The sequence below is a fragment of the Cellulosimicrobium sp. CUA-896 genome (assembly GCF_001942335.1).
GTDB lineage: Bacteria > Actinomycetota > Actinomycetes > Actinomycetales > Cellulomonadaceae > Cellulosimicrobium.
The window spans coordinates 1-50,124 of sequence record NZ_MKKH01000021.1 but is presented as its reverse complement, the minus strand read 5'-3'; the positions used below and the strand labels follow the sequence as shown (position 1 = coordinate 50,124).

At 75.0% G+C, this 50,124-nt stretch carries 43 protein-coding genes and 7 pseudogenes; 24 read left to right on the top strand and 26 right to left on the bottom strand.

What is annotated here, in order from left to right:
- Positions 1–1,113: sigma-70 family RNA polymerase sigma factor (locus tag BJF88_RS08280; protein WP_158068909.1), on the bottom strand; the 1,113-nt coding region annotated here is incomplete at its 3' end.
- Between the two features lie 246 nt (positions 1,114–1,359).
- Between BJF88_RS08280 and BJF88_RS08275 the strand changes: the two genes are divergently transcribed.
- The gene (locus BJF88_RS08275) at positions 1,360–2,112 is read left to right on the top strand and encodes a hypothetical protein (RefSeq protein ID WP_255371887.1); all 753 of its coding nucleotides are present in this window, start codon (positions 1,360–1,362) and stop codon (positions 2,110–2,112) included.
- Between the two features lie 69 nt (positions 2,113–2,181).
- Here BJF88_RS08275 and BJF88_RS08270 read toward each other — a convergent pair whose 3' ends face one another.
- From BJF88_RS08270 to BJF88_RS22720, 6 genes and pseudogenes are all read right to left on the bottom strand, one after another.
- Complete coding sequence (locus tag BJF88_RS08270; protein WP_075828466.1) at positions 2,182–2,490, bottom strand: DUF1540 domain-containing protein; 309 nt, start codon at positions 2,488–2,490, stop codon at positions 2,182–2,184.
- A gap of 199 nt (positions 2,491–2,689) precedes the next feature.
- Positions 2,690–3,093, bottom strand: a pseudogene (locus BJF88_RS08265) (heat shock protein transcriptional repressor HspR).
- 105 nt (positions 3,094–3,198) lie between these two features.
- Entirely contained in the window at positions 3,199–4,206 is a 1,008-nt protein-coding gene (locus tag BJF88_RS08260) for a DnaJ C-terminal domain-containing protein (RefSeq protein ID WP_075828464.1), read from the bottom strand.
- 185 nt (positions 4,207–4,391) lie between these two features.
- Positions 4,392–5,063: a nucleotide exchange factor GrpE gene (gene grpE / locus BJF88_RS08250; protein WP_075828462.1), complete on the bottom strand. Its 672-nt coding sequence runs from the start codon at positions 5,061–5,063 to the stop codon at positions 4,392–4,394.
- Positions 5,060–6,943, bottom strand: a complete 1,884-nt coding sequence (gene dnaK / locus BJF88_RS08245; protein WP_075828461.1) for a molecular chaperone DnaK — start codon at positions 6,941–6,943, stop codon at positions 5,060–5,062. The genes grpE and dnaK overlap by 4 nt, the downstream gene beginning before the upstream one ends.
- Before the next feature lie 197 nt (positions 6,944–7,140).
- Positions 7,141–8,067: a cold-shock protein gene (locus BJF88_RS22720; protein WP_075828460.1), complete on the bottom strand. Its 927-nt coding sequence runs from the start codon at positions 8,065–8,067 to the stop codon at positions 7,141–7,143.
- Between BJF88_RS22720 and BJF88_RS23320 the strand changes: the two are divergent.
- Positions 7,978–8,625 (top strand): annotated as a pseudogene (locus tag BJF88_RS23320) (formate/nitrite transporter family protein); the annotation flags it as partial. The gene BJF88_RS22720 and the pseudogene BJF88_RS23320 overlap by 90 nt on opposite strands.
- 170 nt (positions 8,626–8,795) lie before the next feature.
- The gene (locus BJF88_RS21790; protein ID WP_255371889.1) at positions 8,796–9,074 is read left to right on the top strand and encodes a formate/nitrite transporter family protein; all 279 of its coding nucleotides are present in this window, start codon (positions 8,796–8,798) and stop codon (positions 9,072–9,074) included.
- Between the two features lie 60 nt (positions 9,075–9,134).
- Here the strand turns inward: BJF88_RS21790 and BJF88_RS08230 are convergent, their stop codons facing one another.
- On the bottom strand, positions 9,135–10,736 hold the full coding sequence (locus BJF88_RS08230) for a hypothetical protein (RefSeq protein WP_075828459.1): 1,602 nt from the start codon (positions 10,734–10,736) through the stop codon (positions 9,135–9,137).
- A 179-nt stretch (positions 10,737–10,915) separates the two neighbouring features.
- Here BJF88_RS08230 and BJF88_RS08225 point away from each other — a divergent pair, with 179 nt between their 5' ends.
- Positions 10,916–11,092 (top strand): hypothetical protein, encoded by a 177-nt coding sequence (locus BJF88_RS08225; protein ID WP_158068908.1) that lies wholly within the window; start codon positions 10,916–10,918, stop codon positions 11,090–11,092.
- 516 nt (positions 11,093–11,608) lie between these two features.
- Here BJF88_RS08225 and BJF88_RS08220 read toward each other — a convergent pair.
- Complete coding sequence (locus BJF88_RS08220; RefSeq protein ID WP_075828457.1) at positions 11,609–12,739, bottom strand: YihY/virulence factor BrkB family protein; 1,131 nt, start codon at positions 12,737–12,739, stop codon at positions 11,609–11,611.
- 75 nt (positions 12,740–12,814) lie between these two features.
- Between BJF88_RS08220 and BJF88_RS08215 the strand changes: the two are divergent.
- A pseudogene (locus BJF88_RS08215) lies at positions 12,815–14,083 on the top strand (APC family permease).
- A 30-nt stretch (positions 14,084–14,113) separates the two neighbouring features.
- On the opposite strand, the pseudogene BJF88_RS08210 reads toward BJF88_RS08215, so the two are convergent.
- Positions 14,114–15,725, bottom strand: a pseudogene (locus BJF88_RS08210) (SulP family inorganic anion transporter).
- Here BJF88_RS08210 and BJF88_RS08205 point away from each other — a divergent pair.
- On the top strand, positions 15,724–16,161 hold the full coding sequence (locus BJF88_RS08205) for a MerR family transcriptional regulator (RefSeq protein ID WP_075828456.1): 438 nt from the start codon (positions 15,724–15,726) through the stop codon (positions 16,159–16,161). The pseudogene BJF88_RS08210 and the gene BJF88_RS08205 overlap by 2 nt on opposite strands.
- Before the next feature lie 28 nt (positions 16,162–16,189).
- Here the strand turns inward: BJF88_RS08205 and aspA are convergent, their stop codons facing one another.
- The 6 genes and pseudogenes from aspA to BJF88_RS08175 form a co-directional block, all read right to left on the bottom strand.
- On the bottom strand, positions 16,190–17,722 hold the full coding sequence (gene aspA, locus BJF88_RS08200) for an aspartate ammonia-lyase (protein ID WP_083648989.1): 1,533 nt from the start codon (positions 17,720–17,722) through the stop codon (positions 16,190–16,192).
- A gap of 41 nt (positions 17,723–17,763) precedes the next feature.
- Positions 17,764–19,356 (bottom strand): glycoside hydrolase family 43 protein, encoded by a 1,593-nt coding sequence (locus tag BJF88_RS08195; protein ID WP_075828455.1) that lies wholly within the window; start codon positions 19,354–19,356, stop codon positions 17,764–17,766.
- Positions 19,353–21,726, bottom strand: a pseudogene (locus tag BJF88_RS08190) (glycoside hydrolase family 3 N-terminal domain-containing protein). Before BJF88_RS08190 ends, BJF88_RS08195 begins: the two are co-directional and overlap by 4 nt.
- Positions 21,727–21,885: 159 nt before the next feature.
- Positions 21,886–22,667 (bottom strand): annotated as a pseudogene (locus tag BJF88_RS08185) (carbohydrate ABC transporter permease).
- Positions 22,668–22,781: 114 nt separating this feature from the next.
- A complete protein-coding gene (locus BJF88_RS08180) occupies positions 22,782–23,807 on the bottom strand; it encodes a carbohydrate ABC transporter permease (protein ID WP_075828469.1) in 1,026 nt (341 codons plus the stop codon).
- Entirely contained in the window at positions 23,807–25,102 is a 1,296-nt protein-coding gene (locus tag BJF88_RS08175; protein ID WP_075828454.1) for an ABC transporter substrate-binding protein, read from the bottom strand. The genes BJF88_RS08180 and BJF88_RS08175 overlap by 1 nt, the downstream gene beginning before the upstream one ends.
- Before the next feature lie 155 nt (positions 25,103–25,257).
- Here BJF88_RS08175 and BJF88_RS08170 point away from each other — a divergent pair, with 155 nt between their 5' ends.
- Positions 25,258–26,259, top strand: a complete 1,002-nt coding sequence (locus BJF88_RS08170) for a LacI family DNA-binding transcriptional regulator (protein WP_075828453.1) — start codon at positions 25,258–25,260, stop codon at positions 26,257–26,259.
- Positions 26,260–26,426: 167 nt separating this feature from the next.
- Positions 26,427–26,870, top strand: coding sequence for a DapH/DapD/GlmU-related protein (locus tag BJF88_RS08165; RefSeq protein WP_075828452.1), 444 nt, complete (start codon positions 26,427–26,429; stop codon positions 26,868–26,870).
- A gap of 1,044 nt (positions 26,871–27,914) precedes the next feature.
- Here BJF88_RS08165 and BJF88_RS23315 read toward each other — a convergent pair.
- The 3 genes and pseudogenes from BJF88_RS23315 to BJF88_RS08155 form a co-directional block, all read right to left on the bottom strand.
- Positions 27,915–28,336 (bottom strand): annotated as a pseudogene (locus BJF88_RS23315) (FAD-binding oxidoreductase); the annotation flags it as partial.
- A gap of 194 nt (positions 28,337–28,530) precedes the next feature.
- On the bottom strand, positions 28,531–29,394 hold the full coding sequence (locus BJF88_RS23310) for an LLM class flavin-dependent oxidoreductase (protein WP_369824520.1): 864 nt from the start codon (positions 29,392–29,394) through the stop codon (positions 28,531–28,533).
- Positions 29,391–30,347, bottom strand: coding sequence for an LLM class flavin-dependent oxidoreductase (locus BJF88_RS08155; protein WP_075828451.1), 957 nt, complete (start codon positions 30,345–30,347; stop codon positions 29,391–29,393). Before BJF88_RS08155 ends, BJF88_RS23310 begins: the two co-directional genes overlap by 4 nt.
- Before the next feature lie 92 nt (positions 30,348–30,439).
- Between BJF88_RS08155 and BJF88_RS20370 the strand changes: the two genes are divergently transcribed.
- Positions 30,440–30,694, top strand: coding sequence for a hypothetical protein (locus BJF88_RS20370; RefSeq protein WP_222843962.1), 255 nt, complete (start codon positions 30,440–30,442; stop codon positions 30,692–30,694).
- Positions 30,691–30,978, top strand: coding sequence for a MarR family winged helix-turn-helix transcriptional regulator (locus BJF88_RS20365; RefSeq protein WP_222843961.1), 288 nt, complete (start codon positions 30,691–30,693; stop codon positions 30,976–30,978). The genes BJF88_RS20370 and BJF88_RS20365 overlap by 4 nt, the downstream gene beginning before the upstream one ends.
- Positions 30,979–31,008: 30 nt before the next feature.
- Here the strand turns inward: BJF88_RS20365 and BJF88_RS08145 are convergent, their stop codons facing one another.
- From BJF88_RS08145 to BJF88_RS08135, 3 genes are read right to left on the bottom strand one after another with little or no spacing between them, the layout of a single operon-like run.
- On the bottom strand, positions 31,009–32,463 hold the full coding sequence (locus BJF88_RS08145) for an MFS transporter (protein WP_075828450.1): 1,455 nt from the start codon (positions 32,461–32,463) through the stop codon (positions 31,009–31,011).
- Positions 32,460–33,401: a polysaccharide deacetylase family protein gene (locus BJF88_RS08140; RefSeq protein ID WP_075828449.1), complete on the bottom strand. Its 942-nt coding sequence runs from the start codon at positions 33,399–33,401 to the stop codon at positions 32,460–32,462. The genes BJF88_RS08145 and BJF88_RS08140 overlap by 4 nt, the downstream gene beginning before the upstream one ends.
- Positions 33,398–34,606, bottom strand: coding sequence for an ROK family transcriptional regulator (locus BJF88_RS08135; protein WP_075828448.1), 1,209 nt, complete (start codon positions 34,604–34,606; stop codon positions 33,398–33,400). The genes BJF88_RS08140 and BJF88_RS08135 overlap by 4 nt, the downstream gene beginning before the upstream one ends.
- Positions 34,607–34,851: 245 nt before the next feature.
- Here BJF88_RS08135 and BJF88_RS08130 point away from each other — a divergent pair, with 245 nt between their 5' ends.
- A complete protein-coding gene (locus BJF88_RS08130) occupies positions 34,852–35,433 on the top strand; it encodes a 1-acyl-sn-glycerol-3-phosphate acyltransferase (RefSeq protein WP_075828447.1) in 582 nt (193 codons plus the stop codon).
- Between the two features lie 222 nt (positions 35,434–35,655).
- Positions 35,656–36,606 (top strand): hypothetical protein, encoded by a 951-nt coding sequence (locus tag BJF88_RS08125; protein WP_075828446.1) that lies wholly within the window; start codon positions 35,656–35,658, stop codon positions 36,604–36,606.
- A 111-nt stretch (positions 36,607–36,717) separates the two neighbouring features.
- On the opposite strand, the gene BJF88_RS08120 is transcribed toward BJF88_RS08125, so the two are convergent.
- Positions 36,718–37,095, bottom strand: a complete 378-nt coding sequence (locus BJF88_RS08120; RefSeq protein WP_075828468.1) for an RNA-binding S4 domain-containing protein — start codon at positions 37,093–37,095, stop codon at positions 36,718–36,720.
- Between the two features lie 159 nt (positions 37,096–37,254).
- Here BJF88_RS08120 and BJF88_RS08115 point away from each other — a divergent pair, with 159 nt between their 5' ends.
- The 4 genes from BJF88_RS08115 (at position 37,255) to BJF88_RS08100 (ending at position 40,211) form a co-directional block, all read left to right on the top strand.
- Positions 37,255–37,521: a GlsB/YeaQ/YmgE family stress response membrane protein gene (locus BJF88_RS08115; protein WP_075828445.1), complete on the top strand. Its 267-nt coding sequence runs from the start codon at positions 37,255–37,257 to the stop codon at positions 37,519–37,521.
- A 185-nt stretch (positions 37,522–37,706) separates the two neighbouring features.
- Entirely contained in the window at positions 37,707–37,898 is a 192-nt protein-coding gene (locus BJF88_RS08110) for a hypothetical protein (RefSeq protein WP_075828444.1), read from the top strand.
- Between the two features lie 91 nt (positions 37,899–37,989).
- Positions 37,990–38,988, top strand: coding sequence for a GNAT family N-acetyltransferase (locus BJF88_RS08105; RefSeq protein ID WP_369824521.1), 999 nt, complete (start codon positions 37,990–37,992; stop codon positions 38,986–38,988).
- A complete protein-coding gene (locus tag BJF88_RS08100; RefSeq protein WP_139315975.1) occupies positions 38,985–40,211 on the top strand; it encodes a GNAT family N-acetyltransferase in 1,227 nt (408 codons plus the stop codon). The genes BJF88_RS08105 and BJF88_RS08100 overlap by 4 nt, the downstream gene beginning before the upstream one ends.
- Before the next feature lie 9 nt (positions 40,212–40,220).
- Here the strand turns inward: BJF88_RS08100 and BJF88_RS08095 are convergent, their stop codons facing one another.
- Positions 40,221–40,799, bottom strand: coding sequence for a dienelactone hydrolase family protein (locus BJF88_RS08095; RefSeq protein WP_075828441.1), 579 nt, complete (start codon positions 40,797–40,799; stop codon positions 40,221–40,223).
- Positions 40,800–40,922: 123 nt separating this feature from the next.
- Between BJF88_RS08095 and pgi the strand changes: the two genes are divergently transcribed.
- The 8 genes from pgi to BJF88_RS19570 all read left to right on the top strand — a co-directional run bounded on the left by pgi (position 40,923) and on the right by BJF88_RS19570 (position 48,869).
- Entirely contained in the window at positions 40,923–42,650 is a 1,728-nt protein-coding gene (gene pgi / locus BJF88_RS08090) for a glucose-6-phosphate isomerase (RefSeq protein WP_075828440.1), read from the top strand.
- Between the two features lie 108 nt (positions 42,651–42,758).
- Positions 42,759–43,595 (top strand): STAS domain-containing protein, encoded by an 837-nt coding sequence (locus tag BJF88_RS08085; protein WP_075828439.1) that lies wholly within the window; start codon positions 42,759–42,761, stop codon positions 43,593–43,595.
- Positions 43,592–43,996: an STAS domain-containing protein gene (locus tag BJF88_RS08080; protein ID WP_075828438.1), complete on the top strand. Its 405-nt coding sequence runs from the start codon at positions 43,592–43,594 to the stop codon at positions 43,994–43,996. Before BJF88_RS08085 ends, BJF88_RS08080 begins: the two co-directional genes overlap by 4 nt.
- Complete coding sequence (locus tag BJF88_RS08075) at positions 43,993–44,409, top strand: ATP-binding protein (RefSeq protein ID WP_075828437.1); 417 nt, start codon at positions 43,993–43,995, stop codon at positions 44,407–44,409. Before BJF88_RS08080 ends, BJF88_RS08075 begins: the two co-directional genes overlap by 4 nt.
- Positions 44,406–45,464, top strand: coding sequence for a SpoIIE family protein phosphatase (locus BJF88_RS08070; RefSeq protein WP_222843960.1), 1,059 nt, complete (start codon positions 44,406–44,408; stop codon positions 45,462–45,464). Before BJF88_RS08075 ends, BJF88_RS08070 begins: the two co-directional genes overlap by 4 nt.
- Entirely contained in the window at positions 45,461–47,275 is a 1,815-nt protein-coding gene (locus tag BJF88_RS08065; protein ID WP_139315974.1) for an ATP-binding protein, read from the top strand. The genes BJF88_RS08070 and BJF88_RS08065 overlap by 4 nt, the downstream gene beginning before the upstream one ends.
- Positions 47,272–48,330 carry a response regulator gene (locus tag BJF88_RS19915; protein ID WP_083648984.1) on the top strand — a complete coding sequence of 353 codons (1,059 nt, stop codon included), beginning with the start codon at positions 47,272–47,274 and terminating at the stop codon, positions 48,328–48,330. The genes BJF88_RS08065 and BJF88_RS19915 overlap by 4 nt, the downstream gene beginning before the upstream one ends.
- On the top strand, positions 48,273–48,869 hold the full coding sequence (locus tag BJF88_RS19570) for a PP2C family protein-serine/threonine phosphatase (protein ID WP_158068907.1): 597 nt from the start codon (positions 48,273–48,275) through the stop codon (positions 48,867–48,869). The genes BJF88_RS19915 and BJF88_RS19570 overlap by 58 nt, the downstream gene beginning before the upstream one ends.
- A gap of 12 nt (positions 48,870–48,881) precedes the next feature.
- Here the strand turns inward: BJF88_RS19570 and BJF88_RS08055 are convergent, their stop codons facing one another.
- Both BJF88_RS08055 and BJF88_RS08050 read right to left on the bottom strand, forming a co-directional pair.
- Entirely contained in the window at positions 48,882–49,499 is a 618-nt protein-coding gene (locus BJF88_RS08055) for a dihydrofolate reductase family protein (RefSeq protein WP_075828435.1), read from the bottom strand.
- A 167-nt stretch (positions 49,500–49,666) separates the two neighbouring features.
- Positions 49,667–50,124 (bottom strand): DUF6069 family protein (locus BJF88_RS08050; RefSeq protein ID WP_255371885.1); only part of this gene is annotated, 458 nt, incomplete at its 5' end.

The following is a 50,124-nucleotide window of genomic DNA, read 5'->3' as shown; positions in this document are numbered from 1 at the left end:
CGGCAGCACCGGTCGCGGCGGCTCCCGTCGCGGCGCCGCCCGCAGCAGCACCGGTCGCGGCAGTCCCCGTGGCCCCGGTCGCCGCGGTGCCGGTCGCGTCGTGCCCGTCGCCGTCGTGCCCGTCGTGGCTGCACCACCGGCCGACCCGGCCCCACCGCTCGACCCGGCCCCGCCGGCCGACCCCGTGCCGCCGGCGGAGCCGGTCCCGCCGGCCGATCCCGTGCCGCCGGCGGAGCCGGTCCCGCCACCCGCGCCGGCGGCCACCGCGGCAGCGCCGGCACCGACGCCCGCGCCGCCGCCGACGGGCAGCGCGGTGCCGACGAGGCCGAGCGCCCCGACGCCGAGGACGAGCGGGGCGATGACCGCGCGCATGCCGTGCGAGACGTCTCCGAGCTCGAGCACGAGCGCACGGCAGTCGCCGCAGCCCTCCAGGTGGCCCTCGACGCGCGCGGTCTCACGCTTCGCCAGCCCGCCGCGGACGTACGAGCCGAGCAGGGAGTTGACGCCCTCGCACTCCTTGGCGGGCGCCGTCGTCAGGTGCTCCTGAAGGTAGGCCTGGCGCAGTCCCTCGCGCGCGCGGTAGGCGAGCGCGGACACCCCGTTGGCGGTGAGCCCGAGCATCGGCGCGATCGCGGCAGGCGTCAGACTCTCGACCTCGGTGTACCAGAGCACGGCACGCCACCGCTCGGGCAGCGTCTGGTAGGCCCGCGTGACCACGGATCGCTCGAAGCCCTCGAGGGCCGGGTCCTCCGTCGACGCCATCGGGCCGAAGGCGGTCTCGAAGGTCCGCTCGTCGTCGGTCGGCTGCGTGCGGCGCGCGCCGTTGACGAGGTCGTAGGACAGGCGCCGGACGACCGTGAACACGTACGCGCGGAACGTGACGTCGGGGCCGCCGCCGTTCTGCAGGACGGAGAGGGTGCGCGCGAAGGCGTCGGAGACGACGTCGTCCGCATCCGCCGTGGAGTGCACGTACTGGCGTGCGACGGCCCGGGCGGCGGCCGCGTGCCGCTCGTAGAGGACGCCGAAGGCACTCGCGTCGCCTGCGCGCACGGCCGTGATGAGCTCGGCGTCGCTGAACGCCTCGCTCCCCACGTGGGATCGTGCCTCGGTCATGCCACCGCCCGACATCGCCCTGCTCCCGCAGGGCTCACAACGCGCCCATACTAGACGCATGACCATCGCGTCCGGCAGGGGGCCGTGCGTGGCGAGACGAGCGACGTCGCCCGGCAGCGCCACCACCTCGACCTCCACCTCGACCCCGCACCACGAGCCGTCGACGTTTCACCCGCCCCGACTCGCGTCATGACGGAGCGCCTCGGCCGTCCCGTTCACATGGATCACCTCCATGCTGGGTACGCCGTGCCCACAGACGCCGCGGAGACGCTGCGCGACGCGTGGCGCGAGACCAGCGTCGCGAGCGTGTGGCGGCGTCCCGGCGACTGGTACCACCCGGCGGTCGACGCCCTCACCGAGGCGATGTGCGACGAGCGCGACGTCACGCCCGCCGCCGAGCGCCTGGGCCGGGCGCGCGGCGAGTCCGGGGTGGGCATCGGCGAGACCATCGACGACGTGGTCTGCCTCTGCCGCGCCCAGGACGACGCGCCGGGCGTCGACCTGCTGCGCGCCGTCGCCGTCGGCTGGGCCGAGGGGTACGAGACGACGCCCCTCGCGCCCGACGTGCTCGACCCCGAGTCCGGGCTCCCGACCACGCAGTACCTGACGCACCGGCTGCGCGAGACGTACGGCCGCGCGGAGCGCACCGGCGTCCCGGTGCCGCGCTCGCACGGGCTGCTCGTCGTCGACGTCGCCCTGGACGACCTCACCGGCTGGCAGCGCTTCGCGCGCTCGGCGGCGATGGGCCGCGCGCTCACGCAGACGTTCGGCGAGGGGCACCCGATGGCGTCGCTCGGCAACGGGCACTTCGTCGTGCTCGGCGAGCGCGACGCCGACGACGAGTGGCTGCGCACCGAGCTGCGTCACCGCATCGAGCGCACGGGCCTGTCGCTCGGCGTGTCCGCGATCCTGCGGCGCCCGCCGCGGCTGTGGACGGAGCCGCTGCCCGGGACCCACGCCGCCGCCGTCGAGCTGTTGAGCACGCTGCAGCGCTGCTGACCCGTACCGCCCCGCGCGCGCGAGACCCCGGTCCGCGCGGGCGAGCGCGCGAACCGGGGTCCGGGGGTGTCAGCGCGGGGTGAAGGTGAGGCAGTCCGCGGTGGCCTCGCCGGACCCGCCGGAACCCACGCGGATCGAGGGCGCCGAGCACTCGAGCGCCTCGTTGTGGACGCACTCGGTGCGCTGGCACGCGCCGACGTGGGCGAGCACCTTCTCCAGGCCGCCCTTGGTGCCCAGCGGGATGAAGGTGGCGCACTCGGCGTCGCCGGTGTGCCCGGCGATCGTCACGGCGCCGGCGTGGCACCCGTGGTCGTGGTTGTAGCCGCACCCCTCGATCGAGCACTCGACGACCTGGGGCATCTCCATGAGGCTGCTCATCGATCTCTCCGTTCTCCGGGGCCTGGGGGGCCGTGGTCTCATCGTCCACGGTATTCCCGGAATACGCATCTGAATAGCAAGGAAGGCCTGGCTCAGAATGCGCGGGAGAATGCGATTAACGGCATGTCATTCTTGCGAAATGGGGCGCGGCGCCGGCGACGCGGGTACCGACCGGCGGCGGGGAGCAGGCCGGGTGCGCTCAGCGCGCGCCGGCGTCGTCGGCGCCGGGGCTCCAGATGACGAGCGCGCGCGTCTCGGTCCGCTCGACCAGCGACTGGCGCAGCGCCTCCTCGACGCCGCGCCGCACGCTGCGCCCGCGCGGCACCACGACGACGTCGCCGCTCGCCGCGGCGGCGAACACGCGGCCGCCGGGCTCGCGCGCGCGGACAGCGCCTCGACGCGGCGTTCGAGCCGCTCGACCTGCGACTCGAGCGCCAGGATCCGCTGGATCCCCGCGAGGTTGATGCCCTCGTCGTGGCTGAGGCGCTGCACCTCGAGCAGCTTCGCGACGTCGCGCAGCGAGTAGCGCCGACCTCTGCCCGAGGCGCGTCGCGGCACGACGAGCCCGAGCCGGTCGTACTGCCGCAGCGTCTGCGGGTGCATCCCGGCGAGCGCGGCGGCCTGCGAGATCACCAGGACGGGCGCGTCCTCGGGCACGTCGGGTCGCTCCGGGGCCCGCCCGCCTGCGCGGTCACGACGCCCGCCCTCTCACTCCGCCGCCTGGCGGGCGAGGTCGGCGCGGACGTCCTGGCCGTCGGTCTCGGCCGCGAACGCCTCCACGGCCTCGCGCGCCGCCTTCGACAGCTTCTGCGGCACGACGACCTGGACGCCGACGAGCAGGTCCCCCGTCGCCTTCGCCGTCCGGACGCCGCGACCCTTGACGCGCAGCGTCCGGCCGGACGGGGTGCCCGCCGGCACCTTGACCCGCACGGTGGCGCCGTCGAGCGTCGGCACCTCGATCGTCGCGCCGAGCGCCGCCTCGGCGAAGGTCACCGGGACGGTGACCCGCAGGTTGGCGCCGTCGACCGAGAAGACGGGGTGCGGCGTGACGTGCACGGTGACCACCAGGTCACCCGCCGGGCCGCCGTTCGGGCTCGGACGGCCCTTGCCGCGCAGCCGGATCTTCTGGCCGTCGCGCACGCCGGGCGGGATGCGGGTGGTGACCGGACGCCCGTCCACGGTGAACGTCACGGTCGATCCCTCGACGGCCTGGCGGAACGGCAGGGTCGTGGTGGCCGCGACGTCGGCGCCAGGCTGGGGGCCGCCGAACCCGGCGCCGCCGAAGCGCTGGCCGCCGGCCGCGCCCCCGCCGAACATCGAGCCGAGGATGTCCTCGAAGCCCGCGCCGCCCTGGGCGCCCGTCGAGTAGCGCACGCGCCCGCCGCCGGGTGCCGTGCCGCCGCCGAACATGCCGCCGAAGAGGTCCTCGAAACCGGCCGCTCCCCCGCCGCCGGTCCCGGCGGAGAACCGCGCCCCGCCGCCGGCCATCGCGCGGATCGCGTCGTACTGCTCGCGCTGCTTCGCGTCGGACAGCACCGCGTACGCCTCGCCGATCTCCTTGAACCTCGTCTCCGCGGCCGTGTCGCCCGGGTTCTGGTCCGGGTGGTACTGGCGCGCGAGCTTGCGGTAGGCCTTCTTGATCGCGGCGTCGTCGGCGTCCTTGGGGACGCCGAGCGCGGCGTAGAAGTCCTTCTCGATCCAGTCCTGTCCGGTCACGACGCCTCCCTCCTGTGCGTGCTCGTGGTCTCGTCCTCCGTGCTCGTCCTGGCCGCTGCGCGCCGTGCCGTCGCGTGCCCGGTCGTCGCGTGCCCGATCGTCGCGTGCCCGATCGTCGCGTGCCCGACGCCGGGACGCACCTTCACGCGAAGGCACGGCCCCGGCGCCGGGCACGTGAGGGCGGGCTACTCCGGCCCGACGACCGAGACGCGCGCGGCGCGCACCACGCGGTCCCCGATCCGGTAGCCCGACTCGATGACGAGGTTGACCGTGGTCGACGTCGCCCCGGCGTCGGTCTGGTGCATGAGCGCCTCGTGCACGGTCGGGTCGAACTCCTCGCCGACCGTGCCGTAGCGCTCGACGCCGAAGCGCTCGAGGCTCGCGCCCAGCTTGTCCGCGATCGCGGCGAACGGCCCGGTGAGCTCGCCGTGCTGGCGGGCCCGGTCGACGTCGTCGAGCACGGGCAGGAGCGCGGTGAGCACGTCCTCCACGCCCTTGGCGCGCGCGGCCTCCTGGTCGCGCAGCGCCCGGTTGCGGTAGTTCGTGAAGCTCGCCCGCTCACGCTGCAGGGCGTCGAGGTGCTCGGCCGCCGCGGCCTGCGCCGCGAGGACCGCCGCGTCGACCTCGGCCTCCCCCGACGGCTCGAAGTCGAGCCCCTCGAGGGGGTCCGACGACTGCGGCGCCTCGCCGCCGTCGCCCTCCGGACCGCCGGCCTCCCCGGCCGCGCTCTCACGCGGCCGGGAGGTCTGCGGGTCGACCTTGCGCTTGTCGGTGAACTGGAAGGGCTTGTCCTCGGGGCCCTGACCGGGCTCGCGCCCGGCCTGCTCCTCGGGGCCCCGCGGGTCCTCGGCCGTCACTTCTTGTCGTCCTCGTCGTCGACGATCTCGGCGTCGACGACGTCCTCGTCCGGGGCGCTGCCCGCGCCCGCGGCCGCGGTGGCGTCCTCGGTGGCCGCGCCGGTGTCGCCCGCCGCCTGCTCCTGCTCGGCCGACGCGTAGAGCGCCTGCCCGATCTTCTGCGACGACGCGACGAGCTTCTCGTGCGCGGTCTTCACGGCGTCGGCGTCCTCGCCCTCGAGCGCGGTCTTGACCGACGCGATGTCGGCCTCGACCTCGGTCACGACGTCGGCCGGGAGCTTGTCCTTGTTGTCGGTGACCAGCTTCTCGGTCGAGTAGACGAACGCCTCGGCCTGGTTGCGGGTCTCCGCCTCCTCGCGACGCTTCTTGTCCTCGGCCGCGTGCTCCTCGGCCTCCTTGACCATGCGGTCGATGTCCTCCTTGGGCAGCGCGGAGCCGCCCGTGATGGTCATCTTCTGCTCCTTGCCGGTGCCGCGGTCCTTGGCGCCGACGTGGACGATGCCGTTCGCGTCGATGTCGAAGGTGACCTCGATCTGCGGCACGCCGCGCGGGGCGGGCGCGATGCCGGTGAGCTCGAACGTGCCGAGCGGCTTGTTGTCGCGCGCGAACTCGCGCTCGCCCTGGAACACCTGGATGAGCACCGACGGCTGGTTGTCCTCGGCCGTCGAGAAGATCTCGCTGCGCTTGGTCGGGATGGCCGTGTTGCGCTCGATGAGCTTGGTCATCACGCCGCCCTTGGTCTCGATGCCGAGCGACAGGGGGGTGACGTCGATGAGCAGGACGTCCTTGCGGTCGCCCGAGATGACACCGGCCTGGAGCGCGGCGCCGACGGCCACGACCTCGTCCGGGTTGACGCCCTTGTTGGGCTCCTTGCCGCCGGTGAGCTCGCGCACGACGTCGGCCACGGCCGGCATGCGGGTCGAGCCGCCGACGAGGACGACGTGGTCGATGTCGGAGACGGAGACGCCCGCGTCCGAGATGACCTTGTGGAACGGCGCCTTGGTGCGGTCCAGGAGGTCCTGGGTCATCTGCTGGAACTGGGCCCGGGTGAGCTTCTCGTCCAGGTGGATGGGGCCGTTCTCGCTCATCGACAGGTACTGCATCGACACGTTGGTGCTCGTCGCGGACGAGAGCTCCTTCTTGGCCTGCTCGGCCGCCTCGCGCAGGCGCTGGAGCGCGATCTTGTCCTTCGACAGGTCGACGCCCGAGCTGTTCTTCACCTGCTTGATGAGGTGCTCGACGATGCGGTTGTCCCAGTCGTCGCCGCCGAGGCGGTTGTCGCCCGACGTCGCGCGGACCTGGATGGTCGAGAAGTCGTCCTCGTCCTTGCCGACCTCGAGGAGGGACACGTCGAACGTGCCGCCACCCAGGTCGAAGACGAGGATGAGCTCGTCCTCCTTGCCCTTCTCCAGGCCGTACGCGAGCGCGGCCGCGGTGGGCTCGTTGACGATGCGCGTGACGTTGAGGCCGGCGATCTGCCCGGCGTCCTTCGTGGCCTGGCGCTCGGCGTCGTTGAAGTACGCCGGGACGGTGACGACCGCGTCCGTGACGGGCTCGCCCAGGTACTCCTCGGCGTCGCGCTTGAGCTTGCCGAGGATGCGCGCGGAGATCTCCTGCGCGGTGTACTTCTTGTCGTCGATCTCCACGTCCCAGTCGGTGCCCATGTGGCGCTTCACCGAGCTGATGGTGCGGTCGACGTTCGTGACCGCCTGGCGCTTGGCGACCTCGCCGACGAGGACCTCGCCGGTCTTGGAGAAGGCGACGACCGACGGCGTCGTGCGCGACCCCTCGGCGTTCGCGATGACGGTGGGCTCGCCACCCTCGAGGACGGCCACCACCGAGTTCGTGGTGCCGAGGTCGATCCCGACTGCTCGTGCCATGTGTGCTGCCTCCGTGAGTACGTGGTCGCGAGCGGCGCGGCGCGGGGGCCGACCGCCCGGCGGACCGGGTTGAGTCTGCTGCGCTCAAGGTAGGCACGCCGACCTGCTCCGTGCAAGCCGGCGGTGCCGTACTTGAGCCTGCTTGACTCAACCTTCGCCGTCGGGCGTTCATTCCCCCCCGGGCACCCGGACCTCCGTCACAGCAGCTCGACGCCGTCGGCCTGCGGTCCTCGGTCGCTCTGGCGCACCCGGAACCGGACCCGGTCGCCCTCCTCCAGGACCTCGGAGCCGCGCACCACCGACACGTGCACGAACAGGTCGTCGCCCCCGGCGTCGGGCGTGATGAAGCCGAAACCACGGTCCGCGTCGTAGCGCGCGACGACGCCCTCCGCCCCCGCGCACGGGCCCGCCGCCGCGCCCGCGGACGGCCCGTCCGACCGCCGGCGGCCGCGCCCGCTCCCGGAGCCGCGCACGAGCCGCAGGTTGCGGGCGCTCGGCCCCCGGTCGCCCTCGACGACCTCGTACGTCACGCGCGCGCCCTCGACGAGCCCGGCCGCCCCCGGCCCGAGCGCACTGGCGTGGACGAACACGTGCTCGCCGCCCCGGTCGGGGACGACGAACCCGAAGCCCTTGGCGTCGTCGTACCAGGACACCGTGCCGTCCGCGCCGTCCGAGGCGGGCTGCACGGCCTCCGCGCCGAGCGGGAGCAGGTGGTCCGCCTGCGGTCCTCTCTCCCCCTCGACGACGAGGAAGGCCACCCGCTGCCCTTCGGAGACCACACCGCCCCCGACGATCGCCGAGCTGTGCACGAAGACCTCGGTGCTCCCGCCGTCGGGCGTGACGAAGCCGTAGCCCTTGGTCGGCTCGTACCAGGAGACGGTGCCGAGCACGCCCACGGGGGCGTCGGCGGCCCGGTCGCCCGTGACGCGGACGCGACGCGCCTGCGGACCGCGGTCGCCCTCGCCGACCTCGAACTCGACGGCCTGACCCTCGCGGAGCGCTCTCGGCCCGTTGTCGCCGACGATCTCGGACGCGTGCACGAACAGGTCCTCGGCCTCGCCCCCGCGGTCGATGAAGCCGAACCCTCGGTCGGCGTCGAACCATCGGACAGTTCCTTGCGGCACCTCAAACTCCTCGTCTCGGCGGACAGACATTGCTCCTCCCAGTGTCCCCCGTCGGGACCGGGGCCGGGTGCGCCCTGCGTGCCGCGTGGACGGGCGGCGGCCGGTGCCCTGCGGCAGCATGGGGACGTCGCGGCGACCGGTCGCGCAGGACCGGAGGACGACGTGGCGAGACCCGACGACGCCCAGCAGCCCGACCACGACGAGCAGGTGCCTCCGCACGAGCGGGAGGACGAGCCGGCCACCACCGAGGAGAAGGACGAGACGCTCGACCGCGTCGTCCTCGAGGGCAGGCCGCGGCTCTACCGCAGCACCGCGGACCTGCTCGCCACGGGGACGGTCGCGGGCATCGAGGTCGGCGTGGGCGTGCTCGCCCTGCTCGTCGTGGTGCACGAGACGGGCAGCATGCTCCTGGGCGCGCTCGCGTTCTCGGTCGGGTTCATCGCCCTGCGCCTCGGCCACAGCGAGCTGTTCACCGAGAGCTTCCACGTCCCCGTGATGGTGGTCGTGGCCGGGGAGGCGCGCTGGGTCCACATGCTGCGCCTGTGGGGCGGCACGCTCCTCGGCAACCTCGTCGGCGGCTGGGTGCTCGCCTGGCTCGTCGCCGTGGCGCTGCCCGACCTGCACGGCACGGCGGGAGAGCTCAGCCGCGAGTTCCTCGGCCACCCGTTCGGCCTCGAGGCTTCGCCCTCGCGGTGCTCGCCGGCGCGGCCATCACGCTGCTCACCCGCATGCAGAACGGCACCGACGACGACGTCGCCAGGATCGTCGCGGCGGTCGCGATCGCCTTCGTCATCGTCGGCACCGGGCTGCTGCACTCCGTGCTCGACACGCTCGTCGTGTTCGTGGCGGTGCACGCCGGCGAGCCGGGCGCGTCCCTCGGCGCGTGGCTCCCCTGGTTCGGCTGGGTCGTGCTCGGCAACATGGTCGGCGGGCTGCTGCTCACCACGCTGCTGCGCGTCGTCCGCAGCCGCGAGCGCCTCATGCAGTGGCGGCACGCGGACACGTGACCTCGAGGGGCGCCGCTCGGGCGCCCCTCGGTCGTCCCTCAGTCGCGGCTGAGTCGCGGCTCAGTCGTCGCTGCTGCGCGCGGGATCGACCGGGGAACCGTCGTCCGGGTCGGTCTCGTCGCCGACGGCCGACCGGCGGGGGTCGCCGGGGTCGACGTCGGTCGGCACGTCCGGGTCCCGGGGCAGCGCGTCGTTGGCGAGCGCGGGGAACGCGCCGGCGCTGCCGATGTCGGGCTCGGTCGTGGCCTGGCCCGGCGTCTCGCGCGCGCTGTCGTCCGACCGGTCGGCCCAGTCCTGCTCCTCGCCCGTGCCTCGGTCCTCGTGCGGTGTGGTGCTCACGCGGGTCTCCTCTCGTCGGGCGTCGGCGCTGCCGCCGACGCTCTCGACCGTAGGCGGCGGTGAGCCGCCCACAACTCGGGAGGGCGTCACGCGGTGCGAGGTGACCCGCGCGCGCCGTCGTCCGAGCGCACGCGCGGCCAGGACCGCGCCGCCCACGAGGACGACGGCGAGGAGCAGGACGCCGGCGCCTGCCCACGTCGCGACGCCGGCGCGCGACGTCGCCCGCTCCGCCGCGTCCTCGGCCGCGTCGAGGCCTCCTCCGGCGAGCAGGGCCCGGGCGTCCGAGGCGGAGGCGTCGACCGCCAGCACGAGCTCGCCGAGCTCGGACACCGGGTCGCGCTCGGCCGCGGCCGTCCGTGACGCGGTGTCCACGGCCCCGACGACGTCGACCGCCCGCGGGAGGAGGTCGACGAGCGCGGCGTACTCGTCGGCGTCCGCCGCCTCCTGGTAGGCCTCGCGCACGCTCGCCGGCTCGGTCAGGCCGGCCTCGGCGACGGCGCGCTGGAGCGCCGCCGCGTCCGCCGGTGCCGTCCCGAGCGCGGCCACGGCGTCGGCGGCGGCGGGGTACCGCCAGTGCGTCATCGCGGAGCGCAGGCCGAACGGCGTGCTCCACGCGGCGTCGGCCTCGTCTAGCGCGCGGTAGGCCGCGAGGGCCTCCGCCCGCTGCTCGAGCGCGCCGGAGCCGGCCTCGTCGAGCACCCACGTGCGGAAGACCTCCGGGGCGTCCGCGACGCCGGCCCGGACCTCGACGAGGTCGAGGAACCGGCGCCAGTCCGTCCGCCCGCCGTTCCGCTCGGCGGACCCCGCGGCCTCGTACGCGCTCTCGCCGGCGTAGACGGCGGCCACGATCTCCGTGAACGTCTCGTCGTCGAGGTCGCCGACGAGGTCGGCCACCGCGGTGTACGACGCCGCGTACCCGTAGTCGTCGACCTCGCCCGCGCGCTCGCCCGCGGGCTCCGACCACGCCGCGAGCGGGACCGCGACGTCGGACCGGCGGTCCGGGACGGGCACCGCGTCCCACGTGCCGTCGGTGCGCGAGACCACGCGCTCGGCGACCACCTCCGTCAGCCCCTCGTACAGCCAGCGCTCGCGGACGTGGAGCGGGTCGAGCCACGCGTGCGTCAGCTCGTGGAACAGCAGCCCCTCGTCGAGGTCCTCGGGGACGACGATCTCGTCCGCGTCGGGGTCGAACCACGCGTAGCCGATGACCTGCGGGGACACGTCCTCGCGGATCACCTCGAGCCCGCCCGGCCACGGGTGCCCGACGACCTCCTCGAGCACCGGCAGGCCGGCTGTGACCTGCTGCTCGACGAAGTCGCCCACTCCTGGTCGCCGGGGAAGCTGTGGAGGGAGAGGGTCGTGCCGCCCACCTCGATCTCGCGCTCGTCGACCGCCTCGGGGTCGCGCGCGGACACGACGGCCCAGATCCCGTACGGTCGGGGCTCTCGTCCGCCGACCACGTGACCGTGCCGCCCTGCTCGGCCGGCGTGAAGAGGTCCGAGGTGCTGTCGAACACCATCGACGCGGGCACCACGACGTCGACCGACACCTGGCCGGGGTCGCCGGCACCGAGCACGGTGAAGGTCGCGTACCCGTCGCCGACGCGCGTGGAGCCGGCGGAGCGCACGGGCTCGCCCGGCACCGCGTACGTCCACTCGATCGTGCGCGACCGCCCGTAGTTCAGCGGCGAGAACGCGACGGTGGCGACGGACACGGCCGGGTCCTCGGTCGGCTCGAGCGTCACGGGCAGCGACGCGCCGGCGCTCGTGGCTCGCACGTCCTGGACGCCCGCGGGGACGGGGAGCGAGTAGCCGTCCCAGTAGTAGGCGTACCCGCCGCTGTCGGGCTGCTCGTTGCGCAGCGTGGTGCTCACCGCCACGGAGACGGGAGCGCCTCCGGCCTCGAGCACGAAGGTGCTGTACGAGGTCTCGTCCAGGCCGTCGTCCGCGGCCGCGGACGGGGCGAGGACGACGAGCGCCCCGACGGCGACCGCGACGACCAGCCCAGGCCGCCCGGACGCCCGCGCGCGCCGTCCTGCTGAGACCCGACCATCGCCCCCGCGCTCGTGCTCCACCGGCGTCCCCGTCGTCCCCCTGGGCCGAGGCCGCGCCGACGGAAGCGGTCACGGCCGGCACCCCGCGGGTGCCGGCCGTGACTGTAGCGCGTCGCAGCAGGTGACGGCGCCACACGTGCCCTTACTCGTCCGAGTGGCGCGCCCTTCTCGCCCCGCGTCGGCCGTGCGAGTCGTCCGTGGCCTGCTCCGTCGGCTCGCCGTGCGCCTGGGCCTCCAGCCGGAGCTCGCGGCCCTTGGCGACGTCCTCGCGCATCTTCGCCTCGCGCTTGTCGCTCGCCCGCGTGTCCTTCGGCGGCAGCTGGATGGACTCCTCGGCGGCGATCCCGCCCTGGAGCTGCCGGCTGCGCTCGAGCTCGGCGTCCAGCTCCGCGCCGAAGAGCAGCGCGAGGTTGGTGATCCACAGCCACAGGAGCATGACGATGATCCCGGCGAGGGCACCGTACGTGGCGCCGTAGTTGCCGAAGTTCGCGACGTAGAAGCCGAACGCCGCGGACGCGATGACCCACACGACGATCGCGACGACCGCCCCGACGCTGAGCCACCGGAACTTCGGCTGCCGCACGTTCGGGGTCACGTGGTAGAGGATCGCGACGAGCACGACGACGAGCAGCAGCACCACGGGCCACTTCGCGATGCTCCACACCGTCACCGCGGTCGACCCCAGGCCCACGGCCTCGCCGACCGCCTGGGCGAGCGACCCCGAGAGCACGAGCGCCGCGACGATGAGTGCGGCGAGGAGGAGCGTGACGACGGTGACGAGCAGCATCACGGGGCGCAGCTTCCAGATCGGCCGCCCCTCGTCGATCTCGTAGACCCGGTTCATCGCCCGCCCGAACGCGCCGACGTACCCGGACGCCGACCACAGGGCGAGCAGGACACCGGCGACGAGAGCGAGGCCGGCCCGGCCGCCGCCGCTCGCCGCGTTCTCGACGAGCGGCGTGACGATGTTCAGCACCTGCTCGGGCACGACGCCCTCGAGCGTGGACAGGACGCGGTTCACCGCCTGCTCGCCGTCGCTCACCAGCCCCAGCACGGACACGAGCGCCAGCAGCGCGGGCGCCGCGGCCAGGACGGCGAAGTACGTCAGCGCGGCGGCCAGGTCGAGGCACTGGTCGCGCATGAACTGGCGCAGCGTCGTGCGCAGCGAGTACGTCCACGACGGCTTGTGCAGGTCCGTCGGCGCGTCCGGCTTGCGCCGGTCGTCCGGTGCCGGTGCTCCCGCTCGCTCGGACGAGCTGTCGATGTCGGTCATGCCACCTCCCGTGCTGAGCCTGCTCCCACGGTAGGTCGGCGCCATCCACCCACAACTGGGAGCGCAGGTGCCAGGATGATCCCCGTGAGCGGAGCCGACGCCCCGGGCCTGGAACGCCGGCTCGGCACGTCCGACGCGTCGCGATCGGCCTCGGCGCGATGATCGGGGCCGGAGTCTTCTCCGCGTTCGCCCCGGCCTCCGCGGCCGCGGGCACCGGCCTGCTCGTCGGCCTCGCGATCGCCGCCCTCGTCGCGCTGGCGAACGCGACGTCCTCGGCCCAGCTCGCCGCCCAGCACCCGACGTCCGGCGGCACCTACGTGTACGGGCGCGAGCAGCTCGGCCCGTGGTGGGGGTACGTCGCCGGATGGGGGTTCGTCGTCGGCAAGACGGCGAGCTGCGCGGCCATGGCGCTCGTCGTCGCCGCGTACGTCGCCCCCGCGGGGTGGGAACGTCCGGTCGCGGTCGTCACCGTCGTCGCGCTGACGGCGATCGGGTACCGCGGCGTCACGCGCACCGCGTGGGCGGCGCGCGTGATCGTCGTCGTGGTCCTCGCCGCGCTGGCCGCCGGCGTCACGGCCGCCCTCGCGGGCGACGCGCCGCGGTGGTCCGGCGTGCTGGACGCCGACGGCGCCCACGGCGGCTGGTACGGCGTCCTCCAGTCCGCCGGGCTGCTGTTCTTCGCCTTCGCCGGCTACGCGCGCGTCGCCACGCTCGGCGAGGAGGTCCGTGACCCGCGGCGGACCATCCCGCGCGCATCGTCCTCGCGCTGGGTGTCGTCGTGGTCGTGTACGCCGTCGTCGGCGTCACGTTGCTCGCGGTGCTCGGCCCCGACCGCCTGGCGGCCTCGACGTCTCCACTGGCCGACGCCGTCGCCGCCGGTTCGTGGACGTGGGCCCGGCCGGTGGTCGCGGTGGGCGCCACGGCCGCGAGCGTCGGCGCGCTGCTCGCGCTCCTCGCCGGGGTGAGCCGGACGACGCTCGCCATGGCGAGGACCGGCGACCTGCCGCGGTGGCTCGCCGCCGTGCACCCGCGCTTCTCCGTGCCGCACCGTGCCGAGCTCGCCGTCGGAGCGGTCGTCGTCGTGCTCGTGCTCACCCTCGACCTGCGCGGCGCGATCGGGTTCTCGTCGTTCGGCGTGCTCGTGTACTACCTCTCGCGAACCTCGCGGCGCTGCGACAGAGCGGCGCGGACCGCCGGTACCCGCGCTGGGGCCAGGTGCTCGGCGCGGCGGGCTGCGTCGTGCTCGTCGCGACCCTTCCGGTGCCCGCCGTGGTCGCCGGGGCGGCGGTGCTCGCCGTCGGCGTCGTGCTGCGGTGGTGGCGCGTGCACCGCGCCGCGGGCTGAGCTCGCGGTGCGGGCGCGGACGCCCCCGGGTCAGTGCCCCGCGCCGAGCTTCCCTGCGAGGCGGTCCAGGCGCTCGGTGGTGTCGGGGTTGGCGCCCACGATCGTCACGGTCTTCCCCTTGGCCGCGTACTTCGTGCGGATCGCGTCGAGCGTCGCGACGGTGGACGCGTCCCACACGTGCGCCTTCGTCATGTCGATGACGACGTCGTCCGGGTCACCGGCGTAGTCGAACTGGTAGACGAGGTCGTTGGACGAGGCGAAGAACAGCTCGCCCTCGACGACGTAGGTGCGCGTCCCGCCGTCGGGCCCCGACTTCGTGTCCTCACGGGTGACGGTCGTGAGGTGCGCGACGCGGCGGGCGAACAGCACCGTCGCGACGAGCACCCCGACCACCACGCCGTAGGCGAGGTTGTGGGTCCACACCGTCACGACGACGGTGGCGAGCATGACGGCCGTCTCGGACTTCGGCATGCGCCGCAGCGTGCTCGGCCGGACCGAGTGCCAGTCGAACGTGCCGACGGACACCATGATCATCACCGCGACGAGCGCGGCCATGGGGATGATGGCGACGACGTCGCCGAGCCCCACCACCAGGATCAGCAGGAACACGCCGGCGAGGAACGTCGAGATGCGCGTGCGGGCGCCGACGCCTTCACGTTGATCATCGTCTGGCCGATCATGGCGCAGCCGCCCATGCCGCCGAAGAAGCCCGTGATGACGTTGGCGGCGCCCTGGCCCCACGCCTCGCGCGTCTTGTTCGAGTGCGTGTCCGTGACGTCGTCGACGAGCTTGGCGGTGAGCAGCGACTCGAGGATGCCGACGAGGGCCATCGCGAGCGCGTACGGCGCGATGATCTGCAGCGTCTCGAGGTTCAGCGGCACGTCGGGGAACAGCAGCGACGGCAGCGACTCGGGCAGCTCGCCCTCGTCACCGACCGTCGGCACGGCGATCGCCGCGAGCACCGTGGCCGCGGTGAGGAGCACGATCGCGACGAGCGGGGCCGGGACGACCTTCGTCCACCGCGGCATGAGCACCATGATCGCGATGCCGACGGCGACCAGCGGGTAGACCATCCACGGCACGTCCCGCAGGTGCGGGAGCTGGGAGGTGAAGATGAGGATCGCGAGCGCGTTGACGAAGCCGACCATGACCGAGCGCGGGATGAACCGCATGAGCCTGGCGACGCCGAGCACGCCCAGGACGACCTGGATCACCCCGGCGAGGACGACGGTGGCGATGAGGTACTCGACGCCGTGCTCGCGCACGACCGGCGCGACGACGAGCGCGACCGCACCCGTCGCGGCGGAGATCATCGCGGGCCGCCCGCCGAGGAAGGCGATCGAGACCGCATGGTGAAGGACGCGAACAGCCCGAGCCGCGGGTCCACGCCCGCGATGATCGAGAACGCGATCGCCTCGGGGATGAGGGCGAGCGCGACGACGAGACCGGCGAGGACCTCGGTCCGCAGCCGCCGCGGCGACCGCAGCGCCGCGAGGACGGAGTACGACTCGTCGGCCTCGGGCGCGCCGGTGGCGGGCCGAGGCGACGCGGACGGGGAGGTGACGGCGTCAGGCACGAGGGGAAACTCTACCCTGACGTGAGGGTAGGGTTCGACCGCCTCGATCCGGGAGACTGTCCTCATGACCGACCAGCGAGCCGCCGACCCGCAGCCCACCATGCACATCGGCGCCGTCGCGGAGCGCACCGGCCTGTCGTTGCGCACGCTGCGCCACTACGACGAGGTCGGCCTCGTCCGTCCGTCGGGGCGCTCGGACGGCGGCTTCCGCCTCTACACGGACGACGACGTCGAGCGCCTGCTGCTCGTCCGCCGCATGAAGCCGCTCGGTTTCGCGCTCGAGGAGATGACGGACCTGCTCGACGTCGCCGACCGTCTCGCGGCCCGCGCGGACACGCCGCCGAGCGCCCCCGCGGAGCCGACCGCTCCCGGGGAGCCGGCGACCGCCGACCTGCGCGCGCGGCTCGCGGCCTACGTGCAGGCTGCCGAGGAGCGGCGCGAGGAGCTCGCGCGCAAGCTCGCGTGGGCCGACGAGCTCATCGAGCTGCTGCGCTCGCGCTGACGCGGCCGGGCCGGGCACGGACCACCGGTCACCCGTGAGGCGCTCCCTCGGCGTCCGGCTCGCTCGGGGCGCCGGCGGCGTCGTCGGACTCCACGACGCGCGACGACGCGCCCTCCTCCCCCGCCACCGGGATGCCGCGCTCGTGCGGCTCGTAGTACCGCCCGGTGTACCGGGGGCGCAGGAAGTTCTCGGTCGTCAGCACGGCGTCGACCTGCTCCGCGGTGAGCAGCCCGCGCGCCACGACGACGTCGCGCACCGACGCGCCCGTGCGCGCCGCCTCCGCGCCGACGAGGTCGCCGTTGCGGTGCCCGATGATCTCGTTGAGGTAGGTGACGATGCCGATGGAGTCGAGCACGTGGCGCCGGCACACCTCGACGTTGGCGGTGATCCCCGTGACGCACCGCGTGCGCAGCGTCTCGCACGCGTTCGTCATGAGCCGCAGGGACTCGAACATCGACTGGGCCAGCACGGGCTCCATGACGTTGAGCTGGAGCTGGCCCGCCTCGGCGGCGTGCGTGATCGTCACGTCGTTGCCCATGACCTTGAAGCACACCTGGTTGACGACCTCGGGAATCACCGGGTTGACCTTCGCCGGCATGATCGACGACCCGGCCTGCAGCTGCGGCAGGTTGATCTCCCCGAGCCCGGCGCGCGGCCCGGACGACAGCAGCCGCAGGTCGTTGCAGATCTTCGACAGCTTCGCGGCGAGGCGCTTCACCGCCGAGTGCACCGCCAGGTACGCGCCGTTGTCGTAGGTCGCCTCGACGAGGTTCGCCGCGGGCACGGTCGCGAGGCCGCTCACCTCGGCGAGCCGGCGGGTCGCGGCCTCGGGATAGCCGGGCGGCGTGTTGAGCCCGGTGCCGATGGCCGTCGCCCCGAGGTTCACCTCGAGCAGGAGCTCCGCGGCGACCGTCAGTCGCGTGATCTCCTCGTGCACGTTGACCGAGAACCCGGCGAACTCCTGCCCCAGGCTCATCGGTACCGCGTCCTGGAGCTGCGTGCGGCCCATCTTCAGGACGTCGGCGAACTCGGCCGCCTTCTCGTCGAACGCGACCGCGAGCAGGGCGACGGACTCGACGAGCGTGCCGACGAGCGCGTGCACGGCGAGCCGGAACCCCGTCGGGTAGGCGTCGTTCGTCGACTGCGACTTGTTGACGTGGTCGTTGGGGTTGACGACGTCGTAGCGCCCCTTCGGCAGGCCGACGGCCTCGAGCGCGAGGTTCGCGACGACCTCGTTGGTGTTCATGTTCACCGACGTGCCGGCCCCGCCCTGGAACACGTCGACGGGGAACTGGTCGAGGCAGCGGCCGCGCACGAGGATCTCGTCGCACCCGGCGACGATGGCGTCGGCGACGTCCCCGGGGATCGCGCGCAGCTCCTTGTTCGCGAGAGCGGCGGCCTTCTTCACGAGGACCATGCCGCGGATCATCTCGGGCACGTCGCTGATGGTCGTGCCCGAGATCCGGAAGTTCTCCGTCGCCCGGACCGTGTGGATGCCGTAGTAGGCGCCCGCAGGGATCTCCCGGGCTCCGAGCAGGTCCTCCTCGATCCGCGTCTCCATGCCCGAACGGTAGTCCGACGGCGACGCCTCGCACCCGCCGGTCAGTCGCCGGCCTGCCCCGCCCACGGGTCGTAGCGGAACCGCTCGACGCGCGCGACGCTCGACGTGGCGCGCCCGTGGCTCGTCGCGTGCACGCCGACCCACAGCCCGAGGAACCCGCCCGTCGCCACGCTGTCGAGGGTGCGGGCGTCGGCGACCGCCACCGGCCGGGGCTCCCCCTCGCCGACCGCGGCGGTCAGCTCGAGGTCCGCCCCGCGCGCCCGGAGGCCGAGCGTCACGACGGCGCCGCGCGCCCCGGCCAGGTCGGCGGTGCCGAGCGTGGTCTCCTCGCCGCCGCGGCGGTGGACCGCCACGACGCGCGGCGCGTCGCCGCCGGTGAGGTCCAGGCGCACGTGGTCGTCCTCGGACTGGCGCACCACGAGACCGACGCCCTCGCCGTCGGGCAGGTCGGCGCGCACGTCGGCGCGCACGTCGGCGTCCCGGTGCTGGAGCCGGATCCCGAGGAACGCCGTCGTCGTGGGCTCCGCAAGGGTCGCCGGCCGCACCGGCAGGTCCCAGCCCTCGCCGCGCGCCGCCGCCACCTCGGACGGCAGCGCCCGCACCGACGTCCACCGCGGGTCGTCCGGGAGCACGACGCCGGACGCGACGCCCTGCGCGGGGCCGGGGCCCGCGTCGTCGGCCGCGAACGGCACGTCCACCTCCGACGGGACCCGGCCGACCCCGGGCGCGAACACCGGCCACCCGTCCTCCCGAGCGACCGGCACGAGGAACGTCTCGCGCCCGAGCGGGTAGTGGTAGCCGCCGTAGGGCCGCATGCCGAGCAGCACGGCCCACCACGAGCCGTCGGGCGCCTCGACGAGGTCCGCGTGGCCCACGCCGACGACGTCCGCGCCCCGCCCGAGGTGCCGGTGCGTGAGGACCGGGTTGCCCTTCGACCCCTCGTACGGGCCCGTCACGGACGACGCCCGGGCGACCGACACCGCGTGGTGGATCTCCGTCCCGCCCTCGGCGGCGAGCAGCAGGTAGGTGTCGCCGACGCGGTACAGGTGCGGGCCCTCGGCCCAGACCGCGCCGCGCACCGCTCCCGTCCACAGGACGTGCTCCGGCCCGACGAGCTCCGTCGTCGCGAGGTCGAGCTCGCGCACCCAGACCTCGGTCTGGTGGTACCACTCGGGGTCGCTCCGCAGGCGCGTCCCGTGGATCCAGGCACGCCCGTCCGTGTCGAAGAACAGCGACGGGTCGATGCCGGCCGCCCCGTCCGGGCCCCGCGTGTCGAGCCACACCGGGTCGGACCACGGCCCGGCGGGGTCCGTCGCCGTCATGACGAAGTCGCCGCCCGGCGCGCCCTCGCGCTGCCCGACGAGCGTGCACACGAGCCAGAAGACGCCGTCGTGGTGGCGCAGCGTCGGCGCGTAGAGGCCGCCCGACGACCGGACGCCCTCGTAGTCGAGCTGCCCGGGCCGGTCCACGACGTGCCCGACCTGCTCCCACCGGACGAGGTCGCGGCTGCGGAAGACCGGCAGGCCCGGGAGGTACTCGAACGTCGACGTCACGAGGTAGAAGTCGTCGCCGACCCGGCAGATGCTGGGGTCCGGGTAGCAGCCCGGCAGGACCGGGTTGTGCGCAGCGGTCACGCGGCGCCCCCCGGTCGCGGCGCGGCCGGCTCGACGGCGACCTCGACGAGGCGCGCGTCCTCGGCCCGCACCTCGTGCACGCCTCCGGTCAGCGCGACGACGGCGCGGCGCGTCGTGGCCCCCGGGACCTCGCGGCGGGCGCCCGCGCCTGCGCGACGATCGCTCCCCCGGTGAGATCGTCGATCGGCGCCGCGGCGCTCACGCCCGCGTGCGCGGCGACCCACACCTCGACGTCGCCCGGCTCCACGACGCGCACGAGACGCCGGTCGCTGAACGCGAGCCGCGTCGTCGGGACGCGGAACCGCACGCGCCGGGACTCGCCGGGCGCGAGCTCGACCCGCGCGTACCCGAGGAGCTGGACGACCGGGCGCGGGACCGACCCGAGGAGGTCGCGCCCGTAGAGCTGGACCACCTCGGTGCCCGCGACGTCGCCCGTGTTGGTGACCGTCACGGCCGCGGCGAAGGACCCGTCGGTCGGTGCGGACGCGTCGACGTCGAGGTCGGCGTAGGCGAACGTCGTGTACGACAGGCCGAACCCGAAGGGTCGCACGGGCGTCGGGTCGGTCGACGTGACGTCCGACGGCCCGCCGAGGACCGGGTGCAGGTACGTGTACGGCTGCGCCCCGGCCGCGCGCGGCAGCGAGACCGGCAACCGCCCGGACGGCGTCGCCGCGCCGGTGAGGACGTCGGCGACCGCTCCCGCGCCCTCCTCGCCCGGGAAGAAGGCCTGGAGGACCGCCGCCGGCCGGGCGCCGTCCGCGCGGTCGCCGTCGAGCGCCCAGCCGATCGCGTACGGGCGACCGGTGAGGAGCACGAGCACGACGGGCGTGCCCGTGGCGACGAGCTGCTCCACGAGCGCGCGCTGCACGCCGGGGAGCTCGAGCGACTCGACGTCGTTGCCCTCGCCCACGGTCCCGCGGCCGAACAGCCCGGCGTCGTCACCGACGCACACGATCGCGACGTCCGCGCCCCGGACGACCTCGGCCGCCGCGGCGAAGCCCACCGTGTCGTCCCCGTCGACGGTGCAGCCCGGCGCGTGGACGACCTCGGTGCCCGGGAGCGCCGCGCGCACGGCCTCGACGACCGTCGGCAGCGCGATGCCGGTCGGCGTGCCCGGGTGGTGGGCCAGCACGTGGTTGACGAACGAGTAGCAGCCGAGCAGGGCCTCGGCGCGGTCGGCGTTGGGCCCGACGACCGCGACACGCGAGGGCGCCGCGGCGCCCGCGCCGAGCGGCAGCACGCCGTCGTTCGCGAGGAGCACGAGCGACTCCTGCGCGAGGCGGCGCGCGGTCGCGCGGTGGTCGGGCGGGTCGAGGTCGACGTGCGACGGCGCCTCGCCGGCGAACGCGTCCGGGTCGAGGAGCCCGAGCTCCTCCTTCTGCGCGAGCACGCGCAGCACGGCGGTGTCGACGACGGCCTCGTCCAGCCGTCCCGCGCGCACCCGCTCCGCGAGCGGCTCGAGGTAGGCGTCCCCCGTCGGCAGCTCGACGTCGATGCCCGCCTCGAGCGCGAGCGCCGCCGCCTCCCCGCGGTCCGCCGCGACGCGGTGCATGACCTCGAGGAACGCGACGGCGAAGTAGTCGGCGACCACGACGCCGTCGAACCCCCACCGCCCGCGCAGCAGGTCGGTGAGCAGCTCGCGGCTCGAGCCACCGGGACGCCGTCGATCTCGGCGTAGGAGTTCATGACCGAGCGCGCGCCGCCGTCGCGCACGGCCATCTCGAACGGCGGGAGGAACACGTCGGCGATCTCGCGCGGCCCGGCGCTCACCGGGGCGTGGTTGCGCCCGGCCCGCGAGGCGGAGTAGCCGACGAAGTGCTTGAGCGTCGCGTGCACGCCCGCGCCCTGGAGGCCGCGGACGTACGCGGTGCCGACCGTGCCGACGAGGTACGGGTCCTCGCCCACGCACTCGTCGACCCGGCCCCAGCGCGGGTCGCGCACGACGTCGAGCACGGGCGCGAGGGCCTGGTGCACGCCGAGCGCGCGCATCGACGCACCGACCTGGGCTGCCATCTCCTCGACGAGCGCCGGGTCGAACGACGCGCCCCAGGCGAGCGGGGTCGGGTAGGTGGCGGCCTGCCAGGCCGCCAGGCCAGTGAGCGACTCCTCGTGCACGATCGCCGGGATGCCGAGACGCGTCTCGTGGACGAGGCGCCGCTGCTCGGCCCACAGCCACGCGGCGCGCTCGACCGGGTCGACGGGGCGCGTGCCGTACACGCGCGTGTAGTGGCCGATGCCGTGCCGGGTGATCTCGGGCAGTCGTCCCGGGTCCTGCTGGCCCGCGGTCATCTCCGACTGCATCGGCGCGACCGTGCCGTTCTGGTCGATCCAGTAGCCCACGAGCTGGGCGAGCTTCTCCTCGAGCGTCATGCGTGCGTGCAGCGCGCGCACGCGCTCGGAGACGGCGGGGGCGTGCGCGGCCGGCGCGGCGGGAGCCGGGGTGGCCTCGGGGGGTGCGGGTGCCGCCGTGGCGGCGGGTACGACGTCGGTCACGGGACCGGTTCTCCTTCGGTGGTGCGGTGAGCTGCGTCAGCCCTTCACGGCGCCCTGCAGGCCGCTGACGATGCGCTTCTCGAGCGCGAGGAAGAACACGAGCGCCGGGATCATCGCGAGCGACGTGAACGCGAGGACGCCCGCGGTGTCGGAGGCGTGCTCGGTCGAGAAGTCGGCGACGCCGAGCGGCAGCGTCTTGGCGGACGGGTCGTTGAGGATGAGCAGCGGCAGGAGGTAGCGTTCCAGGACGCGACGAACGCGAGCACGCCGACGGTCACCATGCCGGGCCCGGACAGGGGCAGCAGGATCCGCCAGAAGAAGCCGATCCGCGACGTGCGTCGAGCAGCGCCGCCTCCTCGAGCTCCTTGGGCAGCGCCATGAGGAACGGCCGCAGGATGACGATCGTCATCGGCAGCAGCGAGCGCCTGCGGCAGCGCCACGCCCCAGAACGTGTTGTTGAGCTGGAGGTCCCGCACCATGAGGAACAGCGGGATGATCGCGACCGTGAGCGGGAAGAGCAGCCCCAGCGTGAACACGAGGAACAGCGCGTCGCGCCCGCGGAACCGGTAGCGGGCCAGCGGGTACGCGGCCATGACGCCGAGGACCGAGACGACGACCGTCGTCACGAGCGCCACGACGGTCGAGTTCAGCGCGTACCGCCAGAAGCTCTCGGACGTGAGCACGTTCGTGTAGTTGCTCAGCACCCACGGGTCCGGGAGGCTCACGGGCTCGGAGGCGAGCTGCGCGTTGGTGCGGAACCCGCCGAGGACCGCGTAGACCACCGGGCCGAGCGTCGCCGCGACGACGAGCAGCGCGATCGCGTAGACGAGGGGGCTGCCACCTGCGAACGCGTTCGAGCGCCGGGGGGCGCCGCGCCGGCTCGTCGCCGGACGCGTGCGGTGCGCCCGCCGGGGGCGCGAGGACGGGGGCGGTCATGACGCGACCTCCTTGTTGTCGCGGCGCAGGACGAAGACCTGGTAGAGCGCGGCGAGGACGAACGAGATGGCGAACAGCAGCACCGCGACGGCGGACGCGTAGCCGTAGAGGCTGCGGTCGGTGCCCTGGTTGATGAGGTACGTCGCCATCGTGACGGTCGAGTTCGCAGGTCCGCCCTTGGTGAGGATCCAGACCATGTCGAAGAGCTGCAGGGAGCCGATCATCGACAGGAAGCCCCACGTGCGGATGGTCGGGCCGAGCAGCGGGATCGTGATCCTGCGCTGCACCTGCCACCACGACGCGCCGTCGAGCTGCGCGGCCTCGTAGAGCTCCTCGGGCACGCCCTGGAGACCGGCGAGGAAGAGGATCACGGCGAGCCCGAGGTACTTCCACGTGAGGACGACGAGCACGGTGTACAGCGCGACGTCGGGGTCGCCGAGCCACAGCTGCGTGAAGCTGCCCAGTCCCACCGCCTCGAGGAGCGCGTCGACCGGACCGCGCGGCTGCAGGAGCATGAACCACACCACGCCCGCGACGACCTCCGCGAGCACGTACGGCACGAAGATCACGACGCGCAGGAAGGTGCGCCCCCACATCTCCCGGTTGAGCAGCAGCGCGATGCCGAGCCCGAGGGGGAGCTGGACGAGGATCGACAGCACGACGATCGTCAGGTTGTGCTGGACCGCGCTCGTGAAGACGTCGTCGCCGAGCGCCCGCACGTAGTTCTGGAACCCGACGAAGTCGTCCATCGGGCCGAGGCCGTTCCAGTCGTACAGCGAGTAGCGCCCCGCCTGCACGACCGGCACGACGACGAAGACCGCGAACAGCGCGAGCGCCGGGGAGACGAAGAACAGGATCTCGAGCCGCTTGCGCCACGCCGGGCTCACGCCGCGGCGCCCGCGCGGGGCCCCTCCCGCCGCCGGCCGCGCGGGCGCGCGGTCGGCGGCGGGACGGACGGCCGTGCTGGGCGTGGCAGCAGCGGCGGCGTCCCGGAGGGCGCGCGCGTCGTCTGCCACGCTCATCACGCGGTGCCGGCCGCGGACTGGATCGCGTCGACGATGTCCTGCGGCGACGCCTCACCGGCGAACATGAGCGCGATCTCGTCGTTCATCGCGCCGCCGACGTTCTCGCCGAACGCCGTGTCGAAGTAGAGCTGGACGTACGGCGCCTCGTCGCGGACCGTGAGCAGGTCGGCGAGGGCGGGGTCCGCCACCGCGCCGCTCGCGGCGGGGTTGGTGGGCAGGCCCATCGAGTTCTCGGCGAAGCCCGTCTGGACCTCGTCGGAGAGCAGGTACTCGATGAAGTCGACGCACTCCGGCGGGGCGTCCGCCGCGCACGCCCACGCGTCGCCGCCGCCCAGCGCCGCGGCGGGGTCGCCGTCGCCGGTCTCCACCGTGGGGAACGCGAACCAGCCGGTGTTCTCCCCCAGCCCCTCGCCGTCCTCGGTGAGCCCCTGCATGACGCCCGGCTCCCAGTGGCCGGCCAGCTCCATGGCGACCTGGCCGGTCGCGAGGAGCCCGGAGGCGCTCGTGGGGCCCGACTGCGCCGGCGTGGCGAGGAAGCCCGCGTTGAAGGGCTCGGTCGCGATGAACGACTCGAGGTCCTCGCCGGCACGCAGGAAGCACTCGTCCGAGAAGTCGAGCGAGGTGACCGCGTCGGTCAGGACGTCCTGCGAGCACTCGCGCAGGCCGTAGTAGTACCAGTAGTGCGCGGCGGGCCACTTGTCGCCGGCGCCGACGGAGATCGGCTCGATGCCCGCGTCCTTCAGCGCCTGGACGGCGTCGTCGAGCTCCGCCTGCGTCGTCGGCACCTCGGTGATCCCGGCCTGCTCGAACAGCGCCGTGTTGTACCAGAAGCCGACGACCCCGACGCTGAACGGCAGCGCGTACGTCTTGTCCTCGACCTGCCAGCCGGCCACCGAGCCACCCAGCTTCTCGATGGTGTCCGCGGCCTCGTCGGAGAGGTCCATGGTCAGGCCGGCCTCGACGTGGGAGGCCAGCTCGCCCCCGCCGCGCTCCATGTAGACGTCGGGGGTGTCGCCGGTCTGGAACGCCGCGTCGAGCTTCGTGAGCATGTCCTCGTGCTGCATGGCCTGGACGTCGATCGTGACGCCCGGGTTGGCGGCCTCGAAGTCCGCGGCCACCTGCTCGTAGAACCCGCGCCCGGGCTCGTTGTTGGAGTTGTGCCACCAGGTGAGGGTGACGTCGCCGTCGCCCTGCGCCTCGTCGCCTCCGGAACCGCTGCCGCACGCCCCGGCCAGCAGGGCCACGGTCGCACCGAGCGCCAGCACGGAGGCCGCACGCCTGTTCCTCGTCATCGGGGATCTCCTCGGTCGTCGTTGACGGATCACCGTGAGTGTGGCTCGCGGCACAGCCCCGTGTCAATCGTTGTCGATAACGTTTTCGACACGTCGAGCCTGCGGGCCTGGCGCGCGTCCGGGACGAGTCGGCAGCACGCGTTAGGGTCTGGTCCATGCGACCGACCGGGAGAGTGACCATCGGCGACGTCGCGCGCAGCGCGGGCGTCTCCGTGGCCACCGTCTCGAAGGTGATCAACGACCGGTACGGCGTCGCGCCCGAGACGTCGGCGCGCGTCCACGAGGTCATCGCGGACCTCGGCTACGAGTCGTCGATCGTCGCGCGCAGCCTGCGCAGCCGGCGCACCAACGTGATCGGCATCCTCGTCGCGGAGTTCGAGCCGTTCTCCACCGAGCTGCTCAAGGGCATCTCCGAGGCCGTGGAGGAGACGGGCTACGAGCTGCTCGCCTACTCCGGCGGGCTGCGGCGCGACGACCGCATCGGCTGGGAGCAGCGCTACCTCTCGCGCCTCGCCGGGACGCTCATCGACGGGGCGATCCTCGTCACGCCGACGGTCGTCGCGCCGGACGGCTCCATCCCCGTCGTCGCGGTCGACCCGCACCGGGGGCCGTCCGGTCCCCCGACGGTCGACTCCGACAACGTCGCGGGCGCGCGCGCCGCGACGGAGCACCTCGTCGCGCTCGGGCACCGGCGCATCGGGTTCCTCGGCGGGCGCCCCGACCTCGAGTCGGCCCGCCTGCGCGAGCAGGGATACCGCGAGGCGCTGGGCGCCGCGGGCATCCCCGTCGACCCGGACCTGCTGCGCGTCGGCGGCTACCGGGCCGACCTCGCCGATCTCCCCGCGCACGAGCTGCTCTCCCTGCCCGACCGGCCGACCGCCGTCTTCGCGGCCAACGACCTCTCCGCGATCCGCACCATGGAGGTCGCGCGGGAGCTCGGCCTGCGCGTGCCCGACGACGTCTCGGTCGTCGGGTTCGACAACGTGCCGGAGTCCGCGCTGACCGACCCCCCGCTGACGACCGTGAGCCAGCCCATCCACCGCATGGGCGCGGAGGCGTTGCGGATGGTGGTCGACCTCGTCGAGGGCCGCCCGCGCGACGCGCACCTGCGGCTGCCCACGAGCCTCGTCGTGCGCGGAAGCACGCGGGCGCTCTGACCGCACGCCCGCGTGAGGGTGCACCACGGAAGCGCACCACGGAACCGTCACCCGAGCGCCACGGAACCGTCACGGCATCGCCGTGACCTGTGCCGCGGAGCCGGAATCCTCCGGCGCGTCGGGACGTTATGTCATGCAGATCCTGACTACCCGACCGAGGAGGTCACATGGTCCAGGCTGCCCGAGGAGCACGTCGCCGCGTCGCCCGCCGCGTCCAGGTCGAGAACGACTTCGGCGAGATCATGCACTACGTCCGCCACACCGGCGGCGGCCTCGTGTCACCGCGCGCCGACGTCCCCGACGACGTGCCCGTCGGCGACGGCACCTACGTCGAGGCCGGCGCCCACGTCGGACCGGGCTGCCGCGTCGGCGGAGGGAGCTGGATCGACGAGGACGTCACGCTCGGTCGCGACGTCCGCGTCGGGGACAACGTCCGCATCGGCCCCGGCACGCGTGTCGGCGACCGCGCGCACGTCGGCAGCGGCGCGCGCGTCGGCGGGCGCGTCGTCGTCGAGCCGGACGTCCACGTGCTGCCCGACACCGTCGTCGCGGACGACGCCGTCCTGCGCCGTCGGGCGGGGAGCCGTTCCGGGTTCGACGTCGCCGCGTAGCGGGGCCCGCCCCTCCCGGCGCACGCGGCGGCGCCGGGATGAAACCCAGGTTTCACCGCCGAACCCCGGGTTGCGTGCCGTTCCACGACGAGAACGGCACGCAACCCGGGGTTCGGCACGTCCGGGCGGCTCCGGGGGTCCGGCGCGTCCGGGGCGGCTACCCGGCGGGGACGACCTCGAGCGCGTCCGGGCCCAGGACCGGGGCGTTGTCACGGAAGACGTTCCCCGGGTCCACCCGTCGCTTGGCGCGCGGAGCCGCTCGAGCGTCGCCGGCGGGAACGCGTCCGCGACCCGCTCCGGTCGCCGGTCCGTGTCGAAGCTGAGGTAGGAGCCCACGAACAGGTCGGCCAGCGCGTCCCACCGCGCGTCGAGCCGGGCGTGGCTCGACCCCATCGCGGCGACCGAGAAGTTCGCCGAACGGTGCGCGTACGCGGTCGCGTCGGGAGGCACGTCCGAGGTGGCGCCGCCCGTCGACCGGATCTGGAAGAAGTACGTGTCGCCGCTGGCGACCAGACCGGCGAGCCGTCCCGCCGCGGCCGGGCTGAGGTGCTCGAGCAGTCCCGAGCGGGCGACCGGCTCCCCCTCGCCCCCGTGCGGCGCTCGCGGCGGCGCCTGCACGACGGCGGCGTAGGGCAGGACCTGCGCCGTGGCCTGCTGGAGCAGCGGGCCGATCGCCGCGAACGGCTGGAGACGCTCGAGCACGACGTCGGGGTCGGCGGAGTCGACCATCGTCATCGTCTGGGCGACGACCGGCCGGCCGGGGCGCGGCCGGCCCATGAGGAGGAAGCTCGTCGTGTCGCGCGGAGCCGCCTCGACCGTCGCGCCCCAGCGCACGAGGAGGTCCGCCGTGTCCGACGCGTCGTGCACCATCTGCGCGAACCCGACCGCCGGGACCTCGTCGGCGACGAGCTCGAACGACGTGACGATCCCGAGGTTCGCCCCCGCGCCCCGCACGCCCCAGAACAGCTCGGGGTCGTCCGACGCGCTCGCCCGGACGACGGAGCCGTCGGCGAGCACCATCTCGACCGCGCGGACGTGGTCGATCGTCAGCCCGTGCGCGCGCCCGAGGAAGCCGATGCCGCCCGCCGTCGCGAGTCCGCCGACGCCGACGCCGCCGAAGTCGCCGGACGTGATCGCCCAGCCGCGCGGCGCGAGCGCGGCGGCGACGTCGCCCAGCGCGCGCCCGGCCCCAGGCGCACGAGGCGCTCGCGCTCGTCGAGCACCTCGATCGCGTCCAGGGCGCCCAGGTCGACGACGATCCCCCCGTCGTTCGTGGAGCGTCCGCTGATGCCGTGGCCGCCGGAGCGGATGGAGAGCGGGACGCGCCGCGTCACCTCCTGGGCCCGCGCGAACGCGAGCGCCTCGACGACCTCGGCGGTGTCGCGGGGGCGCAGGACGAGGCCCGGCGCGCCGCCGCGCAGGTACGTCGACCGGACCGCGACGTGCGCGGCGTCGCCCGGCTCCACCGCGCGCTCCGCGAGGGAGGGCGGGACCGCGTCGTAGGCGATGCCGGCCCGACGGCGCGCGCGCACCGCCGCCGGGACCACGCGGCCCGTGTCCGTGCCCGCCGCGGCACGCCCGCGCGCGGTCGCGTCCCGCAGCGCCGGGACGACCTCTTCGGCGAAGCGACGGGTCGTCGCCTCGTCGTCCGACGCGAGGATCACGGTGGACACGCCCTCGTCGAGGACGAGCGGGAGCAGCTGCTCGACCCACACCTCGGGCGGGCCGACGATGTCGGGGCCGCGAGCGCCGTCGGGCCGCGGGAGCGGCCGGAGGAGGGGGCACCCGCACGACCGGTGCCGGTGAAGGCCCCCGACACGTTGAGCAGTCGCGCGATCTCGCGCGGGTCGCGACCCGCACCGACCGCGGCCTCGTCGATCGCGGCGTTGCCGGCGCGCAGGCCGTCGACCCCGACGCGGTTCAGCGACGGGAGCCAGCCGTCCGCGACCTCGCCCGTGAGCCGCAGCATGCGGGGGCCGAGCGCCCCGAGCCAGACGGGAATCCGGCGCGTGGTCGCGGGGCCGGGCTCGGCGCCGGCGAGGGTGTGGTGCACGCCGGCGACACGGACGGCGCCGCGCGCGCCGGCCGGCTCCCCGCCCTCGCCCCACAGCGCGCGGACCACCGTGACGGCCTCCGCGAGCGCGTCGACGCTCTCGCCCGCCGAGAGCCGGCGCGCGCCCATCGCCTCCATCGCGTCCCAGGACGCCCCCGCGCCGAGCGCGAGGTCGACGCGCCCGTCCGAGAGCAGGTCCAGGCTCGCGACGGCGCGCGCGAGCACGGCCGGCGGGCGCATCGGCACGTTCGCGACGTCCGGCGCGACGTGGACGCGCTCGGTGGCCGACGCGACGTACGACAGCAGCGTCCACGTGTCGAGGAACCGTGGCTGGTACGGGTGGTCCGGGAACGTCACGAGGTCGAGCCCGAGATCCTCGGCCAGGCGCGCGCGGGCGACGGTCGTCGCGGGATCGTCGGCGAGCGGCGTGACGAACGTGCCGAACCGCAGGGCGTGGCCGTAGTCGCTCATGCGTGCGGTCCGCCCGGGAGGCGGGCGTCGTCGGCGCGGCCGACCGGCGCGGTGCCCCGCCGGGACCGCTCCGCCGCCACGATCTCGCGCGCGGCGGGCGCCACCTCCTGCCCGACGACGGCGAGCGTCGCCGGGTCGTCGGCCATGACGACGTACGTGGACACGCCGTGCTCGAGCGTGACGGCCGCGACCTGCTCGGCCCACTGCCCCGGCGTGCCCTGGAGGAATCCGTCGCCGGCCTCCGCCGTGAACCGCCCGCCGACGTTGAGCAGACGCCGCACCGCGCCGGGGTCGCGTCCGGCGGTGCGCGCCGCGTCGTCGATCGTGGCGCTGCCGCGCGCGAGCGCGTCGAGGCTGCGCAGGTAGGGCAGGGACGGCAGCCAGCCGTCGGCCTTCGCCCCCACGAGCCGCAGCATGCGCGGCTTGAGCGCGCCGAGCCAGATCTCGACGTCGTGCGCGGGAGCCGGGCCGCGCTTGGCGCCGTCGACCCGGTGGTGGTCGCCGCCCGCGACGAGCCGCTCGCGGGTCGTGGTGTCCCACAGCCCGCGCACGACGTCGATCGCCTGCTCGAGCGCGTCGACGCTCTCCCCCGGGGTCAGTCGCGTCCCGCCCATGGCCACGACGGGATCCCAGAACCCGCCCGCCCCGAGTCCGAGCTCGACCCGCCCGCCCGAGAGCCGGTCGAGGCTCGCGACGGCACGGGCGAGGACCGCCGGCGGGCGGAGCGGCAGGTTGAGCACGTTGCCCGCGAGGCGCACGCGCTCGGTGCGCGCCGCGACCCAGGACAGCAGGGTCCACGTGTCGAGGAACGCCGGCTGGTACGGGTGGTCCTGGAACGTCACGAGGTCGAGCCCGGCCCGCTCGGACGTGACCGCGAGGTCGACCACGTCGCGGGGTGACGCGGCGGAGGGCGTGATGAACGAGCCGAAGCGGAGCTCGTGGCCGTAGTCCATGGAACCTCGATCCATCGTGATGCGTGGTTGGACAGAACATATCGACAACAGATCGATGGAGCAACAGCATTCCCGGCGCTACCCTTGGGCAGATGGCCACCACGACCACCGGGCGCTCCGAGGCCACGGGCGCGCCGCACGCCGCAGAGCACACCCTCGGTCGCCACGAGGATCTCGGCTGGCACCTCGGCGTCCTGCTCCGGGCCTACCGCGCCACGGTCGAGGAGACCCTCGACGACGTGCCGCACGGCACGCGCGGCTACCAGGTGCTCGTGACGGTCGCCCAGGGCGAGCAGCCCACGCAGCCCGCGCTCGCCGAGCACCACGCATCGACCGCACCGTCATGACGTACCTCGTCGACGACCTCGTCGCGGCCGGGCTCGTGGAGCGGCAGCAGAACCCGGCCGACCGGCGGGCGAGGCGCGTCGTGGCCACGCCGGCCGGGCGTCGTCGGCTCGCCGAGCTGGCGGGCCGCGTGCACGACGCCGAGGACTCGCTCCTGGGGGCGCTGTCGCCCGAGGAGCGCCGCACGTTCCGTACCCTGATGCGCCGCGTCGCGTGCGACCTGCGCGACGTGGACGCCGGGACCGACCCGTGCGTCGTCGCGGACGCCGAGGCCGCCGGGAGCTGAGCCCCGGCACCGCGAGGTCGAGGCCGGGCGCTACCTCGGCATCGGGTCCCCCGCGGTGGGCGACGCCGCCGCGTCGGCGACCGCCTCGTCGACCGGCACCTCGCCCGGGGCGTCGCCACGACCGCGCAACGGGTAGGACCAGAAGCACACGAACGCGAGCGCGGCGAGCAGCGCCGGCGCGCCGCCGAGGAGCAGCCGCACCCCCGTGGCGACCGAGCCGGCCTGCGTCGGCGCGTTCTCGACGTACCCGCTCGCGGCGAGCACCCCGGCGACGAGGACCGCCTGCACGATCACCGAGCCGCGCACGACGAAGCCGTTCGCCCCGAAGTACATCCCCTCGCGACGCAGCCCGGTCCGCCGCTCGTCGTCGTCGACGACCTGCGCGAGCGCCACCTCCAGCACCTGCATGAGCCCGGCGACGCCGACGCCCACGGCCAGGCCGGCCACCGCCGCGCCCGCCACCGTGGACGGGATCAGGTACAGGCACGTCGCCAGCCCGTAGACCGCGACGACCCACAGCATCGCGGTGCGCGGCCCGACCCGCCGCACGACCCACGACCACCCGAGGATCGACGGGATCGCCGCGACGAAGATCGGCGCGAGCAGGAGCGTCGCGGCCTCCTCCTGACCGCCGAGCACGTACCGGACGGAGAAGGGCACCGTGGCGAGCACGACCGCCGTCGCGCTCTGCAGCAGCAGCGAGCCGAGCACGTACGTGACGAACGCGCGGTTGGCGAACGTGTACCGCAGCTGGTCGGCGAGCCGCACCCCCGCCTCGCGCTCGCGCACCGCGGCCTCGTCGACACGCCGCTCGACCATCCCGGCGAACGACCACACGAAGAACCCCAGGCTCACGACCGCGAGCGCCACCGCCATCCACGTCCACCCGAGCGTCCCGTACAGCAGCGGCGCGCCCGCCGTACCGAGGATCATCCCGACGAGCCCGAACACCTGGCGCGGGGCGTTGCCGCGGGCGCGCTCGGCCGTCGTGCGGAAGATCTCCGGGAACAGCGCCGACACGTTGAGCACGACGACGACGTACGCGACGTCGTAGACCGCGACGACGACGAGGAACCACACGACCAGGCCCGTGGGACCGAGCGGCGGCGGCGTCCACACGAGCGCGAACGCGACGACGAGCGGCACGACCCCCAGCCCGATCCACGGCACCCGGCGGCCCCAGCGGGTGCGACGGCGGTCGGAGGCCGCCCCGACGACGGGGTTGAGCAGCGCGTTGAGGACGCCGTGCGCGACCATCGCGCCCGCGACCCAGCCCGCCGGCACGCCGAGCCGGTCGACGTAGAAGTACACGACGAACGCGGAGAACGTCTGCAGGAGCAGGTTCGCAGGGAACGCCGACGCGCCGTAGGCGACGGTCCGCGCCCGCGTCGGCACGCCGTCCAGGCGCCGGTCCCGCAGCCGCACGAGCCACGTGCCCGACGACGCCCGCGGGGTCGTGCCGAGCGGCGCGCCCGGCCCGCTCACCGCACCGCCGCCACGTCCACCCGCTCACCGCGCTGGACCGCACGCAGGTCGCGCCACCCGGCGCGCACGATCCCCTCGCCCTCGATCACGGCCGCCACGTCCGGGTCGGCGAGCAGCCGGTTCTCGAACCCGCGCTTCGCGGCGGAGTGGTCCACCGCGTCACCGAGCTCGTCGTCGTCGAGCATCGGGTGCAGGTAGACCTCCGTCACCCCGGCGGGCACGCGGCGCAGCAGCTCGAGGAAGCCGGCCTTGACGTCGGCGTAGTCCTCCTCGTGCGGCGTCCCCGCGCCGGCGAGCGTGAACGGGTGCGTCCACAGGCGGTCGGGCAGCACGACGCCGAGGGCGTCCGCCGCGGCCGTGGCCTCGTCGAGCACCGGCTGCAGCCCGCCGGGCAGGTCCATGCCGTCGGTCGTGCGGGGCAGGCGGAACGGCAGGCCGTGGCGGGCGGCGAGCTCGAACACCTGCGGCAGGAACGTCCGGCCCGTCTCCAACCCGTAGACCGAGCCCATGTGGTTGTCCAGGTGCGTGACGTCGACCCCCGCCGCGAGCGCCGCGTCGAGCTGTGCGGTCAGCTCCGCCGCGACGTCCTCGTCGCGGGCCCGGCGCTCGACGGTCGCGACGTCGGCGTGGAAGAACCCCGCGGCGTCGACCAGCGACGAGCCGGTCCCGGTCAGAGGCCGCCACCGGTACCGCGTCCACTCGCTCGTGAGCACGAGGTGCACGCCGACGTCGAGGTGCGGGTGGGCCGCCGCGAACGCGAGGGCGTCGGGCGCCCACGCGCACGGCACCATGACCGTCGCGGAGTCGACGCGGCCGGCGAGCAGCAGGTCCCCGATCGCGCGGTTCGCGGCGCGGCACATGCCGTAGTCGTCCGCGTTGAGGATCAGGACGCGGGCGTCCGGCCCGAGGCCGAGGCGCTCGACGAGCTCCGCCGTCACGACGCCGCCTCGTCCGCGCCGCCGGCGCCCTCGGGCGGCCCGACGTCGGCCGCGAGCGCCGCCCGCAGCACCTCCTCACGCAGCGCGTCGCCCGCCGCGCGCGCGGCCCCGAGCACGACCGCGTCCGTCCCGATCGTCGACGGCACCACGCGCAGGTCGAGCACGGCGATCCGCTCGGCGAGGTAGCGGATCACGCGCTCCGCGAGCGGGGGCCGTGCGGCCTGGTCCGTGAGCACGAACAGCTCGGGCTCCAGGACGAGGGCGACCGACCCGGCGACGACGGCGATGCGCTCCGCGACGACGTCGAGCACGTCGTCCGCGACCACGTCACCGCGCTCGGCGCGGTCCACCACCTCGCGCACGGAGACGTCGTCGGGCAGGCCGTGCTCCTTCGCGATCGCGGTGAGCGACCCGGCGCCCAGCACCTCCGACCCCAGGGGTCGCTCCGGGTGCGGCAGGAACGAGATCTCGCCGGCGCCGCCGCGTGCGCCGCGGTGGAGACGGCCGTCGACGACGATCCCCGCCCCGAAGCCGTCGCCGAGCCCGAGGACGACGAACGTGCGGGCCTCCCGGGCGACGCCGTCGTGCTGCTCGGCGACCGCAGCCAGGTTGAGGTCGTTCTCCAGCCGGACCGGGCAGCCGAGCGCGTCCTGCAGGGCGTCGTGCAACGCCGTCCCACCCTTCTCGAACCCGGGCACCCGACGGACCGTCACGCCGTCGGCCTCCACGATGACGGGCACGGCGGCGACGGCGCGGGTCACCTCGACGGTCGGGGCGGTCTCGAGGCGCGCGGCCACGTCGGCGACGCAGCCCCGGGCGAGCTCGGCCGCGGCCCGGGCACGCGCCGTCGCGCTCGCCCTGACGTCGCGCCGCTCGGCGCGGGCACGCACCGCCCCGGTGACGTCGACGAGCGCGACCCGCACGCGGTCGCGCGCGACGTCGACGCCCAGGCCGAACCCGTGGTCGGTGCTCACCCGGTACCGGGCAGCGGGCTGCCCGGCGGGCGCGGGGTCGGGCCCGGCCTCGACGACGACGCCCGTCCCGACGAGCGCCCGCAGCGTCTGTGCCACGACCGCCCGGGACAGCCCCGTCGCCGCAGCGACGTCCGCCCGCGTCATCGGAGCGCCCGCGGACAGCGCGTCGAGGACCACGCGCGCGGTGAACGAGCGCGACCGAGCGGGAGAGCCGGCGAGCAGCAGGTCCATGCGGTCTCCGTCGACGTGTCGGGAGCTGAGCGGCGGGACGGCGGCGCGTCCCGCCTCCCCGGGGAGACTAGCCAGGGCCTCGACCGTTGTCGACGGCACCTGCCCCGCTGTGGACGACCGCGGCCGCGCCTTCCCGGCCACGCCGCCGGTGGCCTCCGGGCGCCGCCGCGGGACCGCCCCGGCGTCGGGAACCACCCGCCCCGACCGGTGCGTCGCGACCGGCTCCGCCCGGGTACCGTGGCGTCGTGATCCGCCGAGCCATCGCCCGCGCCTACTGGGCGACGAGCCGCTGGACCCTTCGCTCCGAGCCGTACGACACGCGGCGCCCGACGGTGCTCGTCGGGGCCCCGCACACGTCGAACTGGGACTTCGTGCTCATGCTGGCGATCGCGTGGAGCACCGGCATCCACGTGCGCTGGCTCGGCAAGCACACGCTCTTCGCCGGCGCGGCGGGACCGCTCATGCGCGCGCTCGGCGGCATCCCCGTCGACCGGCGCGACCCGGGCCGGGTCGTCGCGGACGTCGTCGCGCGCATCCACGGCGGCGAGGTGTTCTCGCTCGTCGTGACGCCCGAGGGCACGCGCGGCGCCGGCACGTACTGGAAGTCGGGCTTCTACCGCATCGCGCGCGAGGCGGGGCTGCCCGTGACGCTCGGGTACGTCGACCGCACGACGATGACGACGGGCCTCGGCCCGACGATCGACCTCACCGGCGACGTGCACGCCGACATGGACGTCGTCCGGGCGTTCTACGCCGACAAGTCGGGCGTGCACCCGTCGCTGCGCACCGAGCCGCGCCTGCGCGAGGAGGACGACGCCCCCGGCTGACCCGCCACGCCCCGGCCGCGCCGTGAGCGCTGCGTCACCGACCGAGCGCTGCGTCACCGACCGACCGCTGCGTCCGTCGACGCATCGCCCGAGCGCAGACGCAGCACTGAACACCGCAGGAGAGGCCGACCGCTCGTCCACAGCCCCGCGGCACGGCAGCACCGTCCACAGCGCGCCGGCCGACGTCGGCGGCAGCCTGCCCGGCCCGGGGAACCTCAGGGCATGGAACGTCCCGCAGGCGGCAACGCCGACCTTCCCCGCACCGTGCTCGCGCGCGACGTCCCACGTCCCGCGCTCGCCGCAGCGGTGGCCGACGGGACGGCGACCCGGCTCCGTCGCGGCGCCTACCTCCTCGCGACGACCGGCGCGGCCAGGCCCTCCCCCGCGGAGGCACGCACCGCCGCGCTGGCACGGATCGAGGCCGTCTCTCGCCAGCTCGACGGCGCGCACTGGTTTTGCGGGCCGAGCGCCGCGCTGCTGTGGGGCCTGCCGCTGTGGCGGCTCCCGCGCCGGGTGCACGTCGTGCAGCGCAACGTCCCGGGGCGCGGCGCAGGCGCCGACCTCGTCCGGCACCGCGCCGCCGTCGCGCCGGACGACCTCACGACCGTGCGCGGGCTGCCCGTCACGACGCTCGCTCGAACGGTGGTCGACTGCGCCCGCATGCTGCCTCCGCGCGAAGGACTCGTCGTCGCGGACGCGGCTCTGCGTCGCGGCTTCGACGCCGACCTGCTGCGGCGCCGCACGGTCGAGACTCGTGGGCGTGGCGTCGTCCGCGCGAGGGCGGTCCTCGGCGCGGCGGACGGCGGCGCCGAGAGCCCGGGCGAGTCCGTGACGCGCTACGCCGTCCTCCGGCACGGGCTGCCGGCTCCCCGCACCCAGATCCCGGTCCGGACCCGGCTGGGCCGCTTCCGTGCGGACATGGGCTGGGAGGAATGGCGCCTGCTCGTCGAGTTCGACGGCTTCGTGAAGTACGGCGAGCCCGCGGCCGGGGACCCGGCGCGGGTGCTGTTCGAGGAGAAGCGCCGGCAGGACGCCATCGTCGAGGAAGGATGGCGTCTCGTCCGGGTCACGCGCGCGGACCTACGGCGGGAGGACGAGGTCGCGTGGCGCGTCCGTCGGTTCGTGCCCGCGGGCGTCGAGGTGCCCGACGTCGCCCGGCCGGGGCTGTGGTGAAGCGCGGCCCGCTGCCGAGTGCTGCGCCAGCGCGCGGGGGATGCGTCCCGAGACGCATCCCTCCGCCGGTGACGCAGCGCTCGAGGGCGTGGGGCGCCCCCGCGGCAGCGGTCAGGCGCGGCCGCGCAGCCGGTCGATCTCGCGCCGCTCGCGCTTGGTGGGGCGACCGGCACCGCGGTCGCGCACGGCCGGCGGTGCGACGAGCTCGCGCGGCGGCGGGGGTGGGCTCTGATCGGTCACGGCGTCGGCCGCGAGAGCCGCGGAGACGCGCTTGACCAGCACCTTCTCGACGACGAGCACCTTCTCCACGACGCCGCCCCGCACGACGACGCGGTCCCCCACCTTGACGTTCGTCGCCGGCTTCGCGCGCTCGCCGTTGACGCGCACGTGCCCGGCCTTCACGGCCGCGGTCGCCTGCGACCGGCTCTTGAACACGCGGACGGCCCAGAGCCAGCTGTCGACCCGTGCGCTCGTCGTCCCGCTCGTCACCACCCCCCGAGCCTACGAGGGGAGGCGCACGACGTGCGGACGGCACGATGCTGCGGTTCGGCGTGCGAAACCGTCCCGGTCGTGGGAATGTCGTCCCAGGCCGTCCGGAGCGATATATCCGGATAGTCCTGTTCCTCAGCGAGGGAGAAGGAGACTGAGATGGGCATCATCGGCTGGATCGTCATCGGCCTCATCATGGGCGCGATCGCCCGCGCCATCGTGCCGGGTGCGCAGAAGGGCGGCTGGATCGTCACGCTGATCCTCGGCGTCCTCGGCGCGCTGCTCGGCGGGTTCATCGCGTCCGCCGTGTTCGGCACGAACGTCAACGAGGAGTTCTTCGACCTCGGCACCTGGGGCTTCGCCCTGCTCGGGTCGGTCATCGTCGTGTTCATCTGGTCGTGGTTCACGAGCCGCAAGCGCGCCTGACACCCTCCGGCCGTCCCCGACGGCCCCGCACGGAGCGGCCCGGTCCCCCGCGGACCGGGCCGCTCCGTGCGTCCGGGGGGGTGCGGCACGACAGCGGCCCGGGCACCGACGGCGACCAGGGCACCGCGGGCGGGGGCGGCGACAAAACCCTGGACGGCGGCGCGCGGCGCGGGCACCCTGCCCGTATGACCAGCGTCACGCGCACGCTGCCCGAGCTCGGGCTGCCGCCCGGCCTCGTCGTCGTCGAGGCGCCGCACGCCGACGACGCCGACGCGCCCGCGGCCTGGGCGTACCGGGCGGTCGCCGACGTCGACGTCGAGATCGAGCACGAGACGCACGGGAACGCCGACACGGCGCTGTCGGCGCGCGACGTCTGAGCGGCATGCGGCACCAGGAGTACGAGGAGAAGCAGCGCTTCGTCGTCGTCCGGGCGGCCGCCTCGACGCCGCGGGCGCGGACCGCGGTGCGCTGCCGGCGCCGCACGACGTCGTCGGGCACCTCTTCGTATGCCGTCCCCTCACGAGCAACACCCACCTGGGCGAGGTCTACGTGTTCGTGCGCCCCGGCGCGCGGCGCCACGGCGTCGGCACGGCGCTGCTCGCGCTCGGCGAGCGCCTCGCCGTCGACGCGGGGCGCACCGTCCTGTACTCGGCCACGGCGCACGGCACCGAGCCCCCGGCGGGCGAGGGCGCGATCGAGGCGACGACCGGCTCGGGCCGGGTCCCCGTCGACGCGCCGGGCGTGCGCCTGGCGCTCGCGCACGGCTACGCGCTCGAGCAGGTGGACCGGCACTCGGTCCTCGACCTGCCGATGCCGCCCGGGCTCCTGGACCGGCTCGGCACCGCGGCGAGCGCCGCGGCCGGCGACGACTACCGCACCCTCACGTGGACCGACGAGGTCCCGGACGTCTGGGCGGACCAGGTCGCCCTGCTGTTCACCCGCATGAGCACCGACGCCCCCGTCGGCGGCGTCGACTACGGCGAGGACCCGTGGGACGCGCCCCGCGTGCGGACCTGGGTGCGCGAGCGGCAGGAGAGGGGCCACGGCTTCCTCATGACCGTGGCGGAGCACGTGCCGACGCGCACGCTCGCCGCGTTCACGGTCCTCGAGCACCCGTGGGACCGCCCGGCCGTCGTGCACCAGGAGGACACGCTCGTGCTGCACGAGCACCGGGGGCGGCGGCTCGGCATGCACGTGAAGGTCGTGAACCTCCGGGCTCTGGTCGAGGCGCGACCGCAGGCCCGGCGCGTCCACACGGGCAACGCCGAGGAGAACACGCACATGCTCGCCATCAACGTGGCCATCGGCTTCCGGCCGGCCGGCACGTGGGCGTCGTGGCAGAAGCGGGTCGGCGCCCGCAGCCCCGCGCCGGAGACCGCGCGACCGGGGACCGAACGACCGGAGACCGCGCGACCGGACACCGAGCAGCCGGACACCGAGCAGCCGGACCAGGAGAGGGACGCATGAGCGAGCACACCGTCGCCACCGGGGATGCCGGCTCCCCGGTTCCCGGCAGCACCGGGGCCACGACAGCGGCGGGCTCCCCGCGCGTGCGGATCGAGACGGTCGAGGTCCCGGCGAGCCCGGACGACCCCGGGGCGTGGGCGGTCCACGGCACCGTCCTCGTCAGCGAGGCCGTCGACGAGCAGGTGTACGGGCACACCGACCTCTCGCTGGACGCCGGGACCGTGGTCAACTCCGTGGCGAGCGGCGGCTACCGGCGCACGGTGCGCCGCGTCGCCGTCGCCGACGGCGCCGCGCCCGGCAGCCCGGCGCGGCCGGAGGACGTCGTCGGCCGCTCGATGGTGTCGATGCCGCTGGAGGGCGGGACGCACGTGGCGCTCGTCCACGTGGCCGTGCGCCCGGAGCACCGACGCCGCGGCGTCGGCACCGCCCTGTGGGAGGACGCGCTCGCGATCACTCGCGACGCCGGGCGCCACGTCGTCCAGGGCGACTCGTCGTTCGCGCCCGAGCCGCCGCCCGGCCCCGGCGCGCTCGAGGCGCCCACCGGCAGCGGCCGGGTCCCTCGCGACGCCGCCGCGACCCGGTTCGTGCTCCGCCGCGGCTTCACGCTCGAGCAGGTCCAGCGGCACTCCGTGCTCGACCTCCCGGTGCCGGCAGCGCGGCTCGACCCGCTGCGCGCCGCGGCGACGGAGCGCGGCGCGGACTACCGCGTCCACGTCTGGACGGACGACGTGCCGGAGAGGTGGCTCGACCAGGTCGCCGTGCTCGAGACGCGCATGAGCACCGACGCCCCGAACGCCGGCCTCGAGGTCGAGGAGGACCCGTGGGACGCGCAGCGCGTGCGCACCACCGTGCAGGACGTCCACGACCGGGGCCAGGGGTTCGTGATCGCGGCCGCCGAGCACGTGCCGACGGGCACGCTCGCCGGCTTCTCGATGGTCACCTACCCGCTCGACAAGCCCGCGGTCGTCTACCAGGAGGACACGCTCGTGCTGCGCGAGCACCGCGGGCGCAGCCTCGGGATGCTCGTCAAGGTCGCGGTGCTCGACGAGCTCGCCCGGTCCCGGCCGACGGCGCGCCGCGTGCACACGTGGAACGCGCAGGAGAACGACCACATGCTCGCGATCAACGTCGCGCTCGGGTTCGCGCCCACCAGCGTCGACGCCGAGTGGCAGCTGCGGCTCGGCGAGCCGGACGACGGCCCCGGGGCCACGCCGGAGGGCTGACGGGACCGCTCAGCGGATCCCGTCGAGGAACCGCACGACGCGCTCGACGACGAGCGCGGCGGCCTCCGGCTCGTACGACGGCAGGCTGGGGTCGGTGAACAGGTGGCGGTCGCCGGGGTAGAGGAACAGCTCGGCGTCCTGGCTCGCGTCGACGAGCTCGCGCGCAGCATCGACGTCCCCCTCCCCCGCGAAGAACGGGTCGGCGTCCATGCCGTGCACCTGCACGGGCACCTCCGCCGGCCACTCGTCCCCGAACTCCGAGACGGGGATGCACGCCTCGAGGAGCACGGCGCCCTTCGCCCCGGGCCGCGTCTGGGCGAGCGCCTGCGCGGGCAGGACGCCGAGCGACGTCCCCGCGTAGACGAGGCCGGGCGGGAGCCGGTCGGCCGCGGCACGGCCCCGCTCGAGGAGCGTGCCGAAGCCCAGCTCCTCCGCGTGGTCGACGCCCTCCTCGAGGGAGCCGAAGGTCTCGCCCTCGAACAGGTCGGCCACGTGGACCACGTGGCCGGCGTCGCGCAGCACCTGTGCCGTCTCCTCGACGCCGGGCGTCACGCCCAGGGCGTGGTGGAACAGCAGCACCTCGGCCATGTCTCCTCCGTCCCGCGGCGCGCCCCTCGCGCCCACCCGACCATGGTGGTGCCTCCGGCGGGGGCCCGCCGCCCGGACGGGCGGGGTGGGCGAGCGGGGCCGCCGGTCACTAGGTTGGTGCCCATGACCTCTGCGCCCGTGCCTCCGCCCGTCGACGCCACCGCCACCGCGTCCTGGGACGCGCTGACCGCCCACCGCGACGCGCTCTCGCCGGACCTGCGCGCCTGGTTCGCGGCCGACCCCGACCGCGCGCCGCGGCTCACCCACCAGGTCGCGGACCTCACGGTGGACCTGTCGAAGAACCTCGTCACGGACGAGACGCTCGACCTCCTCGTGCGCCTCGCGGAGGAGGTCGACCTCGGCGGCCGGCTCGACGCGATGTTCGCGGGCGACCACATCAACGTCACGGAGGACCGCGCCGTCCTGCACACGGCCCTGCGCCGGCCCGCACCCCTGGGCGACGACCGTCGCCTGGTCGTCGACGGCCAGGACGTCGACGCCGACGTGCACGACGTGCTGCACAAGGTCTACGAGTTCGCCGACCGCGTGCGCTCGGGCGCGTGGACGGGCGTGACGGGCGAGCGCGTGCGCACGGTCGTCAACATCGGCATCGGCGGTTCCGACCTCGGCCCGGTCATGGCGTACGAGGCGCTCCTGCCCTACAAGCACGAGGACGTCGACGTCCGGTTCGTGTCGAACATCGACCCGACCGACATCGCCGAGAAGACGGCGGGCCTCGACCCGCGCACGACGCTGTTCATCGTCGCCTCGAAGACGTTCAGCACGCTCGAGACGCTGACGAACGCGCGCCTCGCGCGCGACTGGCTGTGGACCGAGCTCGACCGGCTCGGCGTTCTGGCGGACACGGACGACGCCCGCCGCGAGGCCGTCTCGAAGCACTTCGTCGCCGTCTCGACGGCGCTCGACAAGGTCGAGGCGTTCGGCATCGACCCGCAGAACGCGTTCGGGTTCTGGGACTGGGTCGGCGGCCGGTACTCGGTGGACTCCGCGATCGGCACGTCGCTCGCCATCGCGATCGGGCCGGAGCGCTTCGCCGAGCTCCTCGCCGGCTTCCACGCGATGGACGAGCACGTGCGCACCACCCCGTTCGCGCAGAACGTGCCCGTGCTGATGGGCCTGCTCAACGTCTGGTACGTCAACTTCCTCGACGCGCACACGCACGCCGTCCTGCCGTACGCCCAGTACCTGCACCGCTTCCCGGCGTACCTCCAGCAGCTGACGATGGAGTCGAACGGCAAGCGCGTGCGCTGGGACGGCAGCCCGGTGACCACCGAGACCGGTGAGGTCTTCTGGGGCGAGCCCGGCACGAACGGCCAGCACGCGTTCTACCAGCTCATCCACCAGGGCACGCGGCTGATCCCGGCGGACTTCATCGCCGTCGCGAACCCGGCGCACCCGCTCGTCGACCGCGTGGGTGACGGCGGCGCGGTGGAGCCCGGCGCCGACGTGCACGCCCTGTTCCTCGCGAACTTCTTCGCGCAGACCAAGGCGCTCGCGTTCGGCAGGACGGCGGACGAGGTGCGCGCGGAGGGCACGGACGAGGCCCTCGTCAGCGCCCGGACGTTCCCCGGCAACCGCCCGACGACGTCGATCCTCGCGCCCGCGCTGACGCCGAGCGTGCTCGGCCAGCTCGTCGCGCTGTACGAGCACATCACGTTCGTGCAGGGCGTCGTGTGGGGCATCGACAGCTTCGACCAGTGGGGCGTCGAGCTCGGCAAGAAGCTCGCGCTCGAGATCGCTCCCGCGCTCACGGGCGACGCGGACGCGCTCGACGCGCAGGACCCGTCGACCGCCGAGCTCATCACGCGGTACCTCGACCTGCGCGGCTGAGACCGGCGTCACCCCGCCCCGGCGGGCGTCGTCGTCGCGCGTGCGTAGACTCTCGCCGACCCCCGTGCGTCCGCGGGACGGTCGCGCCCTCCTGGAAGGAGCCCTGCGATGGCCCCCGTCGCCACCGACACCCTCGTCCGCACGCTCGTCGAGCGCGCGGAGACGGTCCGCGCCGCCTGGCTCGAGGCCGCGGCCGCCGAGCTGCACGGCCGCACCACGCGCGGCGAGCTCGAGCGCGAGCAGTCCGACATCCTCGACGCGCTGCTCGACGGGCTGCGGGCGGGCGGCACCACGCTGTCGGACGCCGCATTCGACCAGCTCCGGGGCATCCTCGCCGACGTCTCCGCCGCGCGCGCCCGCCTCGGCTTCACGCCGCGCGAGACGGCGATCGGCGTGTTCGCGCTCAAGGAGGGCCTGTACCGCCTGACGTCGGACGACGACGTCGCGGTCGACGTCACCCCGCTCCTGCGGCTGGTGGACGACCTGGGCCTGTTCACGTTCGAGACGTACGCCGCGGCGCGCGAGGCGATCATCTCCGAGCAGGCCGAGCAGCTCCTCGAGCTCTCCACGCCGGTCGTCAAGCTCTGGGAGGGCGTCGTCGCGGTGCCGCTCGTCGGCACGCTCGACTCCGCCCGGACGCAGGTCGTCATGGAGAAGCTCCTCAACACGCTCGTGGACACGGGCAGCGAGCACGCGATCATCGACATCACGGGTGTCCCGGCCGTCGACACCCAGGTCGCGCAGCACCTGCTCAAGACGGTCGTCGCGGCGCGCCTCATGGGGGCGGAGTGCACGATCAGCGGCATCCGCCCGCAGATCGCGCAGACCATCGTCGCGCTCGGCATCGAGTTCGGCGACATCCGCACGCGCGCCACGCTCGCCGACGCCCTCGTCGACGCGCTGCGCGCGAACGGCCGGACGGCGTCCGCCGGGGTGCCCGCGTGAGCGACGGCGTCCCGATCCTCAAGATCGGGTCGACGCTGCTCGTCTCGATCCAGGTCGACCTCCAGGACGACACCGCCCTGCGGCTGCAGGAGGACCTCGCGGAGCGCATCACGCGCACCGGGGCGCGCGGCGTGATCATCGACATCTCGGGCCTGGAGATCGTCGACAGCTTCATCGGTCGCATGCTCGCGTCCGTCGCGGCGATCTCCCACGTGCTCGACGCGACGACCGTCGTCGTCGGCATGCGCCCGGCGGTGGCGATCACGATGGTGGAGCTCGGCCTCTCGCTCGGTGACGTCCGCACGGCGCTGGACGTCGAGCGCGGGCTGGCGATGCTCCGGCCCGAGGACCGGTCGGCCGAGGAGATCCTCCTCGCCGCCGCCGAGCGCGAGGAGGGATGACCGCCGCGACGTCGGAGACGGCCGAGCGCCTGCCCGTGCGCGCCGACTCCGACGTGGTCAAGGTCCGCCAGCTCGTCCGCTCGCTCGCCCAGCAGGCGCGGCTGTCGCTCGTCGACCAGACGAAGCTCGTCACGGCGGCGAGCGAGCTGGCGCGCAACACGCTCGTGTACGGCGGCGGCGGGGAGGCGGAGGTCGAGCTCGTGTCCGACGGCGCCCGCACCGGTGTGCGCGCCGTGTTCAGCGACGAGGGCCCCGGCATCCCGGACCTCGACCTCGCGCTGACCGACGGCTGGACGAGCGGCAGCGGGCTGGGTCTCGGGCTGTCCGGCTCGCGCCGGCTCGTGCAGCACTTCGCGATCGACACCGCGCCCGGCGTGGGCACGCGCGTCGAGATCGCCACCTGGTCCCGGTGAGCGCCGGGATGCCCTCGGCCGCCGCCCCGTCCGGCGACGCCACCGTGGTCGTCGAGGACGGGACCTGGTTCACGGTCGACCACCCGTCCGCGGTGGGCGGCGTGCGCCGGGCCGCGAGCGCCGTCGCGCTGCGCCTGGGTTTCGGCGAGCCGCGCGCCGCGGAGGTGGGGCTCGTCGTGTCGGAGCTCGCGACGAACCAGTGCCGCCACGGCGGCGGGGGGACGGTCCACGTCCGCGTCCGCCGAACGGGTGACGAGGCGGTGGTCGAGGTGCTCGCGGTCGACCGCGGCCCCGGCATGCGCGACATCGGCGCGGCGATGCGCGACGGGGTGTCGAGCGGCGGGACGCTCGGCATCGGTCTCGGCACGCTGCCTCGCCTGGCGTCGGCCTGGGACGCGTGGACCGCGCCGGGCCGCGGCACGGTGGTGGCCGCGGCGTTCGCCCGGCACGGCGTCGTGGCGCACCTCGGCGCACCCACGGGCCTGACCCGCGCCATGACCGGGCAGAGCGTGTGCGGCGACGCCTTCGCGACACGCACCGACGCCGGCGGGACGACCCTGCTCGTCGCGGACGGGCTCGGCCACGGCCCCCTCGCCGCCGCGGCGTCCTCCGCCGCGGTGCGCGCGTTCCTCGACGCCCCGGCGAGCCCGCCCGCCGCCCTCGTCCAGCGCGTGCACGCCGCGCTCGGCGGCACACGCGGAGCAGCCGTCGCCGTCGCGCAGCCGGCGGGCGCGACCCTGCGGTACGCCGGTCTCGGCAACATCGCCGGCGTCCTGCACGGCGGCCGCGCCCGCGGACTCGTCAGCCACCCCGGCATCGCCGGCTCGCACGGGCGCGCGCTGCGGGAGACCACGTACCCGCTCGAGGCGGGGGACGTCGTCGTCATGCACAGCGACGGGCTCACCGAGCGGTGGTCGCTCGCCGACTACCCGGGGCTCGCGTCGCGCTCGCCCCTCGTCGTGGCCGGCGTGCTGCTGCGCGACCACGGGGTGCGCCGCGACGACGCGTGCGTCGCGGTGCTCCCGGCGCCGCGGGCGGCAGGCGGTGCCGCGTGAGACCGCCGCTCCTGGTGACGCAGCTGCGCGCCGACACGGACGTGCTCGCCCTGCGCCGGGCCGGGCGCGAGATCGCCCGGCACCTGGGCCTCGACACGCAGGACCAGGTGCGCGTCGCGACGGCGCTCTCCGAGGTCGGGCGCGCGGCCGTCGCGACCGGTCCGGCCGACGTCACGATCACCCTGGTCGCGCAGGGACCCCTCGCGCGTCTGCGGGCGGAGGTGGCGACGGGCGCTCCCCTGCCCGCCGACGGCAGCACGAGCGAGGGCGGCATCCCGGCGGCGCGCCGGCTCGTCGACGGGCTCGACCTCGACGCGGCACGCCGGCGCGTCGTCCTCACCAAGGGCCTCGGCGCCGGTGCCCGGACCGACGACGCGACGCTCGCCGCGGTCCGCCGGTCGGTGAGCGCCGCGCACGCCGCGGACGCGCACGACGAGCTACGCGTGCAGAACGCGGACCTCGTCCGTGCCCTCGACGACCTCACCGAGCAGCAGGAGCAGCTGCGCCGCGTCAACGCCGAGCTCGAGGAGACCAACCGCGGCGTCCTCGCGATGTACGACCAGCTCTCCTCCGAGCTCGAGGAGACCAACACCGGTGTCGTCGCGCTCTACGCCGAGCTCGACGAGCGCGGGCGCGCCCTCACCGCGGCGAACGAGTCGAAGACGCGGTTCCTGCGCAACGTCAGCCACGAGCTGCGCACGCCGGTGAACTCGATCATCGGGCTGTCGTCCCTGCTCGCGGACTCCCACCTCGACGCGGAGCAGGAGCAGCAGGTCGCGTTCGTGCGCGAGAGCGCCCACACGCTCCTCACGCTCGTCGACGAGCTGCTCGACCTGGCGCGCGCCGAGGCGGGGCACGAGGACGTCGACCCGACGGACGTCGACGTCGCCGAGCTTCTCGAGGAGCTGCGCGGGACGACGCTGCCGCTCGTGCGCCACGGGGTCGTGCTCGAGGTCGCCGCCCCGCCCGGGCTGCGGGTCGTGACGGACCGGCGCCTCCTCGCGCGCGTGCTGCGCAACCTCCTCACCAACGCCGTGAAGTTCACGGACGCCGGCCACGTCCGGCTCACGGCCCGGGCCGACGACAGGCCGGGCGACGAGGGCGGCACGAGCGACGGCAGCACGAGCGACGGCAGCGCGGCCGACGGCGCGTCCCGCGGGATCGTCGCGTTCGTCGTCGAGGACACCGGCCTCGGCATCCCCGCCGACCAGCTCGAGGCGGTGTTCGACGAGTTCGTCCAGGTGCCCAACCGCCTCCAGCCCACGGTGAAGGGCACGGGGCTCGGCCTGCCGTACGCGCGCCGGACCGTGGAGGCGCTGGGCGGGACGCTCGTCGCGGCGTCGGACCCGGGCGCCGGCAGCACCTTCGCGGTCCGCCTGCCGTCGCTGACCGCCGCACCGGTCGCGGACCCGCCGCCTCGCCCGCGGCCGCGGACCCCGCCCCGGCGGCCCGTGGGCCGTCGGTCACGTCCTCGTGGTCGACGACGACCGGGCCTACGCTCCGTGCTCGTGTCGATGCTCCGGGACACCGCCGCGCGCGTGAGCGTCGCGCACGACGCGACCCACGCGCTCGCGCTGCTGCGCGACGCCGCGGCCGACGCGGTCCTGCTCGACGTGCGCATGCCGGGCACGGACGGGCTGACCGTCCTGGGCCGGATCGCGCAGCAGAACCCCGGCATGCCGGTCGTCCTCATGTCGAGCGGCCCGCCGCCGCGCCAGCCCGCGGACCGTACGCCCGTGCCGTTCCTGCCGAAGTCGGCGATCGACCGCGAGACGCTCGTCGCGACGCTCCGGCGGGAGACGTCGCCGTGAGCGCGCCCGGCGCCGCCGGTCGGACCGTCCTCGTCGTCGACGACACCCCGGCGCACCGGTACGTCATGGCGAGCTGGCTGCGGCGCGGCGGGTTCGACGTCGTGGAGGCCGGGACGGGTGCGGAGGCCGTCGAGCGCGTGTCCGCGGCGACGGACGCCGTCGTCCTCGACGTCAACCTGCCCGACGTCCCGGGACCCGAGGTGTGCCGGCGGATCAAGGCGGACCCGACCACGGCCCACGTGCCGGTGCTGCACGTGTCCGCGACCGCCGTCGACGCCGCGGCACGGACGGCCGGTCTCGATGGCGGCGCGGACGCGTACCTGCCCGAGCCGCTCGACCGCGACGAGTTCCTCGCGACGATCAGCGCCCTGTGCCGCACGCACGACGCCCAGCGCGGCACGGTCCGCACGGCGCGCCGGCTCGAGTCGCTCGCGTCCGCCCTGGTGCCGCTGCACGAGGCCCGCACGCCGGAGGACGTCGTGGACCGTGCGGCGCGCGGCGCGCACGCGGTCGTCGGCCGGCCGGTGGTGGCCATGGTGGTCGCCGACGCGGGCCTGGTGCTGCGCACCGTCTGCACGTCCGAGCACGGTCCGCTCGTCCGCGGCCGCGGCACCGTGCCCGTCCTCCCGCCCGCCGACGCGGACCACGCCGTCTTCGCGCCCGCGGAGCTCCCGGCTCCGTGGCGGCCTCTGCTGGCCGAGGCGGGCGTCGCGCGCGGGTCGTGGTGGACGTCCTGGCTGGTGGAGCCCGACGGCGCGCTCGTCGGCGGGCTCGGCGTGCAGCTCGAGGACGGGCGCACCGAGCCGTCGCCCGACGACGTCGAGGCGGTGCGGCGCCTCACCGAGGCGACCACCGTCGCCCTGTCCAACCTGCGCACGTTCACCGAGGAGCACCGCCTCGCCCTCGCCCTCCAGCGCACGATGCTCCCCGGGGAGCTCACGGTCCGCGGCGGCGTCGAGGTCGCGGCGCGGTACGAGGCCTCCGCGCCCGGCTCGACGTGGGCGGCGACTTCTACGACGCGTTCGACCTGCCCGACGGGCGGGTGGCCGTGGTGATCGGCGACGTGCAGGGGCACTCGCTGCGCGCCGCGGCCGTGATGGCGGAGGTCCGGCTCACGCTGCGCGCCTACCTGCGCGAGGGGCATCCGGCGGGGCGGGCGCTCGACCTCCTCAACGACGCGCTGCGGCAGGACCACGCGGAGTTCGTGACCGTGTGCGTGTGCGTCCTCGACCCCGCGACCGGGGCTCTGGAGGTGACCGACGCCGGTCACCTGCCCGCGCTCGTCGTGCGCGCCGACGGGGCGGTCGACGAGGTGAAGACGGGTTCCCGGCTGCTCGGCGTGCCGAGCCCCGGCACGCGCCACGCACACGTCGACGTCCTCGCGCCGGGCGACGTGCTCCTGCTCGTCACGGACGGGCTCGTGGAGCGCCGCGGCGCCTCGCTGCGCGCGTCGCTCGACCGCCTCGCGACGGCGGCCGCCGCGGCGGCCGGCTCGCCCCCGGCGGCCGTGTGCGACCTCCTCGTCGCGGCGTTCGACGACGCGGGCCGCGAGGACGACGTCGCCGTCGTGGCCGTGCGCCGCGCCGCCCCGTAGGAGCCCGCGCCGTCACCGCCCCGCGGACGGGACCTTGTCGCGCACGTCCTCGTACCCGGCGTCGACGGGCGGCGTGGCCGGGGCGTAGACGAGGCGGACGACCCCCGTCGGGTACACCTCGGAGCGCAGCAGGGTGAGCGGGTAGCGCGGCTCGCCCTCGTCGAAGAGCCGCTCGCCGCGCCGCGCCGCGACGGGGTGCACGAGCAGGCGCAGCTCGTCCAGCAGCCCGGCGGCGAGGAGCTGGCGGACGACGGAGAGGGAGCCGGGGACGAGGATCCCCCGCATCCCGGGCGTCTCCTTGAGCGCCGTCACGGCCTCGACGAGGTCACCGTCGAGGCGCTCGGCGTTGCGCCACCCGAGGTCCTGGCCGCCCCGCGTCGCGACGACCTTGCGCGTGTCGCCGAGCTGCTTCGCGTACGCGGCGTCCTCCTCGCCCGCCGCCTCGCGGGCCGGCCACGCGCCCGCGAAGCTGTCGTACGTGACCCGCCCGAGGAGCAGGACGTCGACGTCGCGGTAGTCCTCGTCGACGGCGGCGCCCATGTGGTCGTCGAAGTACGGGAAGTGCCACTCCGGGTCGATCTCGGCCACGCCGTCGAGCGAGATGAACAGGGTCGAGACGAGCGTCGCCATGGGAGGTCCTTCCGCCGGGGTCGATGACGGGTGGTGGACCGCCGCACCCTCCGGAACTCATCGGCACCGGAGCTCGTCGGGCGCCGGAGCTCGTCGGCACCGGAGCTCGTCGGCGCCGCCGAGGTCGGGACCCACGGCGGCGCGAGGTGGCGCCGAGGTGGCGCCGGTCAGGCCCGGCGCAGGCCCAGCGCGACGACGGCTCCGACGGCGACGTGCTCGGCGAGCAGCACCGCGACCGACCCCGCGCCGACGCCGCCGAGCGGGCCGAGCAGGGACACGAGCAGCACGACCGCGCAGACCACGAGCCAGGCGCGCTCGCCGCGCCCGGGCGCGTCGCGGCGGACGCGCGCGAGCAGCGCGCGCACGCCCCAGCCGAGGAGCCCGACGATCACGCCGGCGACGACGACGTCGGCGAACCCGACGGCGCGGGTCGCCGCGCCGGAGCGCGCGGCGACGTCGACGCCTGCCGCCGTGCCGGCGAGCAGGACCGCGGCCGCGACCACCGCGGCGGCGAGCGGGACGGACCAGCGGGGCACGCCGCGTCGGACCGGCGACCGGGCAGGGACGGTCCCGCCGGCGCAGCTGGCCGGGACGTGCCGGCGGGCGGGTCCTGCGGACCTGGCGC

Bases quoted from the DNA above. Each gene is read 5' to 3' on its own strand.
- BJF88_RS08270 (WP_075828466.1), bottom strand. From the start codon at position 2,490: ATGAGCAGCCTCATGGAGATGCCCCAGGTCGTCGAGTGCTCGATCGAG.
- dnaK (WP_075828461.1), bottom strand. From the start codon at position 6,943: ATGGCACGAGCAGTCGGGATCGACCTCGGCACCACGAACTCGGTGGTG.
- BJF88_RS21790 (WP_255371889.1), top strand. From the start codon at position 8,796: ATGCAGAACGGCACCGACGACGACGTCGCCAGGATCGTCGCGGCGGTC.
- BJF88_RS08220 (WP_075828457.1), bottom strand. From the start codon at position 12,739: ATGACCGACATCGACAGCTCGTCCGAGCGAGCGGGAGCACCGGCACCG.
- BJF88_RS08205 (WP_075828456.1), top strand. From the start codon at position 15,724: ATGACCGACCAGCGAGCCGCCGACCCGCAGCCCACCATGCACATCGGC.
- aspA (WP_083648989.1), bottom strand. From the start codon at position 17,722: ATGGAGACGCGGATCGAGGAGGACCTGCTCGGAGCCCGGGAGATCCCT.
- BJF88_RS08180 (WP_075828469.1), bottom strand. From the start codon at position 23,807: ATGAGCGTGGCAGACGACGCGCGCGCCCTCCGGGACGCCGCCGCTGCT.
- BJF88_RS08175 (WP_075828454.1), bottom strand. From the start codon at position 25,102: ATGACGAGGAACAGGCGTGCGGCCTCCGTGCTGGCGCTCGGTGCGACC.
- BJF88_RS08170 (WP_075828453.1), top strand. From the start codon at position 25,258: ATGCGACCGACCGGGAGAGTGACCATCGGCGACGTCGCGCGCAGCGCG.
- BJF88_RS08165 (WP_075828452.1), top strand. From the start codon at position 26,427: ATGGTCCAGGCTGCCCGAGGAGCACGTCGCCGCGTCGCCCGCCGCGTC.
- BJF88_RS23310 (WP_369824520.1), bottom strand. From the start codon at position 29,394: ATGAGCGACTACGGCCACGCCCTGCGGTTCGGCACGTTCGTCACGCCG.
- BJF88_RS08155 (WP_075828451.1), bottom strand. From the start codon at position 30,347: ATGGACTACGGCCACGAGCTCCGCTTCGGCTCGTTCATCACGCCCTCC.
- BJF88_RS20370 (WP_222843962.1), top strand. From the start codon at position 30,440: ATGGCCACCACGACCACCGGGCGCTCCGAGGCCACGGGCGCGCCGCAC.
- BJF88_RS20365 (WP_222843961.1), top strand. From the start codon at position 30,691: ATGACGTACCTCGTCGACGACCTCGTCGCGGCCGGGCTCGTGGAGCGG.
- BJF88_RS08135 (WP_075828448.1), bottom strand. From the start codon at position 34,606: ATGGACCTGCTGCTCGCCGGCTCTCCCGCTCGGTCGCGCTCGTTCACC.
- BJF88_RS08125 (WP_075828446.1), top strand. From the start codon at position 35,656: ATGGAACGTCCCGCAGGCGGCAACGCCGACCTTCCCCGCACCGTGCTC.
- BJF88_RS08115 (WP_075828445.1), top strand. From the start codon at position 37,255: ATGGGCATCATCGGCTGGATCGTCATCGGCCTCATCATGGGCGCGATC.
- BJF88_RS08110 (WP_075828444.1), top strand. From the start codon at position 37,707: ATGACCAGCGTCACGCGCACGCTGCCCGAGCTCGGGCTGCCGCCCGGC.
- BJF88_RS08100 (WP_139315975.1), top strand. From the start codon at position 38,985: ATGAGCGAGCACACCGTCGCCACCGGGGATGCCGGCTCCCCGGTTCCC.
- BJF88_RS08095 (WP_075828441.1), bottom strand. From the start codon at position 40,799: ATGGCCGAGGTGCTGCTGTTCCACCACGCCCTGGGCGTGACGCCCGGC.
- pgi (WP_075828440.1), top strand. From the start codon at position 40,923: ATGACCTCTGCGCCCGTGCCTCCGCCCGTCGACGCCACCGCCACCGCG.
- BJF88_RS08085 (WP_075828439.1), top strand. From the start codon at position 42,759: ATGGCCCCCGTCGCCACCGACACCCTCGTCCGCACGCTCGTCGAGCGC.
- BJF88_RS08075 (WP_075828437.1), top strand. From the start codon at position 43,993: ATGACCGCCGCGACGTCGGAGACGGCCGAGCGCCTGCCCGTGCGCGCC.
- BJF88_RS08055 (WP_075828435.1), bottom strand. From the start codon at position 49,499: ATGGCGACGCTCGTCTCGACCCTGTTCATCTCGCTCGACGGCGTGGCC.